Source organism: Arsenicicoccus cauae, assembly GCF_009707125.1.
Lineage (GTDB): Bacteria > Actinomycetota > Actinomycetes > Actinomycetales > Dermatophilaceae > Arsenicicoccus > Arsenicicoccus cauae.
The window spans coordinates 1-54,571 of the sequence record NZ_WLVL01000039.1 but is presented as its reverse complement, the minus strand read 5'-3'; the positions used below and the strand labels follow the sequence as shown (position 1 = coordinate 54,571).

Below are 54,571 nucleotides of genomic sequence, written 5' to 3'. Positions count from 1 at the left end.
CGCGCCCGGCCGACGCGGTGCCGCCGATCCAGGACGCCGTCCCGGGACAGGCCAAGCTGACCGGTGCCGAGGTGGCGCCAGGCGTGCCGTCGGTGGCGACCGGGCTGCCCGCCCCGCGCGGCTAGACTGCGCCCGTGAGCGACCACCCCGGCACCAGCAAGGGCTCCGCGCCCGGCCCCCGCCCCGCCACCTCACCGAGGCCCCGCGGGCGCCGGCCGATCTTCTCCCGGTTCATCGTGGTGGGCGCGGTGCTCGGCTTCGTCGTCGCCACGGGGGTGGCGCTGCTGCTGCGTCCCGACCCCTCCGCGGTGAGCAGCGCGAGCCAGACGGCGACCTACGGGCTCGGCCGGGTGATGATGTTCTTCGGCGTCCTCGGGGGCGGGCTCGGGGCCCTGCTCGGTGCCCTCGTCGCGGTGCTGCTCGATCGCCGGAGCTGAGGCGACCGCGCGACCGCGGCGCTGTGGGACACTGGCACCGTGGCACGAGGTGACGGTCGACTCAATCACGACATCCTGCCCGGCGAGACCGGGCCGCAGGACGCCTGCGGGGTCTTCGGCGTCTGGGCACCGGGCGAGGAGGTCGGCAAGCTCACCTACTACGGTCTCTATGCCCTGCAGCACCGCGGGCAGGAGTCGGCCGGGATCGCGACGTCCGACGGCGAGCGTGTCCTCGTCTACAAGGACATGGGCCTGGTGTCGCAGGTCTTCGACGAGACCTCGCTCGGCTCCCTCACCGGCCACCTGGCCATCGGGCACACCCGTTACTCCACCACCGGCGCGAGCAAGTGGGAGAACGCCCAGCCCACGCTGGGCGGCACCGCGCACCACACGATCGCTCTCGCCCACAACGGCAACCTGATCAACACCTCCGAGCTGCGCGGCCTGCTGTCCGCGCGTCACGTCGACGGGTTCGGCACGGCGGGCGGGGAGCTGCGTCGTGGCAACACGACGGACACCGCCATCGTCACCTCCCTGCTGGGCAGCCGGGCCGAGGGCGTCTCTCTCGAGGAGGCGGCGATGGAGCAGCTGCCGTTGGTCAAGGGCGCCTTCTGCTTCGTCTTCATGGACGAGCACACGCTGTATGCCGCGCGAGACCCGCAGGGCGTCCGCCCGCTGGTGATCGGGCGGCTGGAGCGGGGCTGGGTCGTGGCCTCCGAGACGGCGGCCCTCGACATCGTCGGCGCCAGCTATGTCCGCGAGGTAGAGCCGGGGGAGCTCGTCGTCGTGGACGAACAGGGCCTGCGCACCCGCCGGTTCGCCGAGCCCGAGCCCAAGGGCTGCGTCTTCGAGTACGTCTACCTCGCCCGACCCGACACGACCATCGCCGGTCGCGGCGTCTACGAGGCGCGGGTGGAGATGGGACGCGAGCTGGCCCGCCAGCACCCGGTCGAGGCGGACATGGTCATGCCGTCCCCCGAGTCGGGCACCCCGGCGGCGATCGGCTACGCCGAGGAGTCGGGGATCCCCTACGGCCAGGGCCTGGTCAAGAACGCCTACGTCGGGCGCACCTTCATCGCTCCCTCGCAGACCATCCGCCAGCTCGGCATCCGCCTCAAGCTCAACCCGCTGCGCGACGTCATCAAGGGCAAGCGGCTGGTCGTCGTCGACGACTCGATCGTGCGGGGCAACACGCAGCGGGCCCTCGTGCGCATGCTGCGCGAGGCCGGTGCCGCGGAGGTCCACGTCCGGATCTCCTCGCCCCCGGTGCGCTGGCCCTGCTTCTACGGCATCGACTTCGCGAGCCGCGCCGAGCTGATCGCCACGGGCATCGACATCGAGGGCGTCCGGCGTTCGGTGGGCGCGGACAGCCTGGGCTACATCAGCGAGGACGGGATGATCGCCGCGACCCACCAGCCGCGGGAGCGTCTGTGCACCGCCTGCTTCTCGGGCCAGTACCCCCTCGGGGTCCCGGACGACCAGGCCGTCGTCCTCGACCCCGCCCACGCGTGACCCGCCTGACCCCCCTGCACACCCGCGACGAAAGGCCCCTCGTGAGCGAGCCCATCACCTACGCGTCGGCAGGGGTCGACGTGGAGGCCGGCGACAAGGCCGTCGAGCTGATGAAGGCGTCGGTCCGCCGCGCCACCCGCCCCGAGGTGCTGGGCGGGCTCGGCGGCTTCGCGGGGATGTTCGACGCCTCGGCGCTGGCCGGGATGCGCCGTCCGGTCCTGGCCACGTCGACCGACGGCGTCGGCACCAAGGTCGCGGTCGCTCAGGCCGTGGACCAGCACGACACCATCGGCTTCGACCTGGTCGGCATGGTCGTGGACGACATCGTCGTGTGCGGGGCCGAGCCGCTCTTCATGACGGACTACATCGCGACCGGCAAGGTCGTGCCCGAGCGTATCGCCGCCATCGTGTCGGGCATCGCGGCTGCCTGCGAGCAGGCGGGCGTGGCCCTCGTCGGCGGCGAGACCGCCGAGCACCCGGGACTGCTGGACCCGGACGAGTACGACTGCGCGGGTGCCGCCACGGGCGTCGTCGAGCACGACGACGTCCTCGGGCCCCATCTCGTGCGGGCCGGCGACGTCGTGCTGGGGCTGGCCTCGTCAGGGCTGCACTCCAACGGCTACTCGCTCGTCCGTCGCGTCTTCGCCCACGCCTCCTGGGACTACGACCGAGAGGTCCCCGAGCTGGGCGGCACCCTGGGCCGCGCCCTGCTGACGCCGACGAGGGTCTACGCCCGGGACCTGCTCGCCCTGATCCGTGCCGACGGCGTCGACGTCCACGCCCTCAGCCATGTCACCGGAGGGGGGCTCGCGGCCAACCTCGCCCGGGTCCTCCCGCAAGGGGTGCTCGCCACCGTGGACCGCGCGACGTGGACGCCGCCGCCGATCTTCGGCCTGGTCCAGGCGCTGGGCCGCGTGCCGCAGCCGGACCTCGAGCGCACCCTCAACATGGGTGTGGGATTCGTGGCCGTGGTGCCCGAGGACGCCGTCGACCGCGCGCTGGCCGTGTGCGCCGAGCGAGACCTGCCGGCCTGGGTGATGGGGCGCGTGAGCGACGCCGCCGACGCTGCCGTGGACCCAGCCCACGAGGTCGTGCGCGGCGCCAAGGGCGTCGACGGGGGAGCGGTCCAGCTGGTCGGCGCCCACCGGGCCTGAGACCGGCCCTGCCTGGGGCGGTCCTCAGGGGCTCCAGGGATGCGCGAACGGGGAGGGTGTCACCTGCTGGTGACACCCTCCCCGTTCGGTGTCCGGTATGCCGACCCGCCCGTCACGAGTCGGGTGGTGCGACCACCTGGTGCCGACGAGACGCCGGCCCCCGGCTGCGAGCCGGGGACGCGCCGTCAGCGCCCACCGGCCGCCCACCGGTCGTAGTCGTCGTAGCCGTCGTCGTCGTCGGGCTCCCGGCGTTGGTCGCCGGGGTCCCGTTGCGTGGATGCGTGCAGTTCTCGCTCAAGAGCACTCAGGTCGGTGTCGGGAGAGAAGTACTTCAGCTCCCGGGCAACCTTGGTCTGCTTGGCTTTGGCCCGGCCGCGCCCCATGGCGTGACCCCCTCGCGCGTCTGCCGGAGTGGCATCGCTGGCTGCGTCTGGTGCCGTAGCGGGCGGAGCGACCCCGGGAATCTCGTGTCTTCGTGAAGGACACGGTACATGCTGGGAGGCCCATCTGTGGAGTCGAGCGTCGAGGCGTGCCCACGGGCAGTTACGTCAGGTGATGTCGGAGGTGGCCGGGTTCGCGTTGATTCGGGTCGTCATGCACCCACACGGGCGTAGAAGATTGCTCACAACCTGCATATGTCACGATACGTAGTAATCTATCAGCGACGTTGAGCCCCTTTCTGCCCGTATCGACTACTCAGAGTTACTGCCGCGACGACATCGGCCCTGTGAGTGGGTCGGCGGGCGTGTCCCGGGGCGTCGGAGCACGGGGGAAGGCCTCCCGTCGAGAAGCGGGGAGATCACACATGCCACATCGTGAGCAGGACAGCGAGAAGTTGTTGACGCCGGCCGAGGTCGCCGAGCTTTTTCGGGTCGACCCCAAGACCGTCACCCGGTGGGCCAAGGCGGGCAAGCTCAACTCCATCCGCACGCTCGGTGGGCACCGGCGCTACCGCGAGAGCGAGATCCGCCAGCTCCTCGACGGCGTGGGCGACAACGCCCGCATGAGTCAGCCGCTCTGACGACGGCCACTGATATCACGTCTGATATCAGTTATAGGCTGATGGTCTCGAGGTCATGAGCTATCCTCTGATGCCGTGAGCTCCTCCGGGTCCGCGCAACCCGTGCGCTACGCCCTGCTGGGCGACGTCGTCGAGTCCCGGCGCGCCGCGAGCCGTCGCGCCCTGCATGAGCGGCTCGGTGCCGCCCTGCGCCGGGTCGACGAGACGGTGCCCGCCCTCGAGCCGCTCACCACCACGGTCAGCGACGAGTTCCAGGGGGTTTACCCCGACGTCGGGTCCGCCGTCCTGGCGTCGCTGCTGGTGCGCCTCCACACGCTCCCCGACGTCGACGTCAGGTGCGGCATCGGGAGAGGGCTGGTCCAGGTGATCGACCGCGACCACGTCCCTCCGCTGCAGGACGGCAGCGCCTGGTGGGCCGCGCGCGAGGCGGTCGAGGAGGCGGAGCGCCGGGCCGCGACGGCGGCCACGCGGTCCTGTCGCACGTGGTACGTCGAGGACCCGGACCGCCCGTCCGGCGCCGCCGGTGTGGTCCTGGCCACGCTGGTCCTGCGCGACGATCTCGTGGGTCGGCTGGACGCCCGCCCGCTGAGGGTGCTCCTGGGGGTCATGTCAGACCTCACGCAGACCATGGTGGCCGAGCAGGAGGGGATCACGCAGTCTGCCGTCTCCCAGCTGGTGGCCAGAGAGGGTCTCGCGGCTGTCAGGGAGGCGCACGCGATCCTCGCCCCCTCGGCTCGTGACACCTGAGGAGCACCATGACCTATCTCGCCGTGTGGCTGCTGGCGCTGGGCGTCGGCGACCTGGTGCGCCCCGGCGCGGAGCTCGGGGGGCGACGACCATGGTGGTTGCCCGCCCTGGTCTCCGTGCCCGTGGCGGTCCTCGCGTGGCCGCTGCTCGGGCAGCGCGGCGGCTGGCACCTGGTCGCGCTCCTCGGGATCGTGCTCCTGCTGGTCGTGTGGGCACGGTCGTCGGCGGGGGCCGTGAGCAGCGCCCTGCGGACGCGCTACGACCCCGACCGCACCCTCGTGGCGGCGGCCCGACGGCACCGGCTCGTGGCCGGTGGCTGCCTCGTGGTGGGGCTCACGGTGCTGTTCGCCCTGGCCGGCGTGGACGCGGGCGCCGGCGGGCCCCTCGCCCGCTGGTGGGGCTCGCTCGGGCTACCCCGGCTCGCCCCGGTGCCGCTGGACCGCGCGCTGATGGTCCTCGCCGTGATGGTGGCCCAGGTCGGCACCGGCAACGTCGTGGTGCGCCTGGTCCTCGACGCGGCGGGTGCGCACAGCCAGCCGGGGGTCCTGCGCGGGGGGCGCTGGCTCGGCCCGATGGAGCGCGTCTTCGTCGTCGGCCTCGCCCTCGCCGGTCAGGCGACCGCGGCCTCGGTCGTCATCGCGGCCAAGGGGATCCTGCGCTTCCCCGAGCTGCAGGACCAGCGAGGACCGGGGCAGCGGATCGACGTCGTGACCGAGTACTTCCTCCTCGGCAGCTTCACCTCGTGGTTGGTGGCGCTCGGGTGCTCGCTGCTGGCGCTGTGACCGGGCGCGCCGGGCCGGTCACGGCCCGTGTCCCGGGCCATGCGTGACAATGGCGTCCATGAGTGGAGACCTCGTCCTCGCCAACCGCTACCGCCTCGAGCGCCAGATCGGCCGGGGCGGGATGGGTCAGGTCTGGTCGGCCGTCGACACCCGGCTGCAGCGCCGGGTGGCCGTCAAGACGGTCGACCTCGCGGCGACGGGCGACGAGGTGGCTGCCGAGCGATTTCAGCAGGAGGCGCACGCGACGGCTGCCCTGTCCCACCCCAACATCGTCACGATCTTCGACAACGGGGTGGACGGCCACACGGCCTATCTCGTCATGGAGCTGCTCAGCGGGCCCAGCCTCGACGAGCTGGTCCGCGAGCAGGGTCCGCTGGCGGTGGACCGGGCCCTCGCCTACACCCAGGAGGTGGCCTCGGCCCTCGGGGCCGCGCACCGAGCGGGGGTCGTGCACCGGGACGTCAAGCCCAGCAACCTCATGCTCGACGAGCGGGGCACGCTCAAGATGGTGGACTTCGGGATCGCGCGCCTCGACCAGGCCCGCACCAGCCAGCTGACGGCGACCGCGACGGTCATCGGCAGCGCGCCATACCTGTCTCCCGAGCAGGCCACCGGGGGCACGGCGACCGCGCAGAGCGACCTGTACTCCCTCGGCTGCGTGCTGATGACCCTGCTGACCGGCGAGCCGCCGTTCGAGGGTGAGCACCCCTTGTCGATCCTCCACCACCACCTGAGCACGCCGCCGCCGCTGCCGTCCGAGCGACGCCCCGGGGTGCCGCGGGCGGTCGACGACCTCGTGGCCCAGCTGCTGGCCAAGTCGCCGCAGGACCGGCCGGCCAGCGCCGCCGACGTGGCGGCCCGGACCGCTGCGATCCGTCGCGGCGCCGCACCGTCCACCACCGTGCTGCCCGTCGCGGGCGCCCCGGCTGCCGCCACCACCGTGCTGCCACCCGTGGACCGGGGCCCGCAGGCCCCGCCCCACACAGCGACGCAGGCGACGGCCTACCGCGACGATCACGACCGTCCCCGCCGCCGCGGCACCGGGGCGCTGTGGGTGATGCTGCTCCTGCTGGCCGCCACCGTCGGGGCCCTGTGGTGGTTCGGGCTGCGCGGCTCCGGGCCGTCGACCGACCAGCCCAGGACCCCGAGCACCACGGCCACCAGCACCTCCGCGCGCACCACCGCGCCGAGGACGTCCTCGACCCCGCCCGCGACCGTGACCTCGACCGTGACCGCGACCGCCACGGCAACCCCGTCGCCCACCGGGTCGCCGTCGTCGACCTCCGCGCCGACCCCCACGGAGACGACCAGCCCCACCGAGCAGCCGACGGCGACCCAGGGGCCGAGCGACCCGGCACCGACGTGGTCCACGTCGGCCCAGGCCGCGTCCACGCTCGACGGGGTCGTGCAGCAGGCCCAGCTGTCGGGGTCCTCCGGCAAGGACGCCTCCAAGAGCCTGCGCTCGCTCGACAAGGCGATTCGTCAGGAGGACGCCTCCGGGGCGCGCCAAGCGCTGGGGGAGCTGACCGGGTCGGTCCGCAGTGGCGTCGAGGACGGGTCCGTCTCGAGCGACACGGCACAGACCATCAGCTCGGCCGCCGATGCCGTCGCCAGCGCACTGCCGACGGCCTGAGCCTGCCGAGGGAGGGCGCAGGCAGCACGACGAAGCCGCACCCCGTGGGGATGCGGCTTGCTGGTGGCCAGGGGCGGGGTCGAACCGCCGACCTTCCGATTTTCAGTCGGACGCTCGTACCAACTGAGCTACCTGGCCTCGCGACGTCCTCCTGATGTCGCGAAGTCTCCCCCGAAGGAGAGACTGGCGACCCCGACCGGGCTCGAACCGGCGACCTCCGCCGTGACAGGGCGGCGCGCTAACCAACTGCGCTACGGGGCCAATGGTGAGGAGTGACTACCTCAAGCACTCCGACGACCTCGCTGGCCGTGACCAGCTAGTCCATCGTACATGCTCTGTATCCCCAACGGGATTCGAACCCGTGCTACCGCCGTGAAAGGGCGGGGTCCTAGGCCGCTAGACGATGGGGACCCGAATCTCTCGGGCCCTCTGCCGCTAGCGCTCTAGTAGCTCGAGCCCGTCGAGGACTCCGAAAGCATAGGGGACGCCGACGCGGAACGCCTAATCGGGTGGGAGCCGGTCGGCGTCAGCGCCGAGCGGCCCACTCCAGCAGCCGCTCCCGCGGCCAGGTCGTGACGATCCGCTCGGCCGGCACCCCGAGGTGCCAGGCTCGCTCGGCCCCCAGCTGCTGGAAGTCCAGCTGCCCCGGGGCGTGCGCGTCCGTGTCGATGGCGAACAGGCACCCGAGCTCCAGGGCGAGCGTGACCAGGTCGTCCGGCGGGTCCTGCCGCTCCGGCCGTGAGTTGATCTCGATCGCCACCTCGTGGGCCGCGCACGCCTCGAAGACGGCGCGGGCGTCGAAGGTGGACTGCGGCCGCCGGCCGCGGCCCCCGGTGACGAGCCGCCCGGTGCAGTGGCCGAGCACGTTGGTGCGGGGGTTGCCGACGGCGGCGACCATCCGGCGGGTCATCGCGGCGCTCTCCATCTTGAGCTTGGAGTGCACCGAGGCGACGACCACGTCGAGCTCCTCGAGCAGGTCGGGCTCCTGGTCGAGCGACCCGTCGTCGAGGATGTCGACCTCGATCCCCGACAGGAGCCGGAAGCCGTCCGGCACGATGCGGTTGACGCCGGCGACGACCTGCAGCTGGGTGCGCAGGCGCTCCGGCGACAGCCCGTTGGCGACCTTGAGCCGGGGGGAGTGGTCCGTCAGCACCTGGTACTCCCGGCCGAGCTCGACCGCGGTCATGACCATCTCGTCGATCGGCGAGCCGCCGTCGGACCAGTCGGAGTGGCTGTGCAGGTCGCCACGCTGGAGGGCGGCCAGGTCCAGCCCGTCGCGGGCCAGCGGTGCCGACTCGCGCTCCTCCAGCTGGACGAGGTAGTCCGGCTCCTCGCCGCGGAGCACCGCCTGGGCGATCGCCTCGCTGCCCTTGCCGATGCCGGGCAGGTCCTGCAGCGTGCCGGCCGAAGCCCGGGCCGCCAGCTCCTCGTCCCCGAGGGCCCCCAGGGTGGCGGCGGCGCCCCGGAAGGCCTTGATGCGATAGCTGGACTCCAGGGCCCGCTCGAGCAGGAAGGAGATGCGGCGCAGGGCCAGGACGACCCCGGCGGCGTCGCGGGTCAGGGTGTCGGCGATCGGCTCCCCGGAGGCGGAGCCATGGCGCTGCGGGCCGGTGGCGGCGGGCTTCGGCATACGGCCATCGTCGCACCGCGGCACGTGGCTTGGTCGACGTGGCGCGCGTCACCTACGGTCGGGGCATGGCACTGAGCGTCTTCGACCTCTTCTCGATCGGCATCGGGCCGTCGAGCTCGCACACGGTGGGGCCCATGCGGGCGGCGCTGATGTTCGCCCGGTCGTTGGCGGCGGACGGGCAGCTCGACCGGGTCACCCGCCTGCGCGTCGAGCTCTACGGCTCGCTCGGGGCGACGGGCCATGGCCACGGCAGCGACAAGGCGGTCCTGCTCGGCCTGTCCGGCGAGGCCCCCGAGCTCGTCGACCCGCGCGCGGTCGCGGGCCGGCTCGCGCAGATGCGCGCCTCGCGGCGGCTGTCGCTGCTCGGTCGGCACGAGATCGACTTCGACGAGGCCACGGACCTCGTGATGCACCGGACGCGGTCCCTGCCCGGGCACTCCAACGGCATGACCTGCGAGGCAGTCGTGGAGGGCCTGGACGAGCCGGTGCGGCGCACCTTCTACTCCGTGGGGGGCGGCTTCGTGGTCGTCGAGGACGGGTCCGGGGGGCACCGGGTCGTCGAGGACGAGACGCCGGTGGAGCACGAGTTCCGCACGGGCGACGAGCTGCTGGCCATCTGCGAGGCGACGGGCCGCTCCATCGCGCAGGTCATGCTCGACAACGAGCGGGCCTGGCGCACCGAGGCCGAGGTCCGGGCCGGCCTGCTCGAGATCTGGCGCGTCATGCAGGAGTGCGTGGACAACGGCATCACGACCGAGGGCGTGCTCCCCGGCGGCCTGCGGGTCCGTCGGCGCGCCCCCGAGCTCGCGCTGCGCCTCGCGCTGGAGGAGGGCAACGTCGACCCGCTGAGGGGGCTCGACTGGATCACCCTCTACGCCCTCGCCGTCAACGAGGAGAACGCCGCCGGAGGTCGCGTGGTCACCGCGCCGACCAACGGCGCCGCGGGGATCATCCCGGCGGTCCTGCACTACTACGTGCGCTTCGTGCCGGGGGCGGACGACCTGGGAGTGGTGCGCTTCCTGCTCACGGCGGCGGCCATCGGCATGATCATCAAGGAGGGCGCCTCGATCTCCGGCGCCGAGGTCGGCTGCCAGGGAGAGGTCGGCTCCGCCTGCGCGATGGCCGCGGCCGGCATGGCGGCGGTCCTCGGTGGCACCCCGGGCCAGGTCGAGAACGCCGCGGAGATCGGGATGGAGCACAACCTCGGTCTCACCTGCGACCCGGTCGGGGGGCTGGTCCAGATCCCCTGCATCGAGCGCAACGCGGTCGCGGCGGTCAAGGCGGTCACGGCGGCCCGCACCGCCCTGCGCGGCGACGGGTCGCACATCGTCTCGCTCGACAAGGTGGTCAAGACGATGCGCGAGACCGGGGCCGACATGAAGGTGAAGTACAAGGAGACCGCGCGCGGCGGCCTTGCGGTCAACGTCATCGAGTGCTGACCCTCCCTCGGGCTGCCGAGTGCGCTTTGATGCTCGTATGACGAACGCCTACCGCCCCGCCGAGGACCGCTACGACGGCGACATGATCTATCGACGGTGCGGGAGCAGCGGCCTGCGGCTCCCCGTCATCTCCCTGGGCCTGTGGCAGAACTTCGGCACGGACCGCCCCCGCGAGACCCAGCGGGCCATCCTGCGACGCGCCTTCGACCGAGGGGTCACGCACTTCGACCTGGCCAACAACTACGGGCCGCCCTACGGCCAGGCCGAGATCCACATGGGGGAGTACCTCCGCGACGACTTCGCCGGGCTTCGCGACGAGCTCGTCATCTCGTCCAAGGCCGGCTACGACATGTGGCCCGGCCCCTACGGGCAGGGAGGCGGGGCACGCAAGTACGTCCTCGCGAGCCTCGACCAGTCCCTGCAACGGCTCGGTCTGGACTACGTCGACATCTTCTACAGCCACCGTTTCGACCCGGAGACGCCGGTCGAGGAGACGATGATGGCGCTGGACCACGCCGTGCGGTCGGGCAAGGCGCTCTACGTCGGGATCTCGTCATACTCCGCCGCCAAGACCAGGGAGGCCGCCGAGATCGCCAGGGACCTCGGGACCCCGCTGCTCATCCACCAGCCGTCCTACTCCATGCTCAACCGGTGGATCGAGGAGGAGCTGCTCGACGAGCTGGAAAGGCAGGGTATGGGCTGTATTGCGTTCACCGCCTTGGCCCAAGGTCTGCTCACTCAGCGTTACCTGAAGGGGGTGCCTGAGGACAGTCGAGCGGCCCGCCCCGGGTCGAGCCTGTCCGCCGACCACCTCTCCGAGCAGACGCTGCGGCACGTGCGCGCGCTCGCGGGCGTCGCCGAGCGCCGGGGGACGACGCTGTCGCAGCTGGCACTGGCCTGGGTGCTGCGCGACCCGCGCATGACGTCCACGCTGGTCGGAGCCTCGAGCGTCGAGCAGCTCGACCAGAACCTCGACGCCCTCCAGCACCTCGACCTCACCGCCGAGGAGCTCCGGGAGATCGATCAGGACGCGGTCGAGGCCGGCATCAACCTGTGGGCCCGATCCTCACAAGCGTGACGTCCGCGGACGTCTCAGGGCATCTCGGGCGTCACTCAGCGAGGTCGATCACTACGCTCCGCGCACACATTGACGCATCCTCGTGAGAAAACCCGGCTCGCTCGTCAGGTCTCCGGGGAGGCACCTAGAGTCATGAGTGGCCGTGATCTCCCCGAGATCTCCAAGGGGGGCACCGCCGCACTCCGTGCGGGCGGGCTCGGGGATCGGGGGAGAGGCGTGACCGTCCCGACGTCGGGACGTCCCTCGTCGGTGGGGCACGGCCGGTCCGGGCGCCGGAGGGTGCCGGACTTTCTCGTCCGAGAAGGAAGCAGAGCACATGACCGTCGACCATGCACAGCCAGCAGCCGGAGCGGGGGACGCTCCCGTGGACGTCTCCCAGATCCCCGTCGTCATCCTCTGCGGTGGCCAGGGCACCCGCATCCGCGAGGCCAGCGAGAAGCTCCCCAAGCCGATGATCGCGATCGGCGACAAGCCCATCGTGTGGCACATCATGAAGACCTACTACGAGCACGGCTTCCGCAGGTTCGTGCTGTGCCTGGGCTACAAGTCCGACGTCATCAAGAGCTACTTCCTCGACCGCAAGCGCCTCTCCGCCGACGTCGTCCTGCGTCCGGGCCAGGAGCCGGAGTTCCTCGGGGGCGACAAGACCGAGGAGGACTGGGAGATCACCCTGGTCGAGACCGGCCTGGACGCCGGCACCGGCGGCCGCGTCAAGCTGGTCGCCAAGTACCTCGACGCGCCCTGGTTCATGCTCACCTACGGCGACGGCATCGGTGACGTCGACATCACCGCCGAGGTCAACCACGCCGTGCGCATGGACAAGATGGCCTGCGTCACCGGTGTCCACCCGGCCTCCCGCTACGGCGAGATGCACGTGGACGACAAGGGCGAGATGGTCGTCGAGTTCAACGAGAAGCCGACCCTGGCCACCGGCTGGGTCAGCGGCGGATTCTTCATGATGAAGCGTGAGTTCGTCGACACCTACCTGGCCGACATCGCCGACGAGGACATGATGGAGAAGAAGCCGCTCCAGCAGGTCTCCCGCGACGGCGAGCTCGCGGTCTACGAGCACGAGGGCTTCTGGATGGGCATGGACACCTTCCGCGACTGGAAGGAGCTCAACGGGCTCTGGGACGACGACAAGGCTCCCTGGAAGATCTGGAAGGACTGAGGACATCCACATGAAGGTTCTGGTTACTGGTACCGAGGGCTACCTCGGCTGTCTCGTCGCCGCGGAGCTGATCCGCGACGGCCACGACGTCACCGGCGTCGACACGGGCTTCTACGCCCAGGGCTGGCTCTACAACGGCGTCGACCTCGGCGCCATGACCCTGCGCAAGGACATCCGCAACCTCACGGTCGAGGACGTCCGCGGCCACGACGCCATCGTGCACATGGCCGAGCTGTCCAACGACCCGCTCGGCGCGCTGATCCCCAACGTCACCTACGACGTCAACCACAAGGGCTCGGTCAAGCTCGCCGAGCTGGCCAAGCAGGCCGGCGTCCCGCGGTTCGTCTACATGTCCAGCTGCTCCGTGTACGGCGTGGCCGACGGCGTGGTCGACGAGCAGTCCCAGGTCAACCCGCAGACCGCGTATGCCGAGTGCAAGGCGATGGTCGAGCGGGACGTGCTGCCGATGGGCGACGACAACTTCTCGCCCACCTTCATGCGCAACGCGACGGCGTACGGCGCCTCCCCGCGCATGCGCTTCGACATCGTGCTCAACAACCTGTCGGGCCTGGCCTACACCACCAAGAAGATCGCGATGACCTCCGACGGCACCCCGTGGCGCCCGCTGGTCCACGCCCTGGACATCGCCAAGTCGATCCGCTGCGCCATCAACGCGCCGCGCGAGGCCGTGCACCAGCAGATCTTCAACGTCGGCAAGACCGAGCACAACTGGCGGGTCCGCGAGATCGCCGAGATCGTCGGCGCGGCCTTCCCCGGCTGCGAGGTCACCTTCGGCGACAACGCCGGTGACAACCGCTCCTACAAGGTCAACTTCGACAAGATCGCGTCCCAGCTGCCGGGTTACGCGAGCGACTGGGACGCCGAGCGTGGCGCCCAGCAGCTGGCCGAGGTCTTCACGACCATCGACCTGGACGAGGCCACCTTCACCGGCCGCGGCCACACCCGCCTCAAGCAGCTCGAGCACCTGATGCGCACCAAGCAGATCGACGACCAGATGTTCTGGACCAAGCCGGCGGGGAGCATCCTCTGATGGAGTTCCGCACCTTCGACATCCAGGGCCCGGCCCTGATCGACCTCAAGCTCCTGCAGGACGACCGCGGCTTCTTCGCCCGCACCTTCTGCACCCAGGAGTTCGAGGACGCCGGCCTGACCCCGGCCGTGATCCAGTGCAACATGTCCTACAACTACAAGGCCGGCACGATCCGGGGCCTGCACCAGCAGATCGACCCGGCCCCCGAGGCCAAGCTGGTCCGCTGCATCCGCGGCCGCATCATCGACGTGATCGTCGACATGCGTCCGGACAGCCCGACCTACCTGCAGCACGTCAAGGTGGAGCTCACCGCCGACAACCGGCAGGCGCTCTACGTGCCGGAGTACTTCGCGCACGGCTACCTGACGCTGGAGGACGACTGCGAGGTGACCTACCAGGTGTCCCACGCCTACACGCCGAACACCGAGCGGGGCTTCCGCTACGACGACCCGGCCTTCGGCATCGACTGGGGTCGCGAGATCGCGGTCATCAGCGACAAGGACGCGGCCTGGCCGCTCTTCGCCGACCGCGACGACGTCGAGAAGCCCGCGCCCCTGCCCGCGCCGCGCCAGGCGCAGCTCAAGGAGGACGCATGATCATCGTCGACACCGCCCTGGCCGAGCGCGAGGCCGAGGGCAACCCGATCCGGGTGGCCCTGGTGGGCGCGGGCTTCATGGGCCGCGGCTTCGTCAACCAGGTCACGAACTCCGTTCCCGGGATGGTCGTCGCCGCCATCGTCAACCGCACCCAGGCCAACGCCGAGCGGGCCTACTCCGAGGCGGGCGTCACCGACTGGGAGGTCGTCGACTCGGCCGAGGCGCTCGACGCCGCGGTCAAGGCCGGCAAGGCCGTCATCACCAGCGACCACCAGGCCGTCACGGAGTCCGGCTCCATCGACGCCATCGTCGAGGCGACCGGCGCGGTCGAGTACGGCGCGCACGTGGTCGCCGACGCGATCGAGGGCGGCAAGCACGTCGTGCTGCTCAACGCCGAGGTCGACGGCACCGTCGGCTACGCGCTCAAGCAGCGGGCGCTCGCCAAGGGCGTCATCATCACGGGCTGCGACGGCGACCAGCCGGGTGTCCAGATGAACCTCTACCGCTTCGTGAAGTCCATCGGGCTGACGCCGCTGGTCATGGGCAACATCAAGGGCCTGCAGGACGAGTACCGCAACCCGACCACGCAGGAGGGGTTCGCCAAGCAATGGGGCCAGGACCCCTACATGGTCACGAGCTTCGCGGACGGCACCAAGGTGTCCTTCGAGCAGGCCCTCGTGGCCAACGCGACGGGCATGACCGTCGAGAAGCGCGGGCTCAAGGGCGCCGACCACCGCGAGCACATCGACGCCGCGACCAGGCTCTACGACGTGGAGCAGCTCAAGGAGCTCGGCGGCGTCGTGGACTACGTCGTGGGCGCGCAGCCCGGACCGGGCGTCTACTGCTTCGCGACGCACGACGACCCCAAGCAGCAGCACTACCTCAAGCTCTACAAGCTCGGGGACGGGCCGCTCTACTCGTTCTACACGCCCTACCACCTGTGCCACTTCGAGGTGCCGCTGACGGTGGCCCGCGCGGTGCTCTTCGGGGACTACGCGATCACCCCCGCCGGCAAGCCCACCGTCGAGGTCATCACCGTGGCCAAGCGGGACCTCCCGGCCGGGCACACGCTCGACGGGCTGGGCGGCTACGACACCTACGGCCAGTGCGAGGCCGCGGGTGTCACCGCCGCCGAGGATCTGCTGCCGATGGGCGTCGCCGAGGGCTGTGTGCTCACGCGCGACGTCAAGAAGGACGAGTACCTCACCTACGCCGACGTCGAGCTGCCCGAAGGGCGCCTCGTCGACGCGCTGCGGCAGGAGCAGGCCGGGCTGGCCTGACCATCTGCGCCCGTATGCCGCGAGCCCGCCGCCTGACCCCCACGGGGCGAGGCGGCGGGCTCCGGCATACGGCCGCGCGTCAGGCGATGAACTCCCGCACCGCGGCGGCGACCTCGTCGTCGAGGCCGGCCAGCAGCTCGTCGTGCGAGCTGACGAGGTAACTGCGAGGGCCCTCCCAGTCGGCGGCCAGGACGTGGTGGCTGTCGAACCAGAAGTGGTGCGAGGCCGACTCGTCGACGAACAACGTGACCGTGCCGAGCTCCTGCTCGGTCCGGCCGGGCAGCTGGACCGTCTCGGGGTTGCCGACGCTGAGGTGGGCGCTGCGCGGGGCGTCCTGCGGCGTGGACTCGTCCAGGACGTGGAACTCCTCGTCGGTGTGCGAGCCGGCGAGCATCTGCTCGAGCACCACGGTCTGGGCGCTGCTGGGGATCGTGTCCGCCGGGATCTCGTGCGCGGTCCCGTCCACGTCGATGGTCGTGGCATCGGTGCGCCGCGCCGACGTGGACCCCTCCGGGGTGCTGAGTGAGCAGGACGTCCAGTCGCGGACGTCACCGCGGTGCGTGAGCGTGTGGTCGGTGCGCCGCAGCCGGGGTCCGTCGCGGTAGACGAGGAGGCTGCGCAGCTGGGTGGGGGTGAGGCGCCGCACGAGGGCGCCGACCTTGCGTCCCCCCACGTGGAAGCTCTCCATCGAGATGTCCATGCCGCGACCGTAACCGAGGGTGACAGGTGGCCCAACCGGTGCCCGCATGTCGGTCGGGCGCAGGGCGCGGCAGGGACACGGAGGGGGGTCGGTGCGCTGCATCCTCGGCGAGGTGCGAGGATGACCTGCACCAACCAGTGACGAGGAGGTCACCATGGACGAGCGTCGCCTCAAGGTCTTGGACGCCGTGGTCCGGGCGTGGACCGAGAACGGCAGCAACCCGGACTACACCGCCCGGCAGCAAGAGAGCGTCCGCGCGGCGATGCCGACCCTGGCCCAGGCCCTGGACGAGCTCGTGATGGAGCTCAAGAACGGCCATCGGGGCTCACAGGGGTGAGCCCGTCACTGGGGACGACCGCGGCGCGTCCTCAGGAACCACGCGCCGAGCGCCACGAACAACGCGACGACCACGCCGAAGAGCACGTACCCGAAGCTCAGGTCCCCCTGCTCGCCCTTGGTGACCGGTCGCTCGGTGGAGCTGCTCGGCGTGGGCGTGGACGTGTCCGCCGCCAATGCCGCCACGACGTGCCGCGGGGAGGCGTCAGCGGAGGCCGCGGCGGCGGGGAGGGCGCCGAGGGGGACGACGGCGGCGGCCAGGGCGGTGACGGTCGCGCGTCGCAGCCAGGTGCGGGAGGACATGTGCATCTCCTTGGGCTCGGAGGTGGGTGCTGTCGCGCATACCCAGGGGGCCGCGGCTCATGCCGTCGTTGAGCCCTGGGGACGAGGTGGGCGGCGCGCTCGTCGTCCTGGACCGGGGCGAGGGCGTCAACGGCGAGCTGGTCCTGCGGACCGACGGGACCGACCTCGAGGTCATCGCCAACGGCGTCTTCCTCATGGACACGCGCGTCACAGTCTCGGAGCGACTGATGGTGTCCGCCACGCTGGCCCGGGTGCGGCGAGGTGCACGGCTGCTGATCGGTGGGCTGGGGGTCGGGTCGTCGGTGGTGCAGGCCCTCGAGTCGGGGGCGGGGCGCATCGACGTCGTCGAGGTCGAGCCGCTCGTGGTGCGGTGGTGGGAGAGATACTTCCGGGCCCGCTGGGGGCTCTCTGGACCTGACCTGGAGCGGCTGCGGGTCATCCGGGGGGACGTGGGGCAGCACCTCGCAACGACCCAGGAGAGCTATGACGCCATCGTGCTCGACACGGACAACGGTCCCGAGTGGCTGGTGCACGAGCGCAACGCTGCGCTGTATGCCGACCCGGCCCTGCTCGTGGCGGCCCGCAGTCTGGCGCCGGGTGGGCTCTGCGCCTACTGGTCCGCGTGGCCGTCCGAGCCCTTCGAGTCACGGCTGCGGCAGGTGTACGCCGAGGTGGAGCGCGTGGACGTCCACCGCGGCGACGTGGCACCGGACGTGCTCTATCTGTGCGGCGATCCCCGTTGACGGTCAGCGGCTCGGGGCGAGCCGCAGCTCCCCGTCCTCGAACCACGCCGGCATCACCGCGATGACGGCCTCGGGCGGCAGGGCGCCATACAGGCGCGGGTAGGTCTGGTCCCCGACCTGCTCGAGCCTGAGATGGCTGCGGCCGAGCAGGGCGGGCTCGATGACCAGCACCACCAGCGGGCCGGGGACGTCCTGGTAGAACCGCCGTGCCGTCCGCGGGAGCTGCTCCGGCGAGGAGCAGTGGACGAAGCCCTCCTGCTCGAGCGTCCGGCCGTGGGTGGAGGTGGTGTAGGCGCCGGCGGCGAGACCCTCCTCCCAGGCCGCGAGCGTGGTGAGGTGTCCGACGATGTCGGCGCTCTGGGGCTTGCCGGCGTTGCGGCGAGGGCGGCGGGTCATGCGTCCACCTCATCACACAGCGGGTCTTGCCCGACGAGCGGCAAGGGGGGGAGCGTCGGTGGAGCGGTGGCGGTGGAGCATCCGATGCAGCCGGCTGCTCGACCCCAAGCTGCGCGACGTCGCCGTGGACGTGGAGGACACCGGCGGGCTGCCCGAGGGTGGCTGGCAGCCGGAGCGGCCGCGGGGCGACAAGCCGACACCGGCCAGGGTGAGCCACTAAGGTCTGTGGATGCCTTCCGCGACCCTGCTGATCGACCTCGACGGCCCGTTGACCAAGCTCTTTCCGGACCCCGCTCACCTGGTGCTCGCCGAGGAGATCGCGGGCGTCCTGGCCACGCGCACGGGCTGCCGGCTCGAGGCGGCGGTCGACCACGTGCAGGTGCTCCGCTCGGTGCGCGAGCTGGCGCCGGAGCTGCTGCCCGAGCTGGAGCGTCGGGCTACCGCGGCCGAGGTCCGCGCTGCCCGGCAGGCCCTCCCGGCCCCCGGCGCGGTCGCCTTCCTGCACGGGGCCCACGACGAGGGGTATGCCGTCGCCGTCGTCTCCAACAACGCCGACGAGGCGGTCCGGGCCGCCCTCCAGCAGTGCGGCGTCCTGTCTCTCGTCGACCACGTGGCGGCCCGCCACGGTGCCGACGTGGATCGGCTCAAGCCGGAGCCTGCGCTGCTCCTGGACGCGATGGCGGTCCTCGGGTCGGCAACGGACCGCACCGCGTTCTACGGCGATAGTGTGAGCGACATGGTTGCGGCGTCCAGGGCGGGTGTGCGAGGCATCGGGGTGAGCAGCGACCCACGGCGACGTGCGGAGCTGGTGGCGGCCGGGGCGGTGGCTGTCGTGCCCCACCTCGGGGATCCCGGCGAGCACCTGCCGGTGCCGGCCCGGACGGAGGCGGCATGGTGACCGCGTCGCCGACGCCAGGCACCGGCGAGGTCGTCGAGCGCGTGGTGGAGACGGTCTTGCCCACGCGGCACGGCACCTTCCGCATGGTCGGCTACCTCGGGTATGACGGCACCGAGCACGTCGCGCTGAGCGTCGGGGTGCACGACGACGCCGTCCCGGACGTCCCGCCCCTGGTGCGGCTGCACTCGGAGTGCCTCACCGGCGACGGGCTCGGCTCGTGGCGCTGCGACTGCGGGGTGCAGCTCGACGCCGCGCTCGCGCGCATCGCCGGCGAGGGTCTCGGGGTCCTGGTCTACGTCCGCGGCCACGAGGGCCGGGGGATCGGGCTGCTCGAGAAGCTCAAGGCCTATCGGCTGCAGGACGCCGGGGTCGACACGGTCGATGCCAACCTGGCGCTCGGGCACCCCAGCGACGCCCGTGACTATGGCCAGGCGGCTGCGATCCTGGCTGACCTCGGCCTGCCGCGGATCCGGCTCATGAGCTCCAACCCCGGCAAGGAGGAGGCGCTCGCCGCGCTCGGCATCCAGGTGGTCGAGCGGACCGGCATGTTCGTCCCCGAGCCCCCGGACAGCGTCTTCTACCTGCACACCAAGCGGGCCCGGATGCGGCACGACGCCCCTCCCGAGGCGTCGGTGTGGCAGGAGCTGCTCGACGGGCGCGTGCCGGTCTCCGCATCGTCCAGCGAGGACCTTCAGCTGGTGGAGCGCTACGGCCCGCTCGTCGCGCAGCCGACGGCGGTGGTCGCGCAGATGGCGCAGAGCCTGGACGGCTTCATCGCCACCCGGTCCGGCGACGGCGCGGGCCTGTCCGGCGCCGCGGACCACGAGCACCTGCACCGGCTGCGGGCTCTGGTCGACGCCGTGGTCGTCGGCGCCGGCACCGTCGTGGCCGACGACCCGCAGCTGACCGTGCGAGAGGTAAGCGGCCCCCACCCGACGCGGGTCGTCCTCGACCCCCATGCCCGGGTGCCGCACGACGCCACCGTCCTCGTGGAGGCCACCTCGCCGACGCTGTGGCTCGTGGGTCCGGACGCGCAGGTGCCCGGGGTCGCCGACCACGTGACCGTGCTGCGGCTGCCGACGACGGACTTCGCGCCGGCCGAGGTGGTGGCGACCTTGCGGGCGCGTGGCCTCGGGCGGGTACTCGTCGAGGGGGGCGGGCGCACCGTGTCACGGTTCGCCGACGCGGGGGAGCTCGACCGGCTCTACGTCACCACGGTGCCCGTCCTGCTCGGCGACGGTGTGCCAGGGCTGCGGGTGCAACCAGCGTCCCAGATCGGCGACGCCCCTCGTCACCCCTCGCGCAGGTTCGTGCTGGGCGACGACGTCTGCACGGAGCTGGTCATGCGCTGACCGCACGCTGCGGCGATGGTGCGGGCGGTGTCGTCCCACCGCGGCAGCCGCCCTCGGGCGACCTCGGCGGCGGCGCGCCATCGTGCGCGGGTCGTGCTGTCCTGCACGAAGGTACGCAGCGCTATGGTCAGCTCCTGCGGGTCGTCCGTGGCCACGGCAGCCCCCGGCAGGTCCTGCGGGTCCGACAAGGCCGCGGCCAGGGCCTCCTCGGCGCCGGTGCCCCGCCCGACCAGCGCCGGCAGCCCGCGCGCCAGCCCCTCGGTGACGGTCAGGCCGTAGGTCTCGGTGGTCGCGACGCTGACCACGAGGTGAGCCTCGGCGAGGAGCGCGGCGACCCCGGCGGCGTCGGTGCCGGGGTGGACCTGCGCCCGTGAACCCAGCGGCCGGAGGGACTCGGCGAGCCGATCGGCATACGGCTGATCGAGCACCGGACCCACGAACCGCACGCACAGCCCCAGGTCCCCGGAGGCGAGCAGCGCCTCGGCCGTCAGCAGCTGGTTCTTGAGCGGCCCGATCGCCCCGACCTGCACGATGACCGGCACCCGGTGCGGCTCGGAGAGCGGAGCCGGGGCCACGCCCGGCACGGCCACGACCGCCCCCGCCACCCCGTAGCGACGCTCCAGGTCCGCGGCCGCCCACCGGCTCGGCACGACGACCCCCTGGCTCGTGCGCAGCGCCGCGGCCTCGAGCCCGGCCAGCCGCTCGCGGTCGTCGTCGGTCAGGCCCGAGTCCGCGGGTCGCGGCAGGTGAACGAGCAGCACCACCGCGTGCCCGTCCTCGGCCGCCTCGGCCAGGACGTCCGGGTGCTCGGAGCCGACGAGCCCGTCCACGAGCGTCACGGGGTGCCGGCGCAGCGCCACCGCGAGCGTGTCGGGCGGGGTCGGGTGCGGCACGGCGATCGGGTGCACAGGGGGTCCCTCGGGCGGCCAGGCCCGCACCACCTGGTCGTCATAGGTCGAGCCCCCGGAGGGTCGCCCGAGGTCCGGTATGACGAACCCGACCGAGGTCACGCCGACAGGTCGATGCGGTAGCTCGCCCAGGCGTCGGCGTGCTCGCGCAGCAGCACCTGCACGGCGTGCAGGCCGGTCAGGTCCATCGTGGCGGTGAGCCGCTCGGCGATGTGCTGCGCCATGCGTTCGGTGGTCGTCAGGATGCCGGCGAGCTCCTCGACGTCGTCGAGGTTGCGGTAGTCGAGCGGCGCGAGGATCGCCCGCAGCTGCTCGGTGGCGGCCCCGATGTCGACGACCACGTTGTGCTCGTCCAGCTCGCGCCGCTCGAAGGTCGCCTCGACGACGTAGGTGACGCCGTGGAGCTGCTGGGCAGGCCCGAAGAAGGGGTCGGGGAGGCTGTGGGCGCACATGAACCTGCTGCCGACGGTGACGCTGAACACGGTTACTCCTGCTGGTCGGGGGACGGGTCGGGATAGGTGACGAGCTGGCACACGGCGTCGCGCCGGCCGTCGGCGAGCTCGACCATGGTGGCCGGCAGGTCGGCGAGGTCGACGGCGGGGGAGAGGAGCTCGTCGAACGCGTCGTCGGCGAGCGCGGCTAGGGCGACGGCGAGCCGGTCGGCGTAGCCGCGGCGGGCGCTGCGGGCGGGGCTGACCCGGGACACCTGGCTCGCCCGCACCGACAGCCGCTTGGCGTGGAAGGCCCCGCCGAGGGGGACCTCGGGGGTGCGGGTGCCGTACCACGACATCTCGACCACCTCGCCCTCGACGCCGAGCAGGTCGAGGCAGGTGGTGAGGCCGGCGGAGGTCGCTGACGTGTGAAAGGTGAGGTCGCAGTCGACCACTGCCTGGTCCGGCTCCACGGCCGTCAGGCCGAGCGTGCGGACCTGCTCGCGGCGCGACGCGGACGTCTCCACGACCTCGAGGTGCTGCAACGGATGGCGGCGCAACAGCAGGGCCACGGCGAGCCCGACCATGCCGGCCCCCACCACGGCGACGCGGTCCCCGATGCGCGGGGCGGCGTCCCACAGGGCGTTGACGGCGGTCTCGACCGTGCCGGCGAGCACGGCGCGGTGCGTGGGCACGTCGTCGGGGACGGGCACGACGGCGGCGGCGGGGACGACATACCGGTCCTGGTGGGGATAGAGGCAGAACACCCTCCGGCCCTGCAGCTCCGCGGGGCCGGCCTCGACGACCCCCACGTTGAGGTAGCCGTACTTGACCGGGCCCGGTAGGTCCCCCACCTGGTAAGGCGCCCGCATCAGCGGCGCGATCTCGGGCGGCACCTGGTGCCGGTGCACGAGCAGCTCCGTGCCGCGGCTGACCCCCGAGGCGAGGGTGCGCACGAGGACCTCGTCGTTGCCGAGCGGGGGGAGCAGCTCGGTGCGCAGCTCGCCCGTGCCGGGCCCGGTGGTCCAGTAGGCGAGGGCCGAGCCGGGGCGGTCGGTCGAGTCGATGACGAGCCTCCTCGGGTGGGGGGTGCGGGGTAGGCCCCGTGGGGCTCGAACCCACGACCCGCGGATTAAAAGTCCGCTGCTCTGACCAGCTGAGCTAGAGGCCCGTGCACCGCCACCCGGCGGAGGTGGTGGTCGGCGCGAGGGGCCAGTCTAGCGCTGGCGAGCGGATCGTCGTGCCCGTCAGCGGCGGGCCTGCTGGGTCTGGCCGCGGACGATCTCCTCGGCGACCAGCGAGAGCTTCATGTTGAGGTCCTGGCTGGTCTTGCGCAGCACCTGGAAGGCCTCGTCGTCGTCGACCTTGCGCGCCGCCATGATCAGGCCGACCGCCTTGCCGATGGCGCGGGAGTTGTCGAGGGCACGGGTCAGGTTGGCGGCCTCGCCGCGGGCGCGCACCGTCATGATCGCGACGGAGGCGAGGGAGGCCATGATGGCGGCCTGGTCGACGGAGCGCTGGGTCAGTGCCCCGGGCTGGTCGGCGAACAGGTCCAGGGCTCCCACCTTGGTCCCGTCGATGAGCAGCCGGCAGCCGATCATGCCGCGCACGGGGGTGTCGGCCAGGACCCGCGCGGCGAGCCCGGGCCAGGCGGTGGGGGTGGTGAGGTCGGGGTCGAACTGCACGGCCTCGTCGACGATGGCGTCGAGGCAGGGCCCGTCGCCGATGCTCAGCTCCAGCTCGTCGATGCCTCGCGCGACGGCATCGGTGGCGGCGGCGCTGGTGAGGCGCTCGCGGTCGCGCAGCAGGATCGCCGCGCGGTCGCACCCGTCGACGAGCTCGACGGTGGCGTGGACGATGGCGTCGTAGACCGCCTGGGTGGTGGCCCCGGAGTAGACGATCTCGTTGAGCCGCGCGAAGACCTGGGAGGCCTCAGGTGGCAGCGGGTTCATGCACTTGCTCCTCGTTCGATCCTCCGCGCCATGCTACTCGCGGCGCCCGCTGATCCGCGCCGTCTCAAGGGGTAGGCCTCCCCGCGGCCGGGTAGGTGGGTGTCGTGTGGGGCGAACCGGCCTACGAAGCAGCACCGGTCGGCGCTCACGCGGTTCAGCCACGAGCCGCGGCCCCACACCTCCCCTCCCCCCCCCGCAACCCACCGAGGACGACGATGACGACGAGCACCAGCGCCCCTGACCTGTCCGCCATCCCCAAGCAGAAGCAGGCATGGCCCGGCTCCGAGGTCGACCTGCAGCCGTCCCCCGACCACGGCGAGTCGTCGTGGGTGGGGCGGGACCGCCTGACCGGCAAGCGGATCCTCATCACCGGCGGAGACTCGGGGATCGGCCGCGCCACGGCGGTCGTCGCCGCCAAGGAGGGCGCGAGCGTCGTGGTCACGCATCTGCCGCAGGAGGCCGAGGACGCCAGGGCGACGCAGGCCGCGGTGCAGGAGGCCGGCGGCACCTGCGAGCTGATCGAGGCGGACCTGCGGACGTATGACGAGAACCAGCGCGTGGCGCGGGCCGCCGTCTCGGCCCTGGGCGGGCTGGACGTGCTGATCGCCAACGCCGCCTACCAGATGACCCACGAGCGCATCGAGGACTTCCCGCCGGAGCAGATCGAGCGGACCTTCGCGACCAACGTGTTCGGGCCGTTCTGGCTGGTGCAGGAGCTGGCGGAGGAGCTGCGCGGCGGCTCGATCATCATCACCACGAGCGTCCAGGCCTACAGCCCGTCGGACAACCTGCTCGACTACGCCGGCACCAAGGCCGCGCTCAACAACATGGTCGTCAACCTGGCCGGTCAGCTGGGCGAGCGCGACATCCGGGTCAACGCCGTCGCGCCGGGCCCGATCTGGACCCCGCTGATCCCGGCGACCATGCCGGAGGAGAAGGTCGAGGGCTTCGGCTCCGACACGCCGCTCGGCCGGGCCGGGCACCCGGTGGAGGTCGCCGCAGCCTATGTCTTCCTGGCTTCCGACGAGGCGAGCTATGTCTCCGGGACGGTGCTCGGGGTGACGGGCGGCAAGCCCGTCTTCTGATCCGCCCCCTGCTCCCCGTCCTCCCCGCCGGAGGCGGACGCGCTCACGGCCGGTGGCCGAGCTCCCGCTCGGCGCCGGCAGTGGCGTCCCGCAGCCGGTCCAGGACCTCGGCGACCAGGTCCAGCTGCTCGGGGGAGTAGTCCTCCAGCACCTGGCTGAAGCCCTCGGTCATGGGCTCGAACAGGTGGCTGCTGTCCTCGAAGGTCTGGTCGGTGGGGACGAGCAGCACCCGCCGTCCGTCGTCACCCGCGCGGGTGCGCTGCACGTGCCCGGCGCGCTCCATGCGGTGCAGCATGGCGCTGACCGCGGCGGGGGAAAGGCCCAACGCGCGCCCGAGGTCGCCGGCACCCATGGGCTCGCCCCGCTCGGCTGCGCGCCGCACCACGGCGACCGCGTGCAGGTCCGAGGCGTGGTGGCCGGTCCGGCGGGACACGGCCGCGACGTAGGAGTTGACCTGCAGGCCCAGCCGCCGGACGGCGTCCCCGACCTCGCGCACGAGGTGGCTCCCCGGCTGCGGATCCGGTGCGGGCTGGCGTCGGTTGACCATGGCAAATTTCGATGGTGGAATAACCCAGCCGTCGAAAGAACCTTTCGTGACGAGGGCGTGGTCTGCAGGGGCAGGCGGCCCGATCCTACTTCCCAGGAGGTCGGACCGTATGCCGGATCCGCAGACCGATGTCATCGTCGTCGGGGCCGGGCTGGCCGGGCTGGCGGCGGCGTGCCACCTGCGAGGACGCGGTCACCAGGTGACCCTGGTCGAGCGTGACGCCGGTCCGGGAGGACGCGCGGGGCGGTCCCGCCGCGCCGGCTACACCTTCGACACCGGGCCGACGGTGATGACCATGCCGGACCTGCTCGACGATGCGCTGCGGGCGGTCGGCACCAGCGTGGCCGACAGCGTACCGATGCGGGTCCTCGACCCGGCCTACCGCGCGACCTTCCACGACGGCAGCACGATCCACGTCCGCCACGGCCAGGAGGCGATGCGCGACGAGATCCGCCGGACGTGCGGGAGCGTGGACGCCGCCGCCTACGACGGCTTCGTGGCGTGGCTGCGCGAGCTCTACGCGGTGGAGATGCCGCACTTCATCGACCGCAACTTCGACTCCGTGGCGGACATGCTGTCCGAGCCGCGCGCCGTGGCGCGGCTGCTGCGGCTCGGGCCGCTGCGGCGGCTCGGGCCGCTGATCCGCGACCGCTTCCAGGACCCGCGGCTGCACCGCCTGTTCACCTTCCAGGCCATGTATGCCGGGCTGCCGCCCGAGTCGGCGCTCGCCATCTACGCCGTCATCACCTACATGGACACCGTCGAGGGGGTCCACTTCCCCGAGGGGGGCATGGGCGCCATACCGGTCGCCATGGCGGCCGCCGCCGAGCGCGCCGGCGTGCAGGTGAGGTACGACGCGGAGGTGACCCGGGTGCTGCGCACCCCCACCGGCGCGGTCAGCGGCGTGGAGCTCGCCGACGGCGAGCGCCTCCACGCGCCCGTCGTCGTCTGCACGCTGGACCTGCCGGTGGCCTACGAGCGGCTGCTGCCCGACCTGCGACCGCCGCGCGCGGTGCGGCACGGCACCTACTCGCCCTCGGCGGTGGTGTGGCACGTCGGGACGCGCTCGCCGGTGCCGGAGCACGTCGCTCATCACAACATCCACTTCGGCGAGCAGTGGAACGCCGCCTTCGACGCCCTGCTGCGCCGCAAGCAGCTCATGCCCGACCCCTCGCGCCTGGTGACCGTCCCGTCCGTCACCGAGCCGTCGCTGGCCGCGCCGGGCGGCTCCACCCTCTACGTCCTCGAGCCCGTGCCCAACCTCGACGGCGGCCAGGACTGGGATCAAATGGCCGGGCCGATGCGCGAGGGCCTGCACGGCTTCCTCGAGACGCACGGCTACCCGACCGACGTGGTCGCGGAGGAGCTGTGGACCCCGGCGGACTGGCAGCGGATCGGCCACGCCCACGGCACCCCCTTCGCGCTCGCGCACACCGTCGCCCAGACCGGCCCGCTGCGTCCGTCCAACCTCGAGAAGCGTGTCCCGGGGCTGGTCTTCGCCGGGTCGAGCACGATCCCCGGCGTCGGTGTGCCGATGGTCCTGGTCAGCGGCAAGCTCGCGGCCGACCGCGTGGACGCCCTGGCCGCGGCGGGCAGCAGGGCCCGATGAGCGGGCCCGGCCCGCTGGAGCGCGAGGGCTACCGGCGCTGCGCCGCGATCACCCGCCGCCACGGCACCACCTACTACTGGGGCGTCGCGCTGCTGCCTGCCGAGCGCCGCCGGCACGTCCACGCCGTCTACGCCCTGTGCCGGGCCGCCGACGACATCGTCGACGAGCCGGGGGCGACCACGCCCTCGCAGGTCCGGGACACCGAGCGGCGGCTCGCAGCCTTCCGGCATACGGTCCTGCAGGCGGTCGACGGTGCCCCGGTGGACGACCCCGTGCTCGCCGCCGTCGTCCGCACGCTGCGCAGCTGCGCGCTCGACCAGGCCGTCCTCGACCGCTTCTTCGGCGCCATGGCGGCCGACCTGACGACGACGCGCTACGAGACCTGGGAGGACCTGCTCGGCTACATGGACGGGTCCGCGGCGGTGATCGGGGAGATGATGCTGCCCGTGCTGCGACCCACGACCCCCGACGCCCTCGGGCCGGCCCGCGCGCTCGGGCTGGCCTTCCAGCTGACCAACTTCATCCGTGACGTGGCCGAGGACCTGGACCGGGGCCGCGTCTACCTCCCGCAGGCCGACCTACGGGCCCACGGCGCCGACCCGGCGCTGCGGCGCGTGACCCCGCAGTGGCGCACCTTCCTCGCCGAGCAGATCGAGCGCAACCGCGCGTTGTATGCCGAGGCCGACCGGGGCATCCCCCTGCTCCCCGGCGCCTCGGCGCGCTGCGTGGCGACGGCCCGGCTGCTCTACTCCCAGATCCTGGACCGCATCGAGGCCGCCGACCACGACGTCTTCAGCTCCCGGATCCGGGTGCCCACCCCGGTGAAGGCGGCGACCGCGGCCCGGGCCCTGGTGCGGCTGCCCGCCCCGGCCGCGGTGTCGGCGTGACGGGGTTCGCCTACCTCGCCGCGCTGCTGCTGTCGCTCGGCGGGGTCGCGGCCATCGACCGACGCTGGCGCCTCTTCGTGTGGGACCGGCCGCGGGTGGCGCTCGTGGTGCTGGCGGTCGGGCTCGGCTACTTCGTCGTGTGGGACCTCGCCGGCATCGCGCTCGGGCTCTTCCACCGCGGGGACACGCCCTGGATGACCGGTCTGCAGGTGGCGCCGGAGCTCCCCGTCGAGGAGCTGTTCTTCCTCGTGCTGCTGTGCTGGTCGACGATGTGCCTGTGGTGCGGCGGGCGTCGGTGGGCCCGGCACCAAGGGGAGGCGCGATGACCTTCACCCTGGTCAACGCGGTGATGCTGGGTGCCGCGGCGCTCGGGGCGTGGCTGGCGCTGCGGGGCGTCCCGGCGGGTCGCCGCGGTCCGTGGCTGCGGCCGATGCTGCTGACGCTCGCCGGGCTGGCCGCGCTGACGGTCGTCTTCGACAACCTCATGATCGCCGCCGACCTGTTCGACTATGGCGACCAGCACCGCAGCGGGGTCCAGCTCGGGCTCGCGCCCATCGAGGACCTCGCCTACCCGCTGGGCGCCGCCATACTGCTCCCTGCGCTGTGGGTCCGGCTGCGAGACAAGGGGACTCGTCGATGACCACGCTGGGCCGGCTCGTCGCGTCGTCCCGGCCGCTGAGCTGGGTCAACACCGCCTACCCCTTCGGCGCGGCCTACCTGCTGACCGCCGGGCGGCTCGACCTGCGCGCGGTCGTCGGGATCGTCTTCTTCCTCGTGCCCTACAACCTGCTCATGTATGGCGTGAACGACGTCTTCGACTACGAGTCCGACCTGCGCAACCCCCGCAAGGGCGGCGTGGAGGGCATCGTGCTGGACCGGTCGCTGCACCGGGTCACGCTGTGGGCCGCGGTGCTGCTGCCGGTGCCGTTCGTGCTGTGGCTGCTGGCGCACGGGTCGCTCGCTGCCGGGGTCGTGCTCGCGGTGTCGGTGGCCGCGGTCGTGGCCTACTCGGCGCCGGGGCTGCGCTTCAAGGAGCGGGCGTTCGTCGACTCGGCGACGTCGAGCACGCACTTCGTGTCGCCCGCGGTCTACGGCGTGGTGCTCGCGGGGGTGGCGCTGCCCTGGCAGGGATGGGTCGCGCTGCTCGCGTACTTCCTGTGGGGGATGGCGAGCCACGCCTTCGGGGCCGTGCAGGACGTGACCGCCGACCGTGCCGCGGGGATCGGGTCGGTCGCCACCGTCATCGGGGCGCGCGCGACCGTGCGGCTCAGCTGCGGACTGTATGCCGCCGCCGGGCTGCTGCTCGCCACGACCGGCACGTGGGGCCTGCTCGCCGGGCTGCTCGTGCTGCCCTACCTGTGGATGGCCTGGCCCTATCGGTCGCTGAGCGACGCGCAGGCGCCGCGCGCCAACGGCGGGTGGCGCAGGTTCTTGTGGATCAACTATGCCGTGGGCTTCCTGCTGACGCAGCTGCTGATCGCCCGCTGGCTGCTGGGCTGACCCGCGTCGCGACCGGGGCGGCCACCAGCGCCCCGGCGCCGTCGGCGACGAGGTCGGACAGGGAGTCGGCATACGTGACGTGGATCGCGGGGTCCAGCCAGAGGTGCCCGGCCAGCTCGCCGAGCTCCCAGACGACGCCGAGCGCCAGCACCGACAGGGTGGTCGTGGCCACGCGGCGGCGGCGCTCACCAGCCGCGGGCGAGGCACCTCGGGTCGGCGCCTGCGGCAGGAGACGCAGCACCAGCAGGGCCAGCGCGGCCCCCGAGCCTGCGTGCGCGACGAGGTCCAGCCACCGGACGCGGTCATAGCTGCCGTCGGCGGCCCACCACGCCGAGAGCGCGAGCACGACCTGGCAGGCGAGGTCGTGCCGACGCGGCAGGTCGAGGAACCGCGCCGCCATAGCCCCGCCGAGGGCCAGGAACATCGCCGCGGCTGCGGGGGCGCCGTAGACCACCCACACCAGCGGCACCAGGGCCGCGACGAGCAGGCGCGCCACGTCGGGCCAGCGCCACCGCCCCTGCCGGACCAGCCAGTCGTGGCGCGTCACGGATGCCGAGCGGCCGGCGGCAGCGTCGTGAGGTCGCCGGTGGGCCACTGGCGCGGGTCGTCGGGCAGGTCGGCGAGCTCGGCTACCTGGTCGGCGCACCACGGGGAGACGGTGAGCGAGCCGCCCAGGACGCCGTCGCGCAGCTCGGGCCAGGGCACCCACCAGGCATCGTCGACCTCGGTCGGGTCGGGGGACAGGGCCGGGCCGTCCTGCTCCGCGACGTGCACCGGGCACAGCTCGTGCTCGACGATCCCGGCCATCTGCGCGCGGTAGGCGAAACCCGGCAGGACGACCCGGACCCGGTCGACGGCCAGGCCGAGCTCGTCGGCCGCCCGCCGCACGACGGCGTGGGCCAGATCCTCACCGGGCGCGGGGTGGCCGCACACCGAGTTGGTCACGACCCCGGGAAAGGTCGCCTTGTCCCGGGCCCGTCGGGTGACCAGCACCCGGCCGCGGTCGTCGACGACGTAGCAGGAGAAGGCCAGGTGCAGCGGGGTGCTCTCGTGGTGGACGGCGCGCTTGGGGGCGGTGCCGATGGCGTGGCCGGCCGGGTCCAGCAGGACCACCTGCTCGGCAGCGGCCGCGTCGGGCAGGGGCACCGGCGTCGGCAGGCCGGGGCCGATCGGGACACGGAGCCGGTCCACCCAGCGCAGGCCGGGTGACCCCCCGCTCGCCCAGCCGCGGCGCAGGGTGCGCATCGCCATCCGGACGCGCCGCGCGGCCTGGCCTGGGGAGTGGAACATCCGGCCCGCGACCCCGACCCGCAACCGGGGGTCGAGGGCGACGCGAGCCCGCGGACCGAGCGCCAGGCTCAGGTCGAGATCGTCGTGCAGCCCCGGGTCGTCGCGCGTCACGAGATGCCGCACGCGCTCCCAGGCACTGCGCCGCAGCGCCATGTTGGACCCCCACAGCGGTATGCCGGCCAGGGCCGCCCCCGTCGCGGCGAAGGTCCCGGCGAGGTAGGCCGCGGTGGCCAGGGGCGCGAGGCGCGGGGGCAGGTCGTAGAACGACCCCGGCCCCGTCAGGCCCTCCAGGCGTTCGTCGTCCGCGAACCGGCGGGCGATCCGGGCGACCCAGTCGCGCGGCAGGCGCGAGTCGGCGTCGCAACGGGCGATGACGTCGCCCGTCGCGCTGTCGTAGCCCCGGGCCGCTGCCGCGGGCACCCCCACCACGGGTTCGGCGACCACGCGGGCGCCATACGACCGGGCGAGGGCGGCGGAGCCGTCGGAGCTGGCGTTGTCGACGACGATCACCTCCCACGGGGCGACGCTCTGCCGGGCGAGGTCCGACAGGCAGCGGCGCAGGAGCTCGGCGTCGTCACGGACGGGCACGACCACGGACACGCGGGGCTGCGAGATGGCGTCGCGCGATCGTTCCATGGACGAAAGGTATCCCGATAGAGTGAGGCCATGGAGCACTGGCGCGAGGCCTTCGCGCGACACCAGCGGGCCGAGCGCACAGCCGCTGACGCCGAGCCCCCTGCCGCGCGGACGCGCCGTCGGGCGGTCGCCGCCGTCACCGTCGTGGTCGGGGCCGCCGTCCTGGCCTGGGCCCTGCGGATCCGACCCGGCGACGAGCTCTTCTACCCCGCCACCCTGGGCCTGGCCGCCGTCTGGCTCGTCGGGGCACTGGCTGCCGGGCGACCCCTGCGGGCCACCGAGGAGCTCGGACGACCTCGGGCGCCGCGGCTCGTGCTGGTGGGCCTCGGCGTCGGGCTCGTGCTGCTCGTCGTCTTTCTCCTCGGGGCCGGGATCGTGGCCCAGGTGCCCGCCCTCAGCGCCCCGGTCGAGCAGCTGCTCGCGCACGCCCGCTGGGGCTCGCTGCCCGTGGTCGTGGCCATCACCGCGCTCAACGGCGTGGTCGAGGAGCTGTTCTACCGCGGGGCGCTCTACGACGCCTTCGGCGGCCGGGGTGCGGTGGTGGGCAGCACCGTGGTCTACACCGTCGTGACAGCGCTGGCCGGCATACCCCTGCTCGCGCTCGCCGGGCTCCTCGTCGGACTCGCCGTCGCCGCCCTGCGCCGCCTGACGCACGGGGTCCTCGCCCCGGTCGTCGCTCACCTGACCTGGTCGATCGGCATGCTCCTGCTGCTCGGCCCCACCCTCGAGCTCCTGGAGATGTCATGACCGCTGCCGACCCTGCTCCTCACCCCGAGGCCCGGCTCGGGCTCGTCACCGGCGCCACCGGCTACGTCGGCGGCGAGGTCGTCGGGGTGCTCGTCGAGCGAGGGTGGCGGGTGCGCGTCCTGTCGCGCAGCGCCGACAAGGTCCGCCAGGCCGAGTGGGGCGACGCCGTGGTCGACGGGGTCGCGGGACCGGGGCAGGTGGAGGTCGTCGAGGGCGACGCGTCCTCGCCCGAGGACCTCGCGACCGCGCTGCGCGACGTGGACGTCGCGTGGTACCTCCTGCACTCGATGGGGGACGGCGACGACTTCCAGGACGAGGAGCGGTCGATGGCCGAGGCGTTCGCCACCGCGGCGCGCGAGGCCGCGGTGTCGCGGATCGTCTACCTCGGCGGCCTGCACCCCGAGGGCGAGGAGCTGTCCGAGCACCTCGCCTCCCGCGTCGAGGTCGGCGAGATCCTGCTCGGCTCGGGCGTGCCGACCGCCGCGCTGCAGGCCGGGGTCGTGCTGGGGGACGGGTCCCAGTCCTTCGTGATGCTGCGGCACCTGGCCGAGCGGCTGCCCGGGGCCATCGCGCCCGGCTGGCTGCGCAACGAGATCGCCCCCATCGCCGTCGACGACGCGTTGCACTACCTCGTGGCGGCGGCGGACCTGGCGCCCGACGTCAACCGGACCTTCGACATCGCCGGGCCGGACGTCGTCAGCTATGCCGACATGATGAAGCGCTATGCCCGGGCCCTCGGCCTCGGGCCGCGCGTCGTGCTGACCGCCCCCGTGACGACCCCGCGGGCCGCCGCGCGCTGGATCGGGCTCGTGACGCCCGTGGACCACGAGCTGGCCAAGCCGCTCGTTGGGTCGCTGCTGCACGACACCGTCGCCTCCGAGCACGACCTCGCCGACCTGGTGGGCGAGCCAGCTGGTGGTGCAACGGGGTTCGAGGAGGCCGTGCGTCGCGCGGCCCGCGGGTCGGACACCCGGCGCTGGCGCCGCACCCTGACGTGGACCGGCGCCGCCGTGACCGCCACCGCGGTCGTGGGCTCGCTGGTGACCGACCCCACCAGCCGGTGGTACCGCCGCCTGTCGAAGCCCTCCTGGCAGCCCCCGTCGTGGGCCTTTCCCGTGGCCTGGACCGCGCTGTATGCCGACATCGCCCTCGTCTCCGCCCTGTCGATCGCGGACCTGCAGGAGACCAGTCGCGAGGACGAGGCTCGCGCGTATGCCGCGGCCCTCGGCACCAACCTGGTGCTCAACGCCGGCTGGAGCGCGCTGTTCTTCGGCGCCAAGCAGCTGCGGCTGTCGACGGTCGAGGCGGTGGCGCTGGCGGCGAGCTCGGCCGACCTCGTGCGCCGCGCCGCCAGGGTCAGCCCCGAGAAGGGGGTGGCGCTGGCGCCATACGCCGCCTGGACGACGTTCGCCGCGGCACTGACCGCCGAGATCACGCGCCGCAACGCCTAGCCACGCCCGTCCGCCTGGCCCGTGGCCGCGGCGTCGTCAGACGCGCCGGGTCTGCTCGTAGCGGCGCAGCGCCTCGCGGCGCTCCTCGGCGTGGTCCACGACCGGCTCGGGGTAGCCGTGCGCGTAGCCGTCTGCGACCCTCCACGGCTCGTGCACCGCCTTGCCGGCGACGTGGGCCAGCTCGGGGACGTAGCGGCGGACGTAGTCACCCTGCGGGTCCCAGCGCTTGCCCTGCTCGACGGGGTTGAACACGCGGAAGTAGGGGGCGGCGTCGGTGCCCGTGCCCGCCGCCCACTGCCAGCCGTGGTTGTTGGAGGCCAGGTCACCGTCGACGAGCAGGTCCAGGAAGTGGCGGGCGCCGTGCGGCCACCAGATGTGCAGGTCCTTGACCAGGAAGGACGCCGTCACCATGCGGAGCCGGTTGTGCATCCAGCCCTCTCGTGCGAGCTGGCGCATCCCGGCGTCCACCATGGGATAGCCGGTCCGGCCCTGCCGCCAGGCGTCCAGGAGCCCGGCGGCGTCCTCGTCGGTGGCGGGGTCGGCATACGGCATCGACGCGAGCTCTCGGCGCAGGTCGCCCCAGGCCGAGTCGGGACGATGCCACAGCACGTCGGCGTAGAACTCGCGCCAGCACAGCTCGTTGACATAGCGCTGCGCCGAGTCTCCTTGCGCCGCAGGGTGTCTCGCCAGGTCATGCAGGAGCGTGCGCGGATGGATGGCGCCGTGCTTGAGGTGCATCGACATCCGCGAGGTGCCGTCCAGGTCGGGCCGATCGCGGTCCTCGCCGTAGGTCTCGAGCGGTCCGTCGAGGAAGTCCGCCCAGGCGGCCCGCGCCGCGTCCTCGCCGACCGGGTGAAGCGGCTCGACGTCCGGGAGGGATTCGGAGTCCACCCCGCCGTGCCAGCGCAGGTCCGACGGGACGGGGGCGGGGGCCGGCCAGCCGTGGTCGCGCCACGCCCGCGAGAACGGCGTGAACACCTTGTAGGGCGTGCCCGAGCCGGTCGTGAGGGTGCCGGGGCCCACGGCATACGGGCATCCCGTGGCGACCAGCTCCACGTCGGCCGACCCCAGGACTGCCCGCACCCGGTCGTCCCGCCGCCGGCCGTAGGGCGTGGCCTCGGCCGACACGTGCACCCGGCGAGCACCCACCTCGGCGGCGACGGCGGGGACGACCTCGTCGGGGCAGCCACGCCGGACCACGAGCGCGCCATCGGTGGCGTCCTGCAGCGCTCGCACCGCCCCGAGGTAGGCGTCGCGCCGCGGCTCCCCGGCCCGGTCGAGGGCAGGGTCGACCACGACCAGGGGCAGCACGGCACCGTCCTCGGCCGCGGCCATGAGGGCCGGGTGGTCGTGCAGCCGCAGGTCGCGGCGCAGCCACAGCACGCTGGTCACGGGGTGGCTCCTCTCCCTCCTTGGGGCGATCCGTCCGCGGTCAGGACGGGTCGACCGAGCCGGGGTCGGCCTTGCCGTCCTCGTGGATCTGCTCGGCAAGCCGGTCGACGTCGCCCTCGGCCACGTCCACGCCCGCCTCGTCGAAGCCCTCACGCAGCTCCTGCGCCACGGTCTGCTCCTCGGCGCCCTCCTGCCAGGACTCGACCCGCTCCACGACGTTGTCCACGGCCTCTTCCTTGGCCGCCTGGACCTCGTTGGGGTTGTCGCTCATCATCGCTCTCCTTCGTCTCTTGCATTCTTCGCTTGCGGGGTGGGGTGGATCAGAGGTCGACGGTCTCGTTGTCGCCCTCGACGCGCTTGCCGGTGACGGCGGACTTGACCAGGTTGACGAGCTGGACGACCTTGCCGCCGCCCGGCGCGTCCCAGTACTCCGCCGTGTCGCCGGTGACCTCGATCAGGATGTTGTCGGGGTTGTCCGGGCCGCCCTCCATCCAGGCGCCGGTGAACGTGCCCCACAGCTCCTCGAGCTTGGCGCGGTCGTCGACGACCCGGGCCGTGCCGGACAGCGACACCCACGAGCCGTCGCCGGCATACGCCAGGTTGACCTGCGGGTTGGCCTGCAGGTCACGGACCTTCTCGGTGTCGCGCTCGGCGATGAACCACACGGTGCCCGTGAAGTCCACGTCCTGCGTCGCCATCGGTCGGGACACCAGGCGGCCGGTCGCGTCGGCCTGCGTCATCATCGCGATGCGGGTGCTCTTGATGATCTCGGCGACCTTGTCGTGCTGCTCGTCGGTCATGGTGCTCTCCTCTTCCTCGGTGGTGGTGCTGGTGTGGTCAGGTGCTGGGCCGCCTGGTAGGCCGGGCGCCGCAGCACCCGCACCCAGGTCGGTGGGCGCAGCCCGGCGAGCGGCCGGTCCACCGGCGCGAACCGCAGCGGACGGTCCTCGCCCCACGGCCCGTCGAGCTCGAGCCGGCCGACCCGGTGCCAGCGGTCGTGGGTGCCCGACCAGGACAGGTCGTATGCCGACCGGCCCGCCGGGTCGAGCCGCAGCCACACGGCGCCGCGGGGGCCGAGCTGGGGCAGGAGCGTGGTGAGCGGGCCGCCGTCCTCGCGCAGGTGCGGCCTGAGCAGCCACCGGCTGAGCCCGCCGGTGCCGGTGGACGCGAGGAGGAGGTCGGCGGGGCCGCCGTCGTCGGCCGCCCCCTCGATGCGCACGGCGACGCCCATCACGTCGGGCCCGTGGTGGGCGAGCGACATGGCTCGCGAGCGGCGCACCGTGCAGTGGTGGTGGTCGGGGTGGTCGAGCAACGGCACGCCGGACGCCGGTGCGTCGGCCGTCACGGTGAGCGTGCCCGTCGCGACGCGCCCGAAGGCGTGCAGCGGGTTGTCGCGCCGTGCCACCGCCACCGCGCCCAGTCCCGCGGCGAGGCCCAGCCCGCCGGCGGCCGAGCCGACCAGCCGCAGCACCTGGAGCGCGCTCGGCGAGGGCCGGGCGGTCATGACGAGCCTCGCTGGTGCAGGGCGCGGACGGCGTCGACGGTGTCGGCCTCGGCGGCGGTCTTGTCGTCGCGGTAGCGCAGCACCCGGGCGAACCGCAGTGCCATCCCCGCCGGGTAGCGCCGGGAGGTCTGCACCCCGTCGACCGCGATCTCGACGACCTGCTCGGGCCGGACATGCACGACGTGGCCCTCGCGCGAGGTCTCCAGCGCCAGGAACCGCTGGGTCTGCCAGGCGAGCGTCTCGTCGGTCATGCCCTTGAAGGTCTTGCCGAGCATGACGAACCCGCCGGTGCCGGGGTCCCGCGCGCCGAGGTGGATGTTGCTGAGCAGCCCGGAGCGGCGCCCGCTGCCCCACTCGACGGCGAGGACGACCAGGTCGAAGGTGTGGCGCGGCTTGACCTTGATCCAGCCGCTGCCACGGCGGCCAGCGGCATACCGGGTCTCGGGGTCCTTGACCACGACACCCTCGTGGCCGCCGGCGACCAGGTCGGCGAAGAAGGCGGTCGCCTCCTCGCCGTCGCCGGTGAGCAGGGAGGGGACGAGGTGGTCGGGGGCGATGCGCCGCAGGGTGGCGTCGCGCTCGTGCTGCGGCTCGTCGACGAGGTCGGCGCCGTCGAGGTGCAGCACGTCGAACAGGTAGGTGGTGAGCGGCGTCTCGGCCCGCAGCCGCGCGACGTCGCCGGAGGAGGCGGTGCGGGCGCCCGTGACCTGGAAGGGGTGGGGGCGGCCGTCGGGGCGCAGCGCGATCGCCTCGCCGTCGAGCACGACCCGCCGGACCTCGAGCGCGCCCGCGACCTCGACCACCTCGGGCACGCGGCTCGTGATGTCGTCCAGGCTGCGGGTGTAGACGCGGACGTCGTCGCCGTCGCGGTGGACCTGGATGCGGATGCCGTCGAGCTTGCACTGGACGATCCGCTCGCCCCCGGTCTCGTCGAAGGCCTCGGCGACGCTCGGCGCCGACCCGGCGAGCATGGGCCGCACCGGGCGACCGACCTCGAGACCGATCGCCTCGACGGCCGAGGCGCCACCGGTCGCCGCGGCCTCGGCGACGGGTCCCAGGTGTCCGGCCATCATCGCGCCCCGGCGGATCAATGCCTCGGGGAGGTCGTATGCCGCAGCGACCGCCGCCACGAGGGACCCGTCCTGCGCGCCGTGCCGCAGCTCGCCGACGAGCAGCGCCCGCAGGAACTGCTGCTCGTCGGCGGTCGCGGTCTCGAGCAGGGTGGCCAGGGCCTGGGCGCGCGCGGCTGCGGACCCGGTGCCGGACAGACCGGCCAGCGCGGTGGCGGCGCGGTCGACGTCCTGCACGGTGAGCGTGGCCTCGGCCGCCGGGGCAGGTGGTGCGCCGATGGCGCGGTAGCCGACTCCGACGCGGCCCTGCGGCAGGACACCCGCGAGGTGCGCGGCCACTATGCCCACCTCATCGGCGTCGGCGCGGCGCAGCACCTCGGCGAGCAGGGTGGTCTTGGCGGTGCGGGACCTCGTCGCGGCCACGGCGTGCGAGGCGGCGACCAGGTCGGCGTACGGCAGGGTCATGCGCGGTGGTGCTCGTTGTTGCGGTGGGCCGCGCGCGTGCCGAGCGTGGTGAGGACCTCGACCACGGGGTTGCTGAGGCGGCGGCGCGCCTCGTGGCCGGTGATCGTCTCGCCGTCGCCCGTGCCCGAGGGGAGGAGGCGGGACATGAGACCGAGCGCGCGGACCGTGGTGGAGGGCAGGAGCCCGGCGACGCGCGCGCCGACCTTGCTGAGCGGCGAGAGCAGGGCGACGGGGTCGCCGGCGAGGGTCGCGTCGACCATCTGTGCGGCGGCGCGCTCGGCGCTCATCGACACCAGCGGCAGGGAGGCGCCGGGCGCGAACCAGGCGTACTCCTTGGCCTGGTCCCCGACGAACTGCGCCTGCAGGTGCGAGCCCGTGCGCATGAGGCCGGGGACGATCGCGGTCGCGGTGACACCAGTCCCCGCCAGCTCGGCGTGCAGCCCCTCGGCGAAGCCGACCGCCCCGAACTTGGCTGTGCTGTAGGGCAGCAGGTGCGGGACGCTGATCTTGCCGCCGATGGAGGTGACGATGCCGATGCGGCCCCGACGGCGGGCGCGCATGGCCGGGAGCACGGCCAGCGACAGGTTGATCGGGCCCCAGAGCATCACGTCCACGGCCTGCTCGAAGTGGCGGCGCTCGGTCGCCTCGAGCGGCCCGACCTGGATGATGCCGGCGACGTGGATGGCCACCGTGATGGGGCCGACCTCCTGCTCGACCTCGGCGACCATCTGCTCGACGCGCTCGTGGTCGGTGACGTCGCAGACATAGGTGTGCGCGTCGACACCCTCGGCGGTCAGCTGCGCGCGGGCGTCGTCGAGCTCGGCCTGGGCGCGGGCGCAGATCGCGACGCGGAAGCCGCGACGCCCCAGCTCGTGGGCCACCAGCAGGCCGAGGCCGCGCGAGGCACCGGCCACGAGGGCGACAGGCTGCTGCGGCTCGGAGAGGTCGCGTGCGGTGTCGGTCGTCGGGGTCGTGACGGTCTGGGCTGCGCTGCTCATGTCCCGCCGCATACCCTTCCACGCTCGAACAAACCCCCGACCTGCCCCCGGTAGTCACATCGACCGGCCTTCGCACACCAGGCGGATCGGACGAAGGCCGGTCGACGTGGCCGGAGCCTGGTCGATCTGGGGCCGGCCGGGCATCTGGTCGTATGCCGCCCGCCCCGTCGTCCCGTGCCGCCGCCATGGGCGGCGGCGTGCGTCTCGGCCGGCGCTCTGCGTCCCGGGCGCCGCTGCCTGCCTGGGGTTGCAGCACAAGACGGGAGATGCGGGGGCAGACGGGGGATGGTCGTCCAGACGCAGGGTGGACGCCGAGACGAGGGCGAGCGGGATCAGGGGCGGGTGAGCTGCTGCAGCAGCTGGCCCAGGCCTTCGCGGGCGCGGCCGGGCATGCGCCCCGACGTGCGCACCACCGACGCCCGGGTGCTGGTGACGGGCCACCCGGCAGCGGCGAGCGCCGTCAGGAGCGCGGTCTCTTCGCCGTGCGCGACGCAGGGGAAGCCCCCGACCGCGAGGTAGGCGTCGAGGCGGACGGCCAGGTTGGCGGCATACGCGTGATCGTGGGTGTCGGGGCCGGTGAGGCCCCCCCGGACGATGGCGTCGTAGGCCGCCCGCGCCTCGGAGGTGGCCCGCCAGTCGACCAGCTCGACCAGCCCGGCGACCGCCACGGCGGACCGCGCGGAGGCGGCGTCGAGCAGCGAGGCCACCCACCCGGCGGGCACGACGGAGTCCGCGTCCGTGCTCAGCAACCAGGTGCTGCACGGGTCGGGGGACCAGCGGTCGAGCGCCGCGCGGACGGCCCGGTCGCGGACCCCTCCCACCGTGGCGGAGGTGTCGTCCTCGACGACGAGCCCGGACAGGGGACCGCCGGGCCGGAGCGTGGCCCGGGCCATCCTCGCGGTGCCGTCGGTGCACCGGTGCGCGTTGACGACGACCTCGGCGCGACCGCCCCACCGCTCCAGCGCCGCGGCCACGGCGGTCAGGCAGGCGGGGAGGCGGCGCTCCTCGTCGTGGGCGGGCACGACGACGAGCAGGCGGGGCGGGGCGTCCGGCTCAGCGGGGGAGGGCACCGAGGTAGCCCTGGTCGGCGTCTGCGTTCTGCTGCGCGACGTAGAGCTCCAGGTCGGCGAGCGCCTGCGCCAGCTCGGCGTCGAAGGCCACCCCGGCGGGTCCGGCGAGGGTCCGACACTCCTCCAGGACGGCGCGGGTCGCCCGGGCCACGCCGGCGCGGACCTCCGTCGACAGCTCCTGGCCGCGCCCACCCGCGCCCCTGGCCGGTGCGGCGGGGTCGCTCTCGCTCGCCTCCAGGGATCGTCCGGCGGCGTCGAGCAGCGCTGCGGCGCAGGCGAGCTCGGTGCGGATGCGGCCCCACCGGGCGGTCCGGGCGGGGGCTGGCGGGGCGCCCGCCGTGACCCGCGCGGTGAGGTCGACGACGCGCGCGGCGCCCCCGGCCCACACGGCAGCGACCCCGACCCCGCCGGGGAAGAACCCGGGGCGGCCGAGGTAGAAGCCCTCGGCCCCGACCTGCGCGTCCGCAGTCGCCGGCACGCCCACGACGGGCACGGTCAGGGAGCGCGAGTCGGCCATCGCGGGCGTCCGCCACGAGTCCTCGTCGCCCCGCCAGCCGCCGACGTCGAGGTCGAGCAGGACCGACCGCTCCTCGTCGAGCCACACCGGCAGCAGCGCCCGCTCGATGATCCCCACGCCCGAGGCGAACCGCAGCGTCCCGTCGAGCACCCAGCCGCCGTCCACCGGGGTCGCGCGCACACCGGTGGCGTGCGAGCGCGAGGCCCAGACGCCGTATGTCGCTCCACCGTGCGGCCCGCGTCCCGCCTGGGCCAGGATCCGCACGGCGTCGACGTGGCCCTCGGCGAGGCGCCCGAGGGGGATCGAGGTGCGGCCGACCGCGAGCAGGGCGCTCAACAGCTCCGGCCAGGCGAGGGCGGCCCAGTCGTGCGACGCGACCAGCGCTGCCAGGGTGGCGTCGGGCAGCGCGGCGGGGAAGGGCGCCAGCGTGCAGAGCGGCGCGTCGGCGGTGGTCACGTTCTCTCCTCGGTGTCGGGCGAGGCCTGGGCGGCCTTGGCGGACTCCGGCCGGACCCAGTGCCCGGTGACGAAGTCGGCGTCCTCGTGCCGCACGCGCCGCTGCCACCCGGCGGCGGCGAGGCGGGCGTCGAGCTCGGCGGTGACCTGCGCTCCCGACAGGTGGGCGTCGTGCGGATGGTGGCGCCAGTGCACAGCAACGACCTCCGGGGCGGGACCGGGCTCCGGGTCAGCGGCGGCGGCGAGGACGACGTCGTAGCTCGCCTGCCGGGAGGCCTCGTCGAGGTAGTAGAGGACCTCCGACGCGACGATCAGGTCGAAGGACGCCGCGGGCACGGCGAGACGCGGCAGCGCGCTGACGGAGACATCGGCGCCCTTGTCCTGCAACAGGTCGCGGGTCAGCTCGACGGCGGTGGGGGCGGCGTCGGTGGCGCTGACCCGGCCGCAGCGGTCGGTGAGGGCGAGCGCGAGATCGCCTGTGCCGCAAGCGATGTCCCAGGCCGCGCGGTAGTGCTCACGGGTGAGGGAGGCGAGGACGACCTGGATCTTTCGGCGTTCGTACCAGCTGGTGCGCACGCGGAAGGGGTCCGGGTCGGCGCGATAGCGCTCCTCGAAGTCCGTTGCGTGCCAGTCCTGCCAGGTCACCGTGCCATCTCCTCGGGGATGGCGGCGGGGACACCGGGAGGGACACCGGCGGGGGTGGTGCGGCGCCAGGCGGTGCCGTCGTAGGTCACGAGCCCCCGCTCCGCGAAGGCCCGCAGCCAGCCCTCCATGGGCCACTCGCCCCAGCGGCGGTGGTAGGTCGCCGCGTTGCGCAGGATGTCGTCGAGGTGCTCGACGGGCGGGCTCGAGACGGGGTGGTGCTGGTGGTAGGCGTGGGCCCCGCCGACCCACACGAGCTCGACGGCCTCGCGTGAAGCGACCATGCCGAGGTCGGTGTCCTCGCCGCCGTAGCCGTCGTAGTCGGTGCAGAAGCCGCCGAGCCGCCGCCACGTGGCGGGGGTGCACGCGAACGACAGCGACCAGAACAGCCGGTGGTCGCCGCCCCGCTCGAGCCGACCGTCCCGCGGGGCCGGGCGCGCGGGGTGCGGGGAGGTCCACCGCTGGAGCTCGCCGGGGGCCGGCGACCCCGCCTCGGCCGGCAGATAGGTGACCGGCCCGCAGAGGAGCGCGTGCTCGAGCCTGCCGGCGGCGCGGGTGTACGCATCGATCAGGCCCCGCCCGGGCAGGCAGTCCACGTCGAGCAGCACGACGAGGTCGGCGCCGAGCCCCAGGGCCTGCTCGACCCCGGTGTTGCGGGCCAGGGCGAGCGGTAGGTGCCCGGGCGCGGCCGGCACCTCGACCACGTGCACGCCGGGCACCGCGCCCACCACCCCGGCGACCTGCGGGTCTCCCATGGCGACGACGACGTGCTCGGGGGGTGAGGGCAGGGCGGCCAGGTGGGCCCGCTGCGCGGCCAGGTGCGTATGACGCCCCGCGGCGATCGTCACGACGACCACCCTCATGGCGCGTCCACCGTGCGGGTGGCCCCCTCGGCCCTCTCGGCCCCCGTGACACCCTCGGCCGCCGCCTCGACGGCGCGGGCGGCTCGTGCGGCGGCGCCGTCGGTGCGCCACCGCTCCCAGGCGGGGTCGAGCGCCATCGCCTCGTCCAGCACGCCGGCCCAGTCGCTCGGCCACGCCTCGCGGACGACGGCGAGCCCGTGCTGCCGGAGCACGCCCGCGGTGGCGCGCTGCTCGTCGAATGGTCGGTCCTCGGCGATCACGACGGCCCGGCGGCCCGCCGCGGCGACGTCGGCCACGGAGTTCTGCCCGGCGGCGATGACGGCGACGTCCGTGGACGTGACCAGGGGCAGGACGTCGGCATACCACCGCCCAAGGGGCCCCGCGACGGTCCACTCCCAGCCGGGGGTGGCCGCGCGGGCCGCGTCCAGGTCGGCGGGGGACAGGCGGCTGCCGCCGGCACCGCCGAGCAGGAGCACCTTTCGCGCTCCGGCGCCGGGCGGGCCGGAGGGAGCGACGGGCGAGTCGTCGTCGGGGGCGGGGAGCGGGCGGCCCGCGTGCCGGGAGATGCCCCCGGCATACGTGACCTTGTGGGCCCGTCGACGCAGGTAGGCGGGTTGGTAGAGCTCACCGGGCCACGGCGCGACGATCCCCTGCGCCAGGTCGTGCCCCAGCTCGTGCGGGGCGTCGTCGCGGTCGCCGGGCATGGCCATCACGACCACGGGGATCCCGAGCGTCCGCACGAGCACGGTGACCTCGACCGACACGTCCACGACCACCAGGCGGGGGCGCGCGCGGCGCACCCATGCGGCGATGGTCGCGAGGCGGTCGGTGTGGCCGCGGTTGCCGACGGGGGCGTAGTGCAGCCGGCCCCCGGGGCTCGCGTCGATGGCGCCCTCGACGTCGTCGCGCGGGAGCTCGACCCAGTCGGCGGCCCAGTCCTCGCGCGGCAGGGTGGAGAGCACGGTGACCTCGTCGTCCAGGTGGGCGGTGATCGACCGCGCCCGGTGCAGGTGACCGCGTCCCTGGTGGTGGACGTACCAGCCGATCATGCGCCCACCTGCAGGCGACGGACCACCTCACGGGGCGCGTTGCGCCCGCGCGGGCCGGGAGCGTCACCGCGCGCCAACTCGCGATACAGGTCGAGGTACTCCCTCACCATGCGCTCCACGGACAGGGCGGAGCGAGCGTGCTCGCGCACGACGGCGCGGTCCAGCGTCACCACCCGCGGCAGCGCCGCGGCGAGGGCCTCCACGTCCTGGGGCTCCACGAGGGCACCGCACTCGGGGCCGGCCACGACCTCGGGGATGCCGCCTCGACGAAAGGCCGCGACGGGCGTGCCGCACGCCAGCGACTCGGCCACCACGAGCCCGAAGGGCTCGTCCCAGCACGGCGTCACCAGCGCGGCTGCGCTCGACCCCACGAGGGTGGCGAGGTCGTTGTGGGCCAGGTGCCCGACGTACTGCACGTCGGGGCCGAGGCGGGGCGCGATCTCGCGTGCGAAGTACTCGCGGTCGCTGAGGGGGCCGGCCACCCGCAGGCGCATGCCGGCCAGGCGGGCCGCGTCGATCGCCAGGTGCGGGCACTTCTCGGGGACGAGCCGCCCCAACCACACCAGCCAGTCACCCCCCTCCCCGAGCGGCCACTCGTCGAGGTCGACGCCGTTGTGCACGACGGTGGGTCGCTGGGGCAGCACCGACCACGCGTCCGCGGTGTAGCCGCTGACGGCGGCGAACGTGCTGCCGTCCTGGGGGTCGGCGAGCATGACGGCGGACTCGAGCCAGGGCGTCGGCGGGGTGTGCAGCGTCGTCAGCATGGGCGCGGGCAGGGCGCTGGCCATGGCCACCGGCAGGTGGTGCAGCGAGTGGTTGTGCACGACGTCGACGTGGCCGTACCTCCCTTCGGCCAGGGCGAGCATGACGCGAAGGTAGGCGTGGTGCTCGGCCATGAACTCCGGCGCCGGCATGGACACGTCGCCCGCGGCGGCCGGGGAGGCCCGCCACGGCCGCCGGGGAAAGGCCAGCCCCGGCTCGACGCCGTCCGACCCCTCCGCCGCCGCGAGGACGACCTCGTGCCCCAGGTCTCGCAGCCGTCGCACCAGGTGCCACACGTGCGCCTCGAGCCCGCCCGCGAACGGCTCGCGGATGCGGTGGCGGTGCGGGGCGATGACGACGACGCGCAGGCGGGGCTTCACCAGCCACCCACGACGACGCGGGTGGCCCCGACGGGCACGCGAGTGGATCCGGCGAGAACCCTGAGTGCGGCGGCGGGCGACCGCACCCCCTCGCCGACCGTCTCGCCGAGCCTGCCGACACGGTGCTCGACGTGCTCGCGCCGGCCGGGGCGCTGATCGGGGAGCTGGTCGGCGGCGGCGTCTGCGGCCCGCCCCGGACGGCAGACGCGGTCGTAGACCTCCTCGTGCTGCTGCCTGGCGCGGTCGTCGGACCAGGCCCGACGGGCCAGCCTCTGCGTGGCGTCGCCCCAGGGCACCCGCCACGGCTCGCCCCCGGCGTGCGTCCGGTCCTCGACGAGGCCCCGCAAGGCCGTCCCGACGGTGCCGGGGTCGTGGAACTCGGCGTGGAAGCCCACGTCGTCGTGCTGCTCCGCGTAGTGCCCCACCGCCGGCGACAGGCACGAGGCACCGAGGTCCCAGCACAGCTCCAGCCAGCCGGAGTGCGTGCCGTGGGCGTAGGGGAGGACGACCACGTCCGTCGCGGCGATCCAGGCGGCCAGCGCGTCGTCGTCGAGCCGGGGGCGGATCCGCAGCTCGACGCACGGGGTGGCCGAGGCCAGCGTCTCGACGGCCGCGAGGACGTCCAGCCGCCGGGGGTCGTCGCTGCCCAGCACCTCGTCGTTGACGGTGACGGCCAGGGAGCCCCCGAGCTCCCCCACGGCGGCGGCCAGCGGCGCCAGCCAGGAGGTGGGGTCGACGTTGGCTCGTACGGCTCCGAGGGGGACGCCCACCCGCAGCCCCCGGTGGCGGTTGCGGCGGGCGGTGTCGGAGCGGTGGACCCAGGAGTCGTCCGCGATCTGGGGGTGCGGCAGGACGATCGCCTCCCGACCCCAACGCTCACGGATGACGGCGGCCACGCCTGGCGTGAGCGTGATGACCTCGTCCGCCGCGGGCACGAGCACGCCGAGCGCGTCGAGGTGGGCCTGCTGGTCGGTCAGGTGCGGGTTGGCCAGGTCGTGCACGGTCACGACCAGCGGTATGCCGACCCGCCGCAGCTCCTGGGCCCACAGCGTCAGCTGCGCGCAGCTGTAGGACTCGAAGCCGAAGTGCACGTGCACCACGTCAACCTCGTCGGCGTGCGCGACGAGCCATACGGGGTCGAGCACCATCGGGGGCCACCACACCCCGTCACCGGCCCTCCGACCGGGGGGCGGGGGGTCCTGTAGGCGCACCGCCCGCGCCTCGGTCGCGCCCACCTCGCCGATCGCGCCGACGGCGGGGGGCAGCAGGCGGTCGACATACGGGTGTGCGCTGGGGACGCTCGCGACACGGATCACAGGACACACCTCGGCCTTCGTCGGATCACGCGGTCGGGACCTACGGTCTCAAGGCTCCACGCTTCGGCTGACGTGCGTACGGTTACCCCATGAACAGCGCTTCCATTCGTCCCCGGGTGGACGAAGGCGACGGCCGGGTACGCCACTACGGGCAGTTCTACGGGATCGATCCCCTGCCCGAGGGGGACGGCCCGCTGGTCGTCGTCCTCGGCAACTGCCAGGCCGAGGCGGTGCGCGTCCTGCTCGACGCCGCGCCGTCCCGCAGCGTGCGGTCCGTGCGCGTCCCACCGGTCTTCGAGATGACCGAGGACGACGTCGCCCACCTCGGTCTGCTGCTGGCGCGCACCGACGTCCTCGTCGGGCAGCCGATCAAGGACGACTACCGCGGTATGCCGCTCGGCACCGCCCAGGTCGCGCAGGCGCTGGCGCCCGGGGCCCGGGTCGTGCGGGTCCCCGTCTGCTTCTACGCCGGGCTCTATCCCTGGCAGGTGCTGGTGCGCACCCCCGAGAGCGGCGACCCGCCGGCCGTGCCCTACCACGACCTGCGGACCGTGCTCGAGGCCGCCGACGGCACCCGACCGCCCGACCGCCTGGACGCAGACGGCATCCGTGAGATCGCGCGCGCTTCCGTCGAGGAGCTGCGCCGACGCGAGGACGCCGCGGGCACCTTGCGGGTCTCCGACGTCCTGGCGGGGGCGGGCGCCGACGCCTGCCACGTCGTCAACCACCCCGGCAACACCGTGCTCGTCGCCCTGGTTCGCCGGGTGCAGGCCCACCTGGGCCTCGACGCCGACGCCGAGGACCCCGGTCGGACCCTCCTGTCCGAGCTGTTCGCCCCGCTCGACGCGCGGGTGGTCGACGCCCTCGGACTCGACGCCGAGGCGCGAACCCACTGGGTGCGTCGCGGGGAGCAGGTGCCCGACGACGAGGTCCGCGAGACCCAGCTGGCCTGGCTGGCCGAGCACCCCGACATCGTCCGGCTCACCCTGGAGCGCCACGCCGGCACCGCCCGGCTGCTGGGCCTCCGGTGAGCCGGTGAGCCGACCGGCCGCGGTGCCTCGCGCCCCCGCGCAGCCCGTCCACCTGGTCCTCGGGCCGCCCGAGCACGGGGTGACCCGCTGCGCGCTCGAGCTGCACGACACCCCCGCCCTGCGCGAGCAGCCGGTCGTGCGCCTCCTGGACGGCGTCACCGCAGACCTGGCGTCCGCCCTCGTCGCCGAGGGGCACGAGCCCGGCACCCCCGTCCACGTGCACGTCACCGACCGCCTCCTCGGCCGGTCCGCGCCCGAGGCCGCCGCCCGTCTGGCGCCCCTCGCCCGCCGGTGGCCGCTGACCGTGACCCTGCACGACCTGCCGCAGCCCTCGGACGGGGCGGGGGCCCACGAGCGGCGCGCCCGGGCCTACGCCGAGATCGTCGCTGCGTCGCGGGGCGTGGTCGTGAGCAGCCACCACGAGGCGGCGCTGCTCGACGACGCCCTGCGCCTCGCGGGGCGTCCTGGTCTCGTGACGGCGCGCCCGCGGGCCGTCATACCGCTCCCCGTCGACCCACCGGCCGCGCCGGCTCCCTCCGACACGCCCGACACGCCCGCCACGCCCGCCACGGGCCGCGAGGTCGGGATCCTCGGCTTCCTCTATCCGGGCAAGGGCCACCAGGAGGCGCTCGAGGCGCTGGCCGCCCAGCCCGCCGACGTCGGGCTCGTCTGCCTCGGACGCCCGTCGCCCGGCCACGAGGACCTGGTCGAGTCGCTGGAGGCGAGGGCAGCCGAGCTCGGGCGCCCTTGCCGGGTCACGGGATTCGTGCCCGACCAGGACCTGCTCGACGCGTTGCGGGCGGTGGCGGTCCCCGTCGCGCCGCACCGGCACCTGTCCGCCTCAGGGTCGATCAACACGTGGCTGGCGGCCGGCCGGCGCCCTCTCGTGCCACGGTCGCGGTACGTCGAGGAGCTCGAGGTGCGCTGCCCCGGGGCCCTGCTCGTCTACGACGACCTCGACGCCGCCGTGGGGCAGGCGCTCGAGGACCCGGCGGTCACCTGGCTGGGACCCGAGGTCGTTCTCGGCCCCGGCCGCGACGACGCCGCCCAGGCGTATGCCGCCACGCTCGCCGACTGGTCGACGCGCCCCGAGACGAGCTTGGTCATCCCCTACCACGACGACCAGCGCGGGCTCGACCTGCTGCTCGACGCCCTGGCCCGGCAGACCCTGCCGCCCGGCTCCTTCGAGGTGATCGTGGCCGACGACGGCTCGCCGCAGCCACCGGTGCTCCGGGAGCAGCCGTATGCCGTGCGCCTCCTGCGTCAGCCCGACGCCGGGTTCCGGGCCTCCGCGGCCCGGCACCTCGGGGCGACCGCCTCGACCGGACGCGTCCTGGCCTTCCTGGACGGGGACACGCTGCCGACGCCGGACTACCTGGCCCGGCTCGTGGGGGCGGTGACGACAGGGGAGGGGCCGTGCGGGACGCTGGCGGTCGGGCGTCGCCGGCACGCCGACCTGTCCGGCGTGCCGGCGCCCGAGGTCCTCGCCTGGCTGTCCGATGTCGCAGACGGGGCCGACGCCGCCGATCATCCCGGCGCCGATCATCCCGGCGCCGGCCCCAGGGTGCTGCCTGAGCCGGGGTGGCTCCGCGAGGCCTACGCCGCGACGGACGACCTGCGCGACGCGGACGACCGGTCCTACCGCTTCGTGATCAGCGCGGTCATGGCCCTGCCGCGCGAGCTGTACGACGCGGCAGGGGGATTCGACCCGGGTTTCGTGGGCTACGGCGGCGAGGACTGGGACCTGGCGCACCGCTGCTGGCTCGCGGGGGCCGCCCTGCGGCATGTCCCCGAGGCCGTGGCCTGGCACGACGGCGTCGACTTCGCGGGCCGCGACGACGAGGACCACCGTCGCGTCAAGGACCTCGAGACGCTGCGCCTCGCCCGCGTCCTCACCGACCCGCTCGCGCGCGACCCGCGTCTGGTCTGGCCGTACCCTCGCGTCGTGGTGCGCCTGCACGTGGGGGACTCCGGTCCCGGCGCCGTGGCCGGCTGCGTCGCCGGGCTGCTGGACGGCGCCGACGCGGGGGTCTGGCTGGGGGACGTCGACGCCGCGCTCGTGCAGGACCTGCTCGGCGACCCGCGCGTCCACCTGGGCGATCCCTCGGGGGAGGTCCTGCGCCGCTGCCGCGAGCAGGTCGACGTGGCCGCTCCCGTGCTGCTGGCCGGGAGCCTCACCGAGCTCGTCGACCGCGGGCCGGTCCGCACCGAGCTCGTCGTCGTCCGCCGCACCCGGGACCTCGCCCGTCACCGCGCGCGTCCCCGCTCGCAGACGGGCGCCGGCGGCGATGACGGCATCCCCGCGGTGTCGTCGGCCGCGGTCGGCATACGGCCGGTCACCGACCCACCGCCCCTGGAAGCCGCGTGGGGCGGCTGGGCCTGAGCCCGGCCGCCCCACGGGACGTGCATCCTGCGTCAGTCGCGACCGCCGGACGGTCGAGCCGCCGTCACCTCGCCACGGTGGGGTAGCGGTCCCAGACGCGGTGCAGCGTCAGGAGCTCGGCCACCTGGTCGATGATCGCGGCGCCGTCGGCCACCACGACCCCCTTGGCGTCGGCGGGCAGACCCGCCGAGGTGATCGCCTCGGCGGAGACCGCGCCGATCGCCTTGCAGTGGCGGAAGGCCTCGCCGAGCATCAGCGCGATGCGCGGGTCGGTCTGGGTGCCCAGGGCGGCCTGGTCGCCGTTGCGGGCGTCGTACGACGGCACGGCGTCCGGCGCCGGGGCGATCTGCCCGGCCAGGACGATGGCGTCGAACTCCACCGACCGGGCGGTGGCAAAGGTCTTGTCGACCTCGACCGACCCGACCTGGCCGCCGTGCGGGCCGACGACGAAGGGCACCATCGAGGCCTTCTCCACGGCCTTGACCAGGGCCGTGACCGTGGCGTCGTCGCTCCGCTCGTCGCACACGATCGCGACCTTGCGCCCGTCGACGGGGAACGGCTTGCCGACCTGGGACAGGGCGGGGCTGGGCTCCACGTCGGCGACCTTCTCCGTGGCCTTGGGCGCCGGCAGGCCGAGGCCCAAGGCGACCGCGGCGCACAGGTCGGCGTCGATGTTGGCCAGGCACTGCAGCTGGCGCTCCCGGACGACCGGCACCGTGCACTTGCCGAGCTCGAAGGTGTAGGCAGAGACGATGTGGTCCTTCTCGACCGGCGTCATCGAGCGGTAGAACATCCGGGCCTGGGAGTAGTGGTCCGCGAACGACGCCGGGACCGCCCGGACCGTCTGCGAGGCCGCGACGACGGCGGGGTGGTCCACGAAGCCGCCCTGCTCGGCGGGCGCGGGGAAGGGATTGCCCGCGCCGAGGGAGTTGGGGCGGTAGGGCGCGACGCCCGCGTGGACGGCGTGCTGGTGGAATCCGTCCCGCTGGTTGTCGTTGACGTCGACGTGCGGGCGGTTGATCGGCAGCTGCTGGAAGTTCGGGCCGCCGAGGCGCGTGATCTGCGTGTCCACGTAGGAGAACAGGCGGGCCTGCAGGAGGGCGTCGTTGACGACGTCGATGCCCGGCACCAGGTGGCCGGGGTTGAACATGACCTGCTCGACCTCGGCGAAGAAGTTCGTCGGGTTGGCGTCCAGGGTCAGCAGGCCGACCGGCTGCACGGGGGCGAGCTCCTCGGGGACCAGCTTGGTGGGGTCGAGCAGGTCGATGCCGGAGAACATCTGGTCCTCGGTGTCGTCGAAGACCTGGACGCCCAGCTCCCACTGCGGGAGGTGACCGCCCTCGATGGCGCCGTACAGGTCGCGGCGCTGGAAGTCGGGGTCGCCGCCCATGATGAGCTGCGCCTCCTCCCAGAGGGTGGAGTGGACGCCGGCCTTGGGCTTCCAGTGCCACTTGACCAGCTTGGTCGCGCCCGCCTCGTCGATGACGCGGAAGGTGTGGACGCCGAAGCCCTCCATCGTGCGCAGGGACAGCGGCAGCCCCCGGTCGGACATGTTCCACAGCGTGTGGTGCTGGGCCTCGGTGTGCAGCGACACGAAGTCCCAGAAGGTGTCGTGGGCGCTCGCGGCCTGCGGGATCTCACGGTCCGGCTCGGGCTTGGCCGCGTGGACGACGTCGGGGAACTTGATGCCGTCCTGGATGAAGAAGACGGGGATGTTGTTGCCGACGAGGTCGAAGTTGCCCTCGGAGGTGTAGAACTTCACGGCGAAGCCGCGGGTGTCGCGCGGGGTGTCCGCAGAGCCCCGCGAGCCGAGGACCGTGGAGAAGCGCAGGAAGACCGGCGTCTCGACGCCCTTCTTGAGGAAGGCCGCGCGGGTGATGCTCTCGGCGGAGCCGTAGGCCGTGAAGGTGCCGTGCGCGCCGGTCCCGCGGGCGTGGACCACCCGCTCCGGGATGCGCTCGTGGTCGAAGTGCGTGATCTTCTCCCGCAGGTGGTGGTCCTGCAGGAGCGTCGGGCCCCGGTCGCCCGCGCGCAGCGAGTGGTCCGTGTCGGGGACCCGCCGACCCACGGCGGTGGTCAGGTAGTCGCCCTGCTGGGCGCGGGCGTTGGGGTCCTTGCCGGCCTCGGCGCCGGTGGCCGTCCGCATCTCGGGGGCGCGCGTGTCGGGCGTGGGGGGCAGCGGGCCGCGGGGGTCCGTGGGCTCCTCCAGGGGCGGCGTGTAAGAAGCGTCGTGCGACATCGGTCCTCCTTGACGGTCGCCTCCGGGGGACGGGGCGACGTGGTGTGACATGCCTGGCCGGGAGTGCACGCGTCTTGGCGTCCGGCTGTGTCCTCTCGTACCCGTCGGGGGCGGGGCTATCCCCGCAGGGCTGTCTGCGGCGGGTCGCCCGGTGACAACGGTCCCCAGGGTTTGCAGCCGATCCGCCGCGGGTACGTCACCGGGGAGGGCCTCGGCACACCGTCGCTCGGCCCGTGAGCGGAAGGACCACCATCGTGAAGGCATTGACCTGGCAGGGCGTCGAGAAGGTCGCGGTCGAGGAGGTGCCCGACCCCCGGATCGAGCAGCCCACCGACGCCATCGTCCGCGTCACGTCCACCGCCATCTGCGGCTCGGACCTTCACCTCTACCGCGTGCTGGCGCCCTTCCTCCAGCGCGGTGACGTGCTCGGGCACGAGTTCATGGGGATCGTCGAGGAGGTCGGCTCCCAGGCTGGGTCGCTCAGGGTGGGCGACCGGGTCGTCGTGCCGTTCAACATCTCCTGCGGCCACTGCTTCATGTGCTCGATCGGCAAGCAGTCCCAGTGCGAGACCACCCAGGTCAAGGACCAGGACAAGGGAGCGGCGCTGTTCGGCTTCACGAGCATGTATGGCGCCGTCCCCGGCGGCCAGGCGGAGTACGTCCGGGTCCCGCAGGCCCAGTACGGCCCGGTCGTCGTGCCCGAGGAGGGCAGCGACGAGCGCTATCTCTACCTGTCCGACATCCTTCCCACGGCGTGGCAGGCCGCGAAGTACGCCGACGTCGAGCCGGGCTCGACCGTCGCGGTCTACGGCCTCGGCCCGGTCGGCCAGCTCGCCACCCGCAGCGCCCTGCAGCTCGGCGCCGGCCGCGTGATCGGCGTCGACCGGGTGGACGAGCGGCTGGCGATGGCGCGCGGCTTCGGCGTCGAGACCGTCGACATGCGCGAGGTGGACGACCCTGCCGAGGCCATCCGCGAGATGACCGGCGGCCGGGGCGCCGACTCGGTCATCGAGGCCGTCGGCATGGAGGCGCACGGCTCCCCGGCCGGCAAGACCGCCTTCGACGTCGTGCCGCGGCTGCCCAAGGCGCTGGCCAAGCCGATGATCGAGACGGTGGGCTTCGACCAGCTCGCGGCGCTGCACGGCAGTTTCGAGGCGGTGCGGCGAGGCGGCACGGTCTCGGTCGTCGGGGTGTATGGCGGGGCGGCCGACCCCATGCCGATGTTGACGATGTTCGACAAGAACCTCACGATCCGGATGGGCCAGTGCAACGTCCGCCGGTGGACCGACGAGCTGCTCGAGCTCGTCCGTCAGGACGGGGACGTGTTCGGCACCGAGACGCTCGCGACCCACCGACTGTCGCTGGACGAGGCGCCCGGCGCCTACGAGACCTTCCAGAAGAAGCAGGACGGCTGCATCAAGGTGGTCCTCAAGCCCGGCGCCTGAGGGCTGACCCGGACGCACATCGAGGCGGTGCTGACGACCCCCAAGTCGGTCAGCACCGCCTCGCGGTGCGTGTGAGCCTCCCCCTCGTCCGCTCACACACCTTGCAGACGCAGCGTCGGTCGCAGAGGTTGCCCGATGCTAGGGGATTTCTCGCTCATTCCCCCAGGTGGCCTACCTGCCCGCGCGAGGCGTTATCCAAGCGTGACGGCGTGGGGGAGGCGGAGGTTCCGGCATACGGGATGGTGGTCCGCCTGATGAGAGGCGCGCGCCATGGTGAGCCCATGACCACCGCGCTGCCCGTCGTCTCCGCCGCCGCCGTCGAGGCAGCGGCCGCACGGCTCGCGGGCGTCGTCCGGACCACAGGCCTGCAGCGCAACGAGCGCCTGAGCGAGCGCACCGGTGCCCAGGTCTGGCTCAAGCGCGAGGACCTGCAGCCCGTCCGGTCCTACAAGCTGCGCGGGGCCTACAACCTGATCGCGCAGCTGGACGCCGGACAACGGGCCGCCGGGGTCATCTGCGCCAGCGCAGGCAACCACGGGCAGGGCGTCGCCTTCGCGTGCCGCCGGCTCGGCATCCGGGCCAGGATCTTCGTCCCCAGCACCACGCCCCGGCAGAAGCGCGACCGCATGCTCGCCCTCGGCGGCGACGCGGTGGAGCTGGTGGTGACGGGGGACACCTACGACGAGGCGGCGGGCGCCGCGGCCGTCGAGGCCACGGTCACCGGGGCGACGCTGGTGCCGGCGTTCGACGACCCGCGGACCCTCGTCGGGCAGGGCACCGTCGTGCCCGAGATCGCCGCCCAGCTGGGGCGCGTCCCCGACCTGCTGGTCGTCCCGGTGGGGGGCGGCGGCATGCTCGCGGGGTGCCTGACCTGGATGGCCGAGCATGCGCCGTCGACCCGCGTCGTCGGCGCCGAGCCCGCGGGCGCGGCCTGCCTGGCCGCGGCCCTGTCGGCCGGCGAGCCGGTCGCCCTGCCGGCCATCGACTCCTTCGTCGACGGGGCGGCGGTGCGGCGTGCCGGCGACGTCACCTACCCGATCGCCCGGGACGCCGTCGCGGCCGGACTGGCCGAGCTCGTGCAGGTCCCCGAGGGCAAGATCTGCACCGAGATGCTCGACCTCTACCAGATCGACGGGATCATCGCCGAGCCCGCCGGGGCTCTCGCGGCGGCGGCGCTGGGTGGCGGTGACCGCGAGGAGATCGTCCAGGTCGAGGCGGGCTCCTCGGTGGTCGTGATCCTGTCGGGCGGCAACAACGACGTCTCGCGCTACAGCGAGATCGTGGAGCGCTCCCTCGTGTACGAGGGCCGCAAGCACTACTTCCTGGTGAACTTCCCGCAGGAGCCGGGCGCCCTGCGGCGCTTCCTCGACGAGGTGCTCGGGCCCGACGACGACATCGCGCTGTTCGAGTACGTCAAGCGCTCCAACCGCGAGATCGGTCCTGCGCTGGTGGGCATCGAGCTCGGACGGCCGTCGGACCTCGGCGGGCTGCTGCAACGCCTGGAGGAGAGCCCGATCCGGGTGGAGCGCGTCGACCCCGACAGCCCCTTCTACCGCTTCCTCGTCTGACAGTGATGATGTGAGTGAGCCCCGCAGCGGTCGTCCTGACTCAGCGTCTGACTGACTGAGGGTCTTTAACAGGATCTGTCGGTCGATCCGCTGCGGGGCTCGTTTGCACTCACCAGACGA

Annotated in this window: 57 protein-coding genes and 4 tRNA genes (1 of these 61 cut by a window edge); 31 read left to right on the top strand and 30 right to left on the bottom strand. The window is 73.4% G+C overall.

Going from position 1 to position 54,571, the window contains the following annotated elements:
* The 4 genes in view from GGG17_RS10680 to purM are tightly spaced (at most 41 nt apart) and all read left to right on the top strand, a layout consistent with a single transcriptional unit that may run on beyond the window.
* Positions 1-125 carry the 3' end of a hypothetical protein gene (locus GGG17_RS10680; RefSeq protein ID WP_154593713.1) on the top strand. Its footprint begins 913 nt before the window's first position, so only the last 125 of its 1,038 coding nucleotides appear in the window; its start codon lies off the left edge, out of view; the stop codon is at positions 123-125.
* A 9-nt stretch (positions 126-134) separates the two neighbouring features.
* Complete coding sequence (locus GGG17_RS10675; RefSeq protein WP_154593712.1) at positions 135-437, top strand: hypothetical protein; 303 nt, start codon at positions 135-137, stop codon at positions 435-437.
* Between the two features lie 39 nt (positions 438-476).
* Positions 477-1,949 carry an amidophosphoribosyltransferase gene (purF, locus tag GGG17_RS10670; protein WP_311966603.1) on the top strand — a complete coding sequence of 491 codons (1,473 nt, stop codon included), beginning with the start codon at positions 477-479 and terminating at the stop codon, positions 1,947-1,949.
* Between the two features lie 41 nt (positions 1,950-1,990).
* Positions 1,991-3,103: a phosphoribosylformylglycinamidine cyclo-ligase gene (gene purM / locus GGG17_RS10665; RefSeq protein WP_311966602.1), complete on the top strand. Its 1,113-nt coding sequence runs from the start codon at positions 1,991-1,993 to the stop codon at positions 3,101-3,103.
* 185 nt (positions 3,104-3,288) lie between these two features.
* Here the strand turns inward: purM and GGG17_RS10660 are convergent, their stop codons facing one another.
* Positions 3,289-3,486 (bottom strand): DUF3073 domain-containing protein, encoded by a 198-nt coding sequence (locus GGG17_RS10660; RefSeq protein WP_154593710.1) that lies wholly within the window; start codon positions 3,484-3,486, stop codon positions 3,289-3,291.
* A 422-nt stretch (positions 3,487-3,908) separates the two neighbouring features.
* Here GGG17_RS10660 and GGG17_RS10655 point away from each other — a divergent pair, with 422 nt between their 5' ends.
* The 4 genes from GGG17_RS10655 (at position 3,909) to GGG17_RS10640 (ending at position 7,286) form a co-directional block, all read left to right on the top strand.
* The gene (locus GGG17_RS10655) at positions 3,909-4,124 is read left to right on the top strand and encodes a BldC family transcriptional regulator (protein WP_154593709.1); all 216 of its coding nucleotides are present in this window, start codon (positions 3,909-3,911) and stop codon (positions 4,122-4,124) included.
* Positions 4,125-4,199: 75 nt separating this feature from the next.
* On the top strand, positions 4,200-4,871 hold the full coding sequence (locus tag GGG17_RS10650; RefSeq protein WP_288797930.1) for a SatD family protein: 672 nt from the start codon (positions 4,200-4,202) through the stop codon (positions 4,869-4,871).
* 8 nt (positions 4,872-4,879) lie between these two features.
* On the top strand, positions 4,880-5,653 hold the full coding sequence (locus GGG17_RS10645) for a hypothetical protein (RefSeq protein WP_154593708.1): 774 nt from the start codon (positions 4,880-4,882) through the stop codon (positions 5,651-5,653).
* A 58-nt stretch (positions 5,654-5,711) separates the two neighbouring features.
* Positions 5,712-7,286 carry a protein kinase domain-containing protein gene (locus tag GGG17_RS10640; protein ID WP_195849208.1) on the top strand — a complete coding sequence of 525 codons (1,575 nt, stop codon included), beginning with the start codon at positions 5,712-5,714 and terminating at the stop codon, positions 7,284-7,286.
* A gap of 61 nt (positions 7,287-7,347) precedes the next feature.
* Here the strand turns inward: GGG17_RS10640 and GGG17_RS10635 are convergent.
* From GGG17_RS10635 to GGG17_RS10620, 4 genes are all read right to left on the bottom strand, one after another.
* Positions 7,348-7,424: transfer RNA gene (locus GGG17_RS10635), tRNA-Phe, on the bottom strand.
* Between the two features lie 46 nt (positions 7,425-7,470).
* Positions 7,471-7,547, bottom strand: a tRNA-Asp gene (locus tag GGG17_RS10630).
* A gap of 77 nt (positions 7,548-7,624) precedes the next feature.
* Positions 7,625-7,697 (bottom strand) — tRNA-Glu (locus GGG17_RS10625).
* A gap of 115 nt (positions 7,698-7,812) precedes the next feature.
* Positions 7,813-8,916 carry a PHP domain-containing protein gene (locus tag GGG17_RS10620; RefSeq protein ID WP_154593706.1) on the bottom strand — a complete coding sequence of 368 codons (1,104 nt, stop codon included), beginning with the start codon at positions 8,914-8,916 and terminating at the stop codon, positions 7,813-7,815.
* Between the two features lie 65 nt (positions 8,917-8,981).
* Between GGG17_RS10620 and GGG17_RS10615 the strand changes: the two genes are divergently transcribed.
* From GGG17_RS10615 to GGG17_RS10590, 6 genes are all read left to right on the top strand, one after another.
* Entirely contained in the window at positions 8,982-10,355 is a 1,374-nt protein-coding gene (locus tag GGG17_RS10615; RefSeq protein WP_154593705.1) for an L-serine ammonia-lyase, read from the top strand.
* 37 nt (positions 10,356-10,392) lie between these two features.
* Positions 10,393-11,433: an L-glyceraldehyde 3-phosphate reductase gene (gene mgrA / locus GGG17_RS10610; RefSeq protein WP_154593704.1), complete on the top strand. Its 1,041-nt coding sequence runs from the start codon at positions 10,393-10,395 to the stop codon at positions 11,431-11,433.
* A 316-nt stretch (positions 11,434-11,749) separates the two neighbouring features.
* Positions 11,750-12,604, top strand: coding sequence for a sugar phosphate nucleotidyltransferase (locus GGG17_RS10605; RefSeq protein ID WP_154593703.1), 855 nt, complete (start codon positions 11,750-11,752; stop codon positions 12,602-12,604).
* A 10-nt stretch (positions 12,605-12,614) separates the two neighbouring features.
* Positions 12,615-13,655: an NAD-dependent epimerase/dehydratase family protein gene (locus GGG17_RS10600; protein ID WP_154593702.1), complete on the top strand. Its 1,041-nt coding sequence runs from the start codon at positions 12,615-12,617 to the stop codon at positions 13,653-13,655.
* Complete coding sequence (gene rfbC, locus GGG17_RS10595) at positions 13,655-14,251, top strand: dTDP-4-dehydrorhamnose 3,5-epimerase (protein ID WP_154593701.1); 597 nt, start codon at positions 13,655-13,657, stop codon at positions 14,249-14,251. Before GGG17_RS10600 ends, rfbC begins: the two co-directional genes overlap by 1 nt.
* Complete coding sequence (locus tag GGG17_RS10590; protein WP_154593700.1) at positions 14,248-15,531, top strand: NAD(P)H-dependent oxidoreductase; 1,284 nt, start codon at positions 14,248-14,250, stop codon at positions 15,529-15,531. The genes rfbC and GGG17_RS10590 overlap by 4 nt, the downstream gene beginning before the upstream one ends.
* A gap of 79 nt (positions 15,532-15,610) precedes the next feature.
* Here the strand turns inward: GGG17_RS10590 and GGG17_RS10585 are convergent, their stop codons facing one another.
* Complete coding sequence (locus GGG17_RS10585; protein ID WP_154593699.1) at positions 15,611-16,231, bottom strand: hypothetical protein; 621 nt, start codon at positions 16,229-16,231, stop codon at positions 15,611-15,613.
* Between the two features lie 154 nt (positions 16,232-16,385).
* On the opposite strand from GGG17_RS10585, the gene GGG17_RS10580 reads away from it, so the two are divergent.
* Positions 16,386-16,568, top strand: coding sequence for a hypothetical protein (locus GGG17_RS10580; RefSeq protein ID WP_154593698.1), 183 nt, complete (start codon positions 16,386-16,388; stop codon positions 16,566-16,568).
* Between the two features lie 5 nt (positions 16,569-16,573).
* Here the strand turns inward: GGG17_RS10580 and GGG17_RS10575 are convergent, their stop codons facing one another.
* Positions 16,574-16,870 carry a hypothetical protein gene (locus GGG17_RS10575; RefSeq protein WP_154593697.1) on the bottom strand — a complete coding sequence of 99 codons (297 nt, stop codon included), beginning with the start codon at positions 16,868-16,870 and terminating at the stop codon, positions 16,574-16,576.
* Between the two features lie 59 nt (positions 16,871-16,929).
* Here GGG17_RS10575 and GGG17_RS10570 point away from each other — a divergent pair, with 59 nt between their 5' ends.
* Positions 16,930-17,613, top strand: coding sequence for a polyamine aminopropyltransferase (locus GGG17_RS10570; protein WP_230082901.1), 684 nt, complete (start codon positions 16,930-16,932; stop codon positions 17,611-17,613).
* 3 nt (positions 17,614-17,616) lie between these two features.
* Here GGG17_RS10570 and GGG17_RS10565 read toward each other — a convergent pair whose 3' ends face one another.
* On the bottom strand, positions 17,617-18,009 hold the full coding sequence (locus GGG17_RS10565) for a DUF952 domain-containing protein (RefSeq protein ID WP_154593696.1): 393 nt from the start codon (positions 18,007-18,009) through the stop codon (positions 17,617-17,619).
* Between the two features lie 58 nt (positions 18,010-18,067).
* Here GGG17_RS10565 and GGG17_RS10560 point away from each other — a divergent pair, with 58 nt between their 5' ends.
* The 3 genes from GGG17_RS10560 to ribA are packed head-to-tail and all read left to right on the top strand — an operon-like array spanning position 18,068 to position 20,259.
* The gene (locus GGG17_RS10560) at positions 18,068-18,229 is read left to right on the top strand and encodes a hypothetical protein (RefSeq protein ID WP_154593695.1); all 162 of its coding nucleotides are present in this window, start codon (positions 18,068-18,070) and stop codon (positions 18,227-18,229) included.
* Positions 18,230-18,238: 9 nt separating this feature from the next.
* Positions 18,239-18,907, top strand: coding sequence for an HAD family hydrolase (locus GGG17_RS10555; protein WP_154593694.1), 669 nt, complete (start codon positions 18,239-18,241; stop codon positions 18,905-18,907).
* A complete protein-coding gene (ribA, locus tag GGG17_RS10550; RefSeq protein ID WP_311966601.1) occupies positions 18,904-20,259 on the top strand; it encodes a GTP cyclohydrolase II in 1,356 nt (451 codons plus the stop codon). The genes GGG17_RS10555 and ribA overlap by 4 nt, the downstream gene beginning before the upstream one ends.
* On the opposite strand, the gene GGG17_RS17195 is transcribed toward ribA, so the two are convergent.
* The 5 genes from GGG17_RS17195 to GGG17_RS10525 all read right to left on the bottom strand — a co-directional run bounded on the left by GGG17_RS17195 (position 20,199) and on the right by GGG17_RS10525 (position 23,550).
* Positions 20,199-21,269 carry a glycosyltransferase family 4 protein gene (locus tag GGG17_RS17195; RefSeq protein WP_195849207.1) on the bottom strand — a complete coding sequence of 357 codons (1,071 nt, stop codon included), beginning with the start codon at positions 21,267-21,269 and terminating at the stop codon, positions 20,199-20,201. The two genes, ribA and GGG17_RS17195, sit on opposite strands and share 61 nt — an antisense overlap.
* Positions 21,266-21,649 carry a 6-pyruvoyl trahydropterin synthase family protein gene (locus GGG17_RS10540; protein WP_154593692.1) on the bottom strand — a complete coding sequence of 128 codons (384 nt, stop codon included), beginning with the start codon at positions 21,647-21,649 and terminating at the stop codon, positions 21,266-21,268. Before GGG17_RS10540 ends, GGG17_RS17195 begins: the two co-directional genes overlap by 4 nt.
* A gap of 2 nt (positions 21,650-21,651) precedes the next feature.
* Positions 21,652-22,554, bottom strand: coding sequence for a zinc-dependent alcohol dehydrogenase (locus GGG17_RS10535; protein ID WP_288797951.1), 903 nt, complete (start codon positions 22,552-22,554; stop codon positions 21,652-21,654).
* Positions 22,555-22,695: 141 nt separating this feature from the next.
* A tRNA-Lys gene (locus GGG17_RS10530) sits at positions 22,696-22,769 on the bottom strand.
* 76 nt (positions 22,770-22,845) lie between these two features.
* Positions 22,846-23,550: a GAF and ANTAR domain-containing protein gene (locus tag GGG17_RS10525; RefSeq protein ID WP_154593690.1), complete on the bottom strand. Its 705-nt coding sequence runs from the start codon at positions 23,548-23,550 to the stop codon at positions 22,846-22,848.
* A 215-nt stretch (positions 23,551-23,765) separates the two neighbouring features.
* On the opposite strand from GGG17_RS10525, the gene GGG17_RS10520 reads away from it, so the two are divergent.
* On the top strand, positions 23,766-24,635 hold the full coding sequence (locus GGG17_RS10520) for an SDR family oxidoreductase (protein WP_154593689.1): 870 nt from the start codon (positions 23,766-23,768) through the stop codon (positions 24,633-24,635).
* A gap of 43 nt (positions 24,636-24,678) precedes the next feature.
* Here GGG17_RS10520 and GGG17_RS10515 read toward each other — a convergent pair whose 3' ends face one another.
* Positions 24,679-25,182 (bottom strand): MarR family winged helix-turn-helix transcriptional regulator, encoded by a 504-nt coding sequence (locus GGG17_RS10515; protein ID WP_195849206.1) that lies wholly within the window; start codon positions 25,180-25,182, stop codon positions 24,679-24,681.
* Positions 25,183-25,291: 109 nt separating this feature from the next.
* Here GGG17_RS10515 and GGG17_RS10510 point away from each other — a divergent pair, with 109 nt between their 5' ends.
* The 5 genes from GGG17_RS10510 to GGG17_RS10490 are packed head-to-tail and all read left to right on the top strand — an operon-like array spanning position 25,292 to position 29,178.
* Positions 25,292-26,791, top strand: coding sequence for a phytoene desaturase family protein (locus GGG17_RS10510; protein ID WP_154593687.1), 1,500 nt, complete (start codon positions 25,292-25,294; stop codon positions 26,789-26,791).
* Positions 26,788-27,678, top strand: a complete 891-nt coding sequence (locus GGG17_RS10505; RefSeq protein WP_154593686.1) for a phytoene/squalene synthase family protein — start codon at positions 26,788-26,790, stop codon at positions 27,676-27,678. The genes GGG17_RS10510 and GGG17_RS10505 overlap by 4 nt, the downstream gene beginning before the upstream one ends.
* A complete protein-coding gene (locus GGG17_RS10500; RefSeq protein WP_311966600.1) occupies positions 27,675-28,004 on the top strand; it encodes a lycopene cyclase domain-containing protein in 330 nt (109 codons plus the stop codon). Before GGG17_RS10505 ends, GGG17_RS10500 begins: the two co-directional genes overlap by 4 nt.
* Entirely contained in the window at positions 28,001-28,318 is a 318-nt protein-coding gene (locus tag GGG17_RS10495) for a lycopene cyclase domain-containing protein (protein WP_154593685.1), read from the top strand. The genes GGG17_RS10500 and GGG17_RS10495 overlap by 4 nt, the downstream gene beginning before the upstream one ends.
* A complete protein-coding gene (locus GGG17_RS10490) occupies positions 28,315-29,178 on the top strand; it encodes a prenyltransferase (RefSeq protein ID WP_154593684.1) in 864 nt (287 codons plus the stop codon). Before GGG17_RS10495 ends, GGG17_RS10490 begins: the two co-directional genes overlap by 4 nt.
* On the opposite strand, the gene GGG17_RS10485 is transcribed toward GGG17_RS10490, so the two are convergent.
* Both GGG17_RS10485 and idi read right to left on the bottom strand, forming a co-directional pair.
* Positions 29,117-29,725, bottom strand: a complete 609-nt coding sequence (locus GGG17_RS10485; RefSeq protein WP_154593683.1) for a DUF2238 domain-containing protein — start codon at positions 29,723-29,725, stop codon at positions 29,117-29,119. The two genes, GGG17_RS10490 and GGG17_RS10485, sit on opposite strands and share 62 nt — an antisense overlap.
* On the bottom strand, positions 29,722-31,104 hold the full coding sequence (idi, locus tag GGG17_RS16525; RefSeq protein WP_230082900.1) for an isopentenyl-diphosphate Delta-isomerase: 1,383 nt from the start codon (positions 31,102-31,104) through the stop codon (positions 29,722-29,724). The genes GGG17_RS10485 and idi overlap by 4 nt, the downstream gene beginning before the upstream one ends.
* A gap of 30 nt (positions 31,105-31,134) precedes the next feature.
* On the opposite strand from idi, the gene GGG17_RS10475 reads away from it, so the two are divergent.
* Together GGG17_RS10475 and GGG17_RS10470 are read left to right on the top strand one after the other, a co-directional pair.
* Positions 31,135-31,851 carry a CPBP family intramembrane glutamic endopeptidase gene (locus GGG17_RS10475; protein ID WP_154593682.1) on the top strand — a complete coding sequence of 239 codons (717 nt, stop codon included), beginning with the start codon at positions 31,135-31,137 and terminating at the stop codon, positions 31,849-31,851.
* On the top strand, positions 31,848-33,302 hold the full coding sequence (locus GGG17_RS10470) for a tryptophan-rich sensory protein (RefSeq protein WP_154593681.1): 1,455 nt from the start codon (positions 31,848-31,850) through the stop codon (positions 33,300-33,302). Before GGG17_RS10475 ends, GGG17_RS10470 begins: the two co-directional genes overlap by 4 nt.
* Before the next feature lie 36 nt (positions 33,303-33,338).
* Here the strand turns inward: GGG17_RS10470 and GGG17_RS10465 are convergent, their stop codons facing one another.
* From GGG17_RS10465 to GGG17_RS10410, 13 genes are all read right to left on the bottom strand, one after another.
* A complete protein-coding gene (locus GGG17_RS10465) occupies positions 33,339-34,694 on the bottom strand; it encodes a cryptochrome/photolyase family protein (protein WP_311966599.1) in 1,356 nt (451 codons plus the stop codon).
* Positions 34,695-34,734: 40 nt separating this feature from the next.
* The gene (locus GGG17_RS10460; protein WP_154593680.1) at positions 34,735-34,965 is read right to left on the bottom strand and encodes a hypothetical protein; all 231 of its coding nucleotides are present in this window, start codon (positions 34,963-34,965) and stop codon (positions 34,735-34,737) included.
* Positions 34,966-35,014: 49 nt separating this feature from the next.
* Positions 35,015-35,494 carry a pyridoxamine 5'-phosphate oxidase family protein gene (locus GGG17_RS10455; RefSeq protein WP_154593679.1) on the bottom strand — a complete coding sequence of 160 codons (480 nt, stop codon included), beginning with the start codon at positions 35,492-35,494 and terminating at the stop codon, positions 35,015-35,017.
* Positions 35,491-36,198: a phosphodiesterase gene (locus GGG17_RS10450; RefSeq protein ID WP_154593678.1), complete on the bottom strand. Its 708-nt coding sequence runs from the start codon at positions 36,196-36,198 to the stop codon at positions 35,491-35,493. Before GGG17_RS10450 ends, GGG17_RS10455 begins: the two co-directional genes overlap by 4 nt.
* Positions 36,195-37,733, bottom strand: a complete 1,539-nt coding sequence (locus GGG17_RS10445) for an ATP-dependent DNA ligase (RefSeq protein ID WP_154593677.1) — start codon at positions 37,731-37,733, stop codon at positions 36,195-36,197. The genes GGG17_RS10450 and GGG17_RS10445 overlap by 4 nt, the downstream gene beginning before the upstream one ends.
* Complete coding sequence (locus tag GGG17_RS10440; protein WP_154593676.1) at positions 37,730-38,731, bottom strand: SDR family NAD(P)-dependent oxidoreductase; 1,002 nt, start codon at positions 38,729-38,731, stop codon at positions 37,730-37,732. Before GGG17_RS10440 ends, GGG17_RS10445 begins: the two co-directional genes overlap by 4 nt.
* A gap of 332 nt (positions 38,732-39,063) precedes the next feature.
* Complete coding sequence (locus GGG17_RS16040; RefSeq protein ID WP_195849205.1) at positions 39,064-39,801, bottom strand: glycosyltransferase family 2 protein; 738 nt, start codon at positions 39,799-39,801, stop codon at positions 39,064-39,066.
* On the bottom strand, positions 39,785-40,774 hold the full coding sequence (locus GGG17_RS16035; protein WP_195849204.1) for a hypothetical protein: 990 nt from the start codon (positions 40,772-40,774) through the stop codon (positions 39,785-39,787). Before GGG17_RS16035 ends, GGG17_RS16040 begins: the two co-directional genes overlap by 17 nt.
* Positions 40,771-41,418, bottom strand: a complete 648-nt coding sequence (locus GGG17_RS10430; RefSeq protein WP_195849203.1) for a class I SAM-dependent methyltransferase — start codon at positions 41,416-41,418, stop codon at positions 40,771-40,773. Before GGG17_RS10430 ends, GGG17_RS16035 begins: the two co-directional genes overlap by 4 nt.
* Positions 41,415-42,263 (bottom strand): glycosyltransferase family 2 protein, encoded by an 849-nt coding sequence (locus GGG17_RS10425; RefSeq protein WP_311966598.1) that lies wholly within the window; start codon positions 42,261-42,263, stop codon positions 41,415-41,417. The genes GGG17_RS10430 and GGG17_RS10425 overlap by 4 nt, the downstream gene beginning before the upstream one ends.
* An 11-nt stretch (positions 42,264-42,274) precedes the next feature.
* The gene (locus GGG17_RS10420; protein ID WP_154593672.1) at positions 42,275-43,327 is read right to left on the bottom strand and encodes a hypothetical protein; all 1,053 of its coding nucleotides are present in this window, start codon (positions 43,325-43,327) and stop codon (positions 42,275-42,277) included.
* Entirely contained in the window at positions 43,324-44,469 is a 1,146-nt protein-coding gene (locus GGG17_RS10415; RefSeq protein ID WP_288798790.1) for a glycosyltransferase family 4 protein, read from the bottom strand. Before GGG17_RS10415 ends, GGG17_RS10420 begins: the two co-directional genes overlap by 4 nt.
* Positions 44,466-45,785: a glycosyltransferase gene (locus GGG17_RS10410; RefSeq protein WP_154593671.1), complete on the bottom strand. Its 1,320-nt coding sequence runs from the start codon at positions 45,783-45,785 to the stop codon at positions 44,466-44,468. Before GGG17_RS10410 ends, GGG17_RS10415 begins: the two co-directional genes overlap by 4 nt.
* 89 nt (positions 45,786-45,874) lie before the next feature.
* Between GGG17_RS10410 and GGG17_RS10405 the strand changes: the two genes are divergently transcribed.
* Positions 45,875-46,816: a WcbI family polysaccharide biosynthesis putative acetyltransferase gene (locus GGG17_RS10405; RefSeq protein ID WP_154593670.1), complete on the top strand. Its 942-nt coding sequence runs from the start codon at positions 45,875-45,877 to the stop codon at positions 46,814-46,816.
* A 4-nt stretch (positions 46,817-46,820) separates the two neighbouring features.
* A complete protein-coding gene (locus GGG17_RS17190) occupies positions 46,821-49,199 on the top strand; it encodes a glycosyltransferase (RefSeq protein WP_154593669.1) in 2,379 nt (792 codons plus the stop codon).
* Positions 49,200-49,263: 64 nt separating this feature from the next.
* On the opposite strand, the gene GGG17_RS10395 is transcribed toward GGG17_RS17190, so the two are convergent.
* The gene (locus GGG17_RS10395) at positions 49,264-51,438 is read right to left on the bottom strand and encodes a catalase (protein ID WP_230082899.1); all 2,175 of its coding nucleotides are present in this window, start codon (positions 51,436-51,438) and stop codon (positions 49,264-49,266) included.
* Positions 51,439-51,692: 254 nt separating this feature from the next.
* Between GGG17_RS10395 and GGG17_RS10390 the strand changes: the two genes are divergently transcribed.
* Positions 51,693-52,883 (top strand): zinc-dependent alcohol dehydrogenase, encoded by a 1,191-nt coding sequence (locus tag GGG17_RS10390; RefSeq protein WP_311966597.1) that lies wholly within the window; start codon positions 51,693-51,695, stop codon positions 52,881-52,883.
* 281 nt (positions 52,884-53,164) lie between these two features.
* Complete coding sequence (gene ilvA, locus GGG17_RS10385) at positions 53,165-54,451, top strand: threonine ammonia-lyase IlvA (protein ID WP_230082898.1); 1,287 nt, start codon at positions 53,165-53,167, stop codon at positions 54,449-54,451.
* The last annotated feature ends 120 nt before the right edge of the window (positions 54,452-54,571 follow it).

Bases quoted from the DNA above. Each gene is read 5' to 3' on its own strand.
- GGG17_RS10660 (WP_154593710.1), bottom strand. From the start codon at position 3,486: ATGGGGCGCGGCCGGGCCAAAGCCAAGCAGACCAAGGTTGCCCGGGAG.
- GGG17_RS10655 (WP_154593709.1), top strand. From the start codon at position 3,909: ATGCCACATCGTGAGCAGGACAGCGAGAAGTTGTTGACGCCGGCCGAG.
- GGG17_RS10645 (WP_154593708.1), top strand. From the start codon at position 4,880: ATGACCTATCTCGCCGTGTGGCTGCTGGCGCTGGGCGTCGGCGACCTG.
- GGG17_RS10640 (WP_195849208.1), top strand. From the start codon at position 5,712: ATGAGTGGAGACCTCGTCCTCGCCAACCGCTACCGCCTCGAGCGCCAG.
- GGG17_RS10620 (WP_154593706.1), bottom strand. From the start codon at position 8,916: ATGCCGAAGCCCGCCGCCACCGGCCCGCAGCGCCATGGCTCCGCCTCC.
- GGG17_RS10615 (WP_154593705.1), top strand. From the start codon at position 8,982: ATGGCACTGAGCGTCTTCGACCTCTTCTCGATCGGCATCGGGCCGTCG.
- mgrA (WP_154593704.1), top strand. From the start codon at position 10,393: ATGACGAACGCCTACCGCCCCGCCGAGGACCGCTACGACGGCGACATG.
- GGG17_RS10605 (WP_154593703.1), top strand. From the start codon at position 11,750: ATGACCGTCGACCATGCACAGCCAGCAGCCGGAGCGGGGGACGCTCCC.
- GGG17_RS10600 (WP_154593702.1), top strand. From the start codon at position 12,615: ATGAAGGTTCTGGTTACTGGTACCGAGGGCTACCTCGGCTGTCTCGTC.
- rfbC (WP_154593701.1), top strand. From the start codon at position 13,655: ATGGAGTTCCGCACCTTCGACATCCAGGGCCCGGCCCTGATCGACCTC.
- GGG17_RS10590 (WP_154593700.1), top strand. From the start codon at position 14,248: ATGATCATCGTCGACACCGCCCTGGCCGAGCGCGAGGCCGAGGGCAAC.
- GGG17_RS10585 (WP_154593699.1), bottom strand. From the start codon at position 16,231: ATGGACATCTCGATGGAGAGCTTCCACGTGGGGGGACGCAAGGTCGGC.
- GGG17_RS10580 (WP_154593698.1), top strand. From the start codon at position 16,386: ATGGACGAGCGTCGCCTCAAGGTCTTGGACGCCGTGGTCCGGGCGTGG.
- GGG17_RS10575 (WP_154593697.1), bottom strand. From the start codon at position 16,870: ATGTCCTCCCGCACCTGGCTGCGACGCGCGACCGTCACCGCCCTGGCC.
- GGG17_RS10570 (WP_230082901.1), top strand. From the start codon at position 16,930: ATGCCGTCGTTGAGCCCTGGGGACGAGGTGGGCGGCGCGCTCGTCGTC.
- GGG17_RS10565 (WP_154593696.1), bottom strand. From the start codon at position 18,009: ATGACCCGCCGCCCTCGCCGCAACGCCGGCAAGCCCCAGAGCGCCGAC.
- GGG17_RS10555 (WP_154593694.1), top strand. From the start codon at position 18,239: ATGCCTTCCGCGACCCTGCTGATCGACCTCGACGGCCCGTTGACCAAG.
- GGG17_RS10525 (WP_154593690.1), bottom strand. From the start codon at position 23,550: ATGAACCCGCTGCCACCTGAGGCCTCCCAGGTCTTCGCGCGGCTCAAC.
- GGG17_RS10520 (WP_154593689.1), top strand. From the start codon at position 23,766: ATGACGACGAGCACCAGCGCCCCTGACCTGTCCGCCATCCCCAAGCAG.
- GGG17_RS10515 (WP_195849206.1), bottom strand. From the start codon at position 25,182: ATGGTCAACCGACGCCAGCCCGCACCGGATCCGCAGCCGGGGAGCCAC.
- GGG17_RS10510 (WP_154593687.1), top strand. From the start codon at position 25,292: ATGCCGGATCCGCAGACCGATGTCATCGTCGTCGGGGCCGGGCTGGCC.
- GGG17_RS10505 (WP_154593686.1), top strand. From the start codon at position 26,788: ATGAGCGGGCCCGGCCCGCTGGAGCGCGAGGGCTACCGGCGCTGCGCC.
- GGG17_RS10495 (WP_154593685.1), top strand. From the start codon at position 28,001: ATGACCTTCACCCTGGTCAACGCGGTGATGCTGGGTGCCGCGGCGCTC.
- GGG17_RS10490 (WP_154593684.1), top strand. From the start codon at position 28,315: ATGACCACGCTGGGCCGGCTCGTCGCGTCGTCCCGGCCGCTGAGCTGG.
- idi (WP_230082900.1), bottom strand. From the start codon at position 31,104: ATGGAACGATCGCGCGACGCCATCTCGCAGCCCCGCGTGTCCGTGGTC.
- GGG17_RS10475 (WP_154593682.1), top strand. From the start codon at position 31,135: ATGGAGCACTGGCGCGAGGCCTTCGCGCGACACCAGCGGGCCGAGCGC.
- GGG17_RS10470 (WP_154593681.1), top strand. From the start codon at position 31,848: ATGACCGCTGCCGACCCTGCTCCTCACCCCGAGGCCCGGCTCGGGCTC.
- GGG17_RS10460 (WP_154593680.1), bottom strand. From the start codon at position 34,965: ATGAGCGACAACCCCAACGAGGTCCAGGCGGCCAAGGAAGAGGCCGTG.
- GGG17_RS10455 (WP_154593679.1), bottom strand. From the start codon at position 35,494: ATGACCGACGAGCAGCACGACAAGGTCGCCGAGATCATCAAGAGCACC.
- GGG17_RS10450 (WP_154593678.1), bottom strand. From the start codon at position 36,198: ATGACCGCCCGGCCCTCGCCGAGCGCGCTCCAGGTGCTGCGGCTGGTC.
- GGG17_RS10445 (WP_154593677.1), bottom strand. From the start codon at position 37,733: ATGACCCTGCCGTACGCCGACCTGGTCGCCGCCTCGCACGCCGTGGCC.
- GGG17_RS10440 (WP_154593676.1), bottom strand. From the start codon at position 38,731: ATGAGCAGCGCAGCCCAGACCGTCACGACCCCGACGACCGACACCGCA.
- GGG17_RS10420 (WP_154593672.1), bottom strand. From the start codon at position 43,327: ATGATCGGCTGGTACGTCCACCACCAGGGACGCGGTCACCTGCACCGG.
- GGG17_RS10405 (WP_154593670.1), top strand. From the start codon at position 45,875: ATGAACAGCGCTTCCATTCGTCCCCGGGTGGACGAAGGCGACGGCCGG.
- GGG17_RS10395 (WP_230082899.1), bottom strand. From the start codon at position 51,438: ATGTCGCACGACGCTTCTTACACGCCGCCCCTGGAGGAGCCCACGGAC.
- ilvA (WP_230082898.1), top strand. From the start codon at position 53,165: ATGACCACCGCGCTGCCCGTCGTCTCCGCCGCCGCCGTCGAGGCAGCG.